This is a genomic window from Stenotrophomonas lacuserhaii, from assembly GCF_039674585.1.
Classification (GTDB): domain Bacteria; phylum Pseudomonadota; class Gammaproteobacteria; order Xanthomonadales; family Xanthomonadaceae; genus Stenotrophomonas; species Stenotrophomonas pennii_A.
On the sequence record NZ_JBDJNU010000004.1, the window covers coordinates 115,085 to 172,755 of the forward strand.

The 57,671-nt window shown below is 68.5% G+C and carries 44 protein-coding genes (2 of these 44 running past the window's edge); 22 read left to right on the forward strand and 22 right to left on the reverse strand.

The window, feature by feature from the left end; translation table 11 throughout:
- Position 1 carries a 1-nt sliver of an ATP-binding protein gene (locus ABE522_RS02885; protein WP_346590391.1) on the forward strand. 2,033 nt of this gene lie to the left of the window's left edge, so just 1 of its 2,034 coding nucleotides falls inside the window; its start codon lies off the left edge, out of view; the stop codon is cut by the window's left edge — 1 of its three bases falls inside, at position 1.
- Positions 2-20: 19 nt separating this feature from the next.
- On the opposite strand, the gene ABE522_RS02890 is transcribed toward ABE522_RS02885, so the two are convergent.
- The 3 genes from ABE522_RS02890 to ABE522_RS02900 form a co-directional block, all read right to left on the reverse strand.
- Positions 21-1,466: an FAD-dependent oxidoreductase gene (locus ABE522_RS02890; RefSeq protein ID WP_346590392.1), complete on the reverse strand. Its 1,446-nt coding sequence runs from the start codon at positions 1,464-1,466 to the stop codon at positions 21-23.
- A 70-nt stretch (positions 1,467-1,536) separates the two neighbouring features.
- Positions 1,537-5,991, reverse strand: a complete 4,455-nt coding sequence (gltB, locus tag ABE522_RS02895; protein WP_346590393.1) for a glutamate synthase large subunit — start codon at positions 5,989-5,991, stop codon at positions 1,537-1,539.
- Positions 5,992-6,337: 346 nt separating this feature from the next.
- The gene (locus tag ABE522_RS02900) at positions 6,338-6,733 is read right to left on the reverse strand and encodes an I78 family peptidase inhibitor (RefSeq protein WP_346590394.1); all 396 of its coding nucleotides are present in this window, start codon (positions 6,731-6,733) and stop codon (positions 6,338-6,340) included.
- 117 nt (positions 6,734-6,850) lie between these two features.
- On the opposite strand from ABE522_RS02900, the gene ABE522_RS02905 reads away from it, so the two are divergent.
- Complete coding sequence (locus ABE522_RS02905) at positions 6,851-7,921, forward strand: DNA topoisomerase IB (RefSeq protein ID WP_346590395.1); 1,071 nt, start codon at positions 6,851-6,853, stop codon at positions 7,919-7,921.
- Here the strand turns inward: ABE522_RS02905 and ABE522_RS02910 are convergent.
- Positions 7,899-8,243 carry a putative periplasmic lipoprotein gene (locus tag ABE522_RS02910; protein ID WP_346590396.1) on the reverse strand — a complete coding sequence of 115 codons (345 nt, stop codon included), beginning with the start codon at positions 8,241-8,243 and terminating at the stop codon, positions 7,899-7,901. The genes ABE522_RS02905 and ABE522_RS02910 overlap by 23 nt on opposite strands.
- A gap of 152 nt (positions 8,244-8,395) precedes the next feature.
- Between ABE522_RS02910 and ABE522_RS02915 the strand changes: the two genes are divergently transcribed.
- The 4 genes from ABE522_RS02915 to ABE522_RS02930 all read left to right on the forward strand — a co-directional run bounded on the left by ABE522_RS02915 (position 8,396) and on the right by ABE522_RS02930 (position 12,006).
- Positions 8,396-8,629: a hypothetical protein gene (locus ABE522_RS02915; RefSeq protein ID WP_182656551.1), complete on the forward strand. Its 234-nt coding sequence runs from the start codon at positions 8,396-8,398 to the stop codon at positions 8,627-8,629.
- 26 nt (positions 8,630-8,655) lie between these two features.
- Positions 8,656-9,624 (forward strand): SDR family oxidoreductase, encoded by a 969-nt coding sequence (locus tag ABE522_RS02920; RefSeq protein WP_346590397.1) that lies wholly within the window; start codon positions 8,656-8,658, stop codon positions 9,622-9,624.
- Between the two features lie 129 nt (positions 9,625-9,753).
- Complete coding sequence (locus ABE522_RS02925; RefSeq protein ID WP_346590398.1) at positions 9,754-10,140, forward strand: BlaI/MecI/CopY family transcriptional regulator; 387 nt, start codon at positions 9,754-9,756, stop codon at positions 10,138-10,140.
- A 3-nt stretch (positions 10,141-10,143) separates the two neighbouring features.
- A complete protein-coding gene (locus ABE522_RS02930) occupies positions 10,144-12,006 on the forward strand; it encodes a M56 family metallopeptidase (protein WP_346590399.1) in 1,863 nt (620 codons plus the stop codon).
- 44 nt (positions 12,007-12,050) lie between these two features.
- On the opposite strand, the gene ABE522_RS02935 is transcribed toward ABE522_RS02930, so the two are convergent.
- From ABE522_RS02935 to ABE522_RS02990, 12 genes are all read right to left on the reverse strand, one after another.
- A complete protein-coding gene (locus ABE522_RS02935; protein WP_057508953.1) occupies positions 12,051-12,374 on the reverse strand; it encodes an I78 family peptidase inhibitor in 324 nt (107 codons plus the stop codon).
- An 81-nt stretch (positions 12,375-12,455) separates the two neighbouring features.
- On the reverse strand, positions 12,456-13,493 hold the full coding sequence (locus ABE522_RS02940) for a ribonuclease H-like domain-containing protein (protein ID WP_346590400.1): 1,038 nt from the start codon (positions 13,491-13,493) through the stop codon (positions 12,456-12,458).
- Positions 13,490-15,979, reverse strand: coding sequence for a DEAD/DEAH box helicase (locus ABE522_RS02945; RefSeq protein ID WP_406846290.1), 2,490 nt, complete (start codon positions 15,977-15,979; stop codon positions 13,490-13,492). The genes ABE522_RS02940 and ABE522_RS02945 overlap by 4 nt, the downstream gene beginning before the upstream one ends.
- A 183-nt stretch (positions 15,980-16,162) precedes the next feature.
- A complete protein-coding gene (locus ABE522_RS02950; RefSeq protein ID WP_346590401.1) occupies positions 16,163-17,995 on the reverse strand; it encodes a hypothetical protein in 1,833 nt (610 codons plus the stop codon).
- Positions 17,992-20,157 (reverse strand): hypothetical protein, encoded by a 2,166-nt coding sequence (locus tag ABE522_RS02955; protein ID WP_346590402.1) that lies wholly within the window; start codon positions 20,155-20,157, stop codon positions 17,992-17,994. The genes ABE522_RS02950 and ABE522_RS02955 overlap by 4 nt, the downstream gene beginning before the upstream one ends.
- A complete protein-coding gene (locus tag ABE522_RS02960; RefSeq protein WP_406846291.1) occupies positions 20,154-21,302 on the reverse strand; it encodes a BatA domain-containing protein in 1,149 nt (382 codons plus the stop codon). Before ABE522_RS02960 ends, ABE522_RS02955 begins: the two co-directional genes overlap by 4 nt.
- The gene (locus ABE522_RS02965; RefSeq protein WP_346590403.1) at positions 21,299-22,195 is read right to left on the reverse strand and encodes a DUF58 domain-containing protein; all 897 of its coding nucleotides are present in this window, start codon (positions 22,193-22,195) and stop codon (positions 21,299-21,301) included. Before ABE522_RS02965 ends, ABE522_RS02960 begins: the two co-directional genes overlap by 4 nt.
- Positions 22,196-22,211: 16 nt before the next feature.
- A complete protein-coding gene (locus ABE522_RS02970) occupies positions 22,212-23,195 on the reverse strand; it encodes an AAA family ATPase (RefSeq protein ID WP_346590404.1) in 984 nt (327 codons plus the stop codon).
- 49 nt (positions 23,196-23,244) lie between these two features.
- Positions 23,245-23,919, reverse strand: coding sequence for a DUF4159 domain-containing protein (locus ABE522_RS02975; protein ID WP_346590438.1), 675 nt, complete (start codon positions 23,917-23,919; stop codon positions 23,245-23,247).
- 76 nt (positions 23,920-23,995) lie between these two features.
- Positions 23,996-25,330 carry a TldD/PmbA family protein gene (locus ABE522_RS02980; RefSeq protein ID WP_346590405.1) on the reverse strand — a complete coding sequence of 445 codons (1,335 nt, stop codon included), beginning with the start codon at positions 25,328-25,330 and terminating at the stop codon, positions 23,996-23,998.
- A 21-nt stretch (positions 25,331-25,351) separates the two neighbouring features.
- On the reverse strand, positions 25,352-26,986 hold the full coding sequence (locus tag ABE522_RS02985; RefSeq protein WP_346590406.1) for a TldD/PmbA family protein: 1,635 nt from the start codon (positions 26,984-26,986) through the stop codon (positions 25,352-25,354).
- Positions 26,987-27,019: 33 nt separating this feature from the next.
- Entirely contained in the window at positions 27,020-28,651 is a 1,632-nt protein-coding gene (locus ABE522_RS02990) for a TldD/PmbA family protein (RefSeq protein WP_346590439.1), read from the reverse strand.
- 124 nt (positions 28,652-28,775) lie between these two features.
- On the opposite strand from ABE522_RS02990, the gene ABE522_RS02995 reads away from it, so the two are divergent.
- Positions 28,776-29,393, forward strand: a complete 618-nt coding sequence (locus ABE522_RS02995) for a DUF938 domain-containing protein (protein ID WP_346590407.1) — start codon at positions 28,776-28,778, stop codon at positions 29,391-29,393.
- Here ABE522_RS02995 and ABE522_RS03000 read toward each other — a convergent pair whose 3' ends face one another.
- The 3 genes from ABE522_RS03000 to ABE522_RS03010 form a co-directional block, all read right to left on the reverse strand.
- Positions 29,394-30,683, reverse strand: coding sequence for a type II toxin-antitoxin system HipA family toxin (locus ABE522_RS03000; RefSeq protein WP_346590408.1), 1,290 nt, complete (start codon positions 30,681-30,683; stop codon positions 29,394-29,396).
- Positions 30,684-30,701: 18 nt separating this feature from the next.
- Positions 30,702-31,196 carry a helix-turn-helix transcriptional regulator gene (locus ABE522_RS03005; protein WP_346590409.1) on the reverse strand — a complete coding sequence of 165 codons (495 nt, stop codon included), beginning with the start codon at positions 31,194-31,196 and terminating at the stop codon, positions 30,702-30,704.
- A gap of 106 nt (positions 31,197-31,302) precedes the next feature.
- On the reverse strand, positions 31,303-34,992 hold the full coding sequence (locus ABE522_RS03010; RefSeq protein ID WP_346590410.1) for an indolepyruvate ferredoxin oxidoreductase family protein: 3,690 nt from the start codon (positions 34,990-34,992) through the stop codon (positions 31,303-31,305).
- 163 nt (positions 34,993-35,155) lie between these two features.
- On the opposite strand from ABE522_RS03010, the gene ABE522_RS03015 reads away from it, so the two are divergent.
- A complete protein-coding gene (locus ABE522_RS03015; RefSeq protein WP_346590411.1) occupies positions 35,156-35,791 on the forward strand; it encodes a tetratricopeptide repeat protein in 636 nt (211 codons plus the stop codon).
- A 48-nt stretch (positions 35,792-35,839) separates the two neighbouring features.
- On the opposite strand, the gene ABE522_RS03020 is transcribed toward ABE522_RS03015, so the two are convergent.
- Positions 35,840-37,324, reverse strand: coding sequence for an AAA family ATPase (locus ABE522_RS03020; RefSeq protein WP_346590412.1), 1,485 nt, complete (start codon positions 37,322-37,324; stop codon positions 35,840-35,842).
- A 126-nt stretch (positions 37,325-37,450) separates the two neighbouring features.
- Between ABE522_RS03020 and ABE522_RS03025 the strand changes: the two genes are divergently transcribed.
- The 9 genes from ABE522_RS03025 (at position 37,451) to ABE522_RS03065 (ending at position 46,467) form a co-directional block, all read left to right on the forward strand.
- Positions 37,451-38,083, forward strand: coding sequence for a ParA family protein (locus ABE522_RS03025; RefSeq protein WP_346590413.1), 633 nt, complete (start codon positions 37,451-37,453; stop codon positions 38,081-38,083).
- Between the two features lie 34 nt (positions 38,084-38,117).
- Positions 38,118-38,594, forward strand: a complete 477-nt coding sequence (locus ABE522_RS03030; RefSeq protein WP_346590414.1) for a SixA phosphatase family protein — start codon at positions 38,118-38,120, stop codon at positions 38,592-38,594.
- A 4-nt stretch (positions 38,595-38,598) separates the two neighbouring features.
- Positions 38,599-39,231 carry a YceI family protein gene (locus ABE522_RS03035; RefSeq protein ID WP_346590415.1) on the forward strand — a complete coding sequence of 211 codons (633 nt, stop codon included), beginning with the start codon at positions 38,599-38,601 and terminating at the stop codon, positions 39,229-39,231.
- Positions 39,232-39,236: 5 nt separating this feature from the next.
- A complete protein-coding gene (locus tag ABE522_RS03040; protein WP_406846293.1) occupies positions 39,237-41,294 on the forward strand; it encodes a phospholipase D family protein in 2,058 nt (685 codons plus the stop codon).
- A gap of 13 nt (positions 41,295-41,307) precedes the next feature.
- Positions 41,308-41,742 carry a hotdog fold thioesterase gene (locus ABE522_RS03045; protein WP_346590417.1) on the forward strand — a complete coding sequence of 145 codons (435 nt, stop codon included), beginning with the start codon at positions 41,308-41,310 and terminating at the stop codon, positions 41,740-41,742.
- Between the two features lie 130 nt (positions 41,743-41,872).
- Complete coding sequence (locus tag ABE522_RS03050; RefSeq protein WP_346590418.1) at positions 41,873-42,664, forward strand: lysophospholipid acyltransferase family protein; 792 nt, start codon at positions 41,873-41,875, stop codon at positions 42,662-42,664.
- A 28-nt stretch (positions 42,665-42,692) separates the two neighbouring features.
- Complete coding sequence (locus ABE522_RS03055; protein ID WP_346590440.1) at positions 42,693-43,715, forward strand: YheT family hydrolase; 1,023 nt, start codon at positions 42,693-42,695, stop codon at positions 43,713-43,715.
- Positions 43,716-43,783: 68 nt separating this feature from the next.
- Positions 43,784-45,853, forward strand: coding sequence for a tetratricopeptide repeat protein (locus tag ABE522_RS03060; protein ID WP_346590419.1), 2,070 nt, complete (start codon positions 43,784-43,786; stop codon positions 45,851-45,853).
- A 5-nt stretch (positions 45,854-45,858) separates the two neighbouring features.
- Positions 45,859-46,467 carry a YbhB/YbcL family Raf kinase inhibitor-like protein gene (locus ABE522_RS03065; protein ID WP_346590420.1) on the forward strand — a complete coding sequence of 203 codons (609 nt, stop codon included), beginning with the start codon at positions 45,859-45,861 and terminating at the stop codon, positions 46,465-46,467.
- Positions 46,468-46,823: 356 nt separating this feature from the next.
- On the opposite strand, the gene ABE522_RS03070 is transcribed toward ABE522_RS03065, so the two are convergent.
- On the reverse strand, positions 46,824-47,399 hold the full coding sequence (locus tag ABE522_RS03070) for a Dps family protein (protein ID WP_346590421.1): 576 nt from the start codon (positions 47,397-47,399) through the stop codon (positions 46,824-46,826).
- An 89-nt stretch (positions 47,400-47,488) separates the two neighbouring features.
- Here ABE522_RS03070 and hrpA point away from each other — a divergent pair, with 89 nt between their 5' ends.
- On the forward strand, positions 47,489-51,571 hold the full coding sequence (gene hrpA, locus ABE522_RS03075; protein WP_346590422.1) for an ATP-dependent RNA helicase HrpA: 4,083 nt from the start codon (positions 47,489-47,491) through the stop codon (positions 51,569-51,571).
- 41 nt (positions 51,572-51,612) lie between these two features.
- Here hrpA and ABE522_RS03080 read toward each other — a convergent pair whose 3' ends face one another.
- Positions 51,613-52,125, reverse strand: a complete 513-nt coding sequence (locus ABE522_RS03080) for a hypothetical protein (RefSeq protein WP_346590423.1) — start codon at positions 52,123-52,125, stop codon at positions 51,613-51,615.
- Positions 52,126-52,265: 140 nt separating this feature from the next.
- Here ABE522_RS03080 and ABE522_RS03085 point away from each other — a divergent pair, with 140 nt between their 5' ends.
- The 4 genes from ABE522_RS03085 to mrcB all read left to right on the forward strand — a co-directional run.
- Entirely contained in the window at positions 52,266-54,422 is a 2,157-nt protein-coding gene (locus ABE522_RS03085) for a RelA/SpoT family protein (RefSeq protein ID WP_346590424.1), read from the forward strand.
- Between the two features lie 30 nt (positions 54,423-54,452).
- Complete coding sequence (locus tag ABE522_RS03090) at positions 54,453-56,015, forward strand: hypothetical protein (RefSeq protein WP_346590425.1); 1,563 nt, start codon at positions 54,453-54,455, stop codon at positions 56,013-56,015.
- Between the two features lie 100 nt (positions 56,016-56,115).
- Entirely contained in the window at positions 56,116-57,057 is a 942-nt protein-coding gene (locus tag ABE522_RS03095) for a glycosyltransferase family 2 protein (RefSeq protein ID WP_346590426.1), read from the forward strand.
- Between the two features lie 112 nt (positions 57,058-57,169).
- Positions 57,170-57,671, forward strand: the beginning of a protein-coding gene (mrcB, locus tag ABE522_RS03100) for a penicillin-binding protein 1B (RefSeq protein WP_346590427.1). The gene runs 1,925 nt beyond the window's last position; only the first 502 of its 2,427 coding nucleotides appear in the window; its start codon is at positions 57,170-57,172; its stop codon lies beyond the right edge, outside the window.

The following is a 57,671-nucleotide window of genomic DNA, read 5'->3' on the forward strand; positions in this document are numbered from 1 at the left end:
ACGCAGGTGCGTTCGCTGGGTCATGCCAGCAGCAGGCGCACGATGCTGGCGGCGGCATCGCGTCCTTCGGCCACCGCGGTCACCACCAGGTCCGCGCCGCGTACCGCATCGCCGCCGGCGAACAGCCGCGGGTGTGCGGTCTGGAACGGCAGGCGGTCCTTGCCGCCGACCTGCAGGCGGCCGTTGCCGGTGGATTCCACGCCGTGCGCGGACAGCCATTCCGGCGCACTGGGCGAGAAGCCGAAGGCGATGATCACCACGTCGGCTTCCAGCAGCGATTCGCTGCCCTCGATCGGCACCGCCACCCGGCGGCCGTTGGCATCGGGCTCGGCCAGCCGGGTTTCCACCACGGTCACGCCGATCGCCTCATCGTCGGCTCCGGCTTCGATGGACAGCGGCTGGCGGTTGAACAGGAAGCGCACGCCTTCTTCGCGGGCATTGGCGACCTCGCGTGCGGAACCGGGCATGTTGGCCTCGTCGCGGCGGTAGGCGCAGGTGACGCGCGCAGCACCCAGGCGGATGGCGCTGCGTACGCAGTCCATGCCGGTATCGCCGCCGCCCAGCACCACCACGCGCTTGCCGGTGAGGTCGGGCAGGCTGATCTGGTCCTCCCAGCCGGCGATCGGCCGGCCGTGCGGATCGTCGCCGCTGACGATGCGGGCGTTCTGCACCAGGAACGGCAACGCGGGCAGCACGCCCTTCAGGTCCTGCCCATCCAGGCCGCCGTCGGTATAGCGGTAGGCACCGGTGCCGAGGAACACCGCATCATGGCGCTGCAGAAGATCGTCCACGCTGACATCGCGGCCGATCTCCACGCCCAGCCGGAACTGCACGCCCATGCCTTCCAGCACCTCGCGGCGCTTGCGGATCACGTCCTTGTCCAGCTTGAAACTGGGGATGCCGAACTGCAGCAGCCCGCCGATCTGTTCGTAGCGGTCATAGACCACCGCGGTGATGCCGGCACGCGCCAGGCGGTCGGCGCAGGCCAGCCCGGCCGGTCCCGCACCCACCACCGCCACCGTGCGCCCGGTGGGCTCCACCGCGCTCAGGTCCGGACGCCAGCCGCGTGCCAGCGCGGTATCGACGATGTATTTCTCCACCGCGCCGATGGTCACCGCGCCGAATTCCTCCAGCGTGCAGCTGCCTTCGCACAGGCGGTCCTGCGGGCACACCCGGCCACACACTTCCGGCAGCGGGTTGGTGCTGTGGCACAGCGTGGCGGCTTCTTCGATGCGGTTTTCCTGCACCAGCTGCAGCCACTGCGGGATGGCGTTGTGCACCGGGCACTTCCAGCTGCAGTACGGGTTGCCGCAGTCCAGGCAGCGGCCGGCCTGGTACTGCGCGTCCTCCTTGCCGAACTTGCCGTACAGCTCGCCCCAGTCGCCGGAGGTGCGGAGTTCCACCGGGATGCGCTGCGGCATCGTCCGGGGCAGGTCGAGGAACTGGAAAGCGTGCTTGCGACTCATGGCGGGCTCTGCCTCTCGGCTTGGTGGTGCTGCCGGCCAGTGGCCGGCACTACCGATGAAAAGGGCGTGGTCATGCGGCGCGGCGCAGGGTTTCAGTCAGCGATTCGATGCTGGCGGCCTTGGGCTTCACCAGCCAGAATTTGCCGATGTAATCGCGGAACTCGTCCATGATCTGCTGGGCCCAGATGCTGCCGGTCAGCTCGCGGTGGCGGCCGATCAGGCGATGCAGGTGCTGGCGATAGTTCTCGAAGCCTTCGGCGGAAACGCGGTGGATATCGATCAGCTCATGGTTGTAGCGGTCGACGAAATCACGGTCCACGTCCAGCACGTAGGCCAGCCCGCCGGTGAAGCCGGCGCCGAAGTTCAGGCCGACCTTGCCCAGCACCAGCACCACGCCGTCGGTCATGTATTCGCAGCAGTGGTCACCGGCGCCTTCGATCACCGCCAGCGCGCCGGAGTTGCGCACCGCGAAGCGCTCGCCGGCCCGCCCGGCAGCGAACAGCTCGCCACCGGTGGCACCGTACAGGCAGGTGTTGCCGATGATCGCGGTGCTGCGGGCTTCGAAGCGTGCGCCGCGTGGCGGACGCACCACCAGCCGGCCGCCGGCCATGCCCTTGCCCACGTAATCGTTGGCTTCGCCTTCCACTTCCAGGTGCAGGCCACCGACGTTGAAGGCACCGAAACTCTGCCCGGCGGTGCCGCGGAAGCGCAGCTCCAGCGGTGATTCGGCCATGCCCTGGTTGCCGTGCGCGCGGGCGATGGTGCCCGACAGGCGGGTGCCGATGCTGCGGTCGGTGTTGTGGATCAGGAAGCGGTGGTCGCCGCCGCGCTTGTGCGCGATGGCATCGGCCAGCAGCCCGTCCATCTGCGTGGCCAGGCTGTCCGGCGATTCGTACAGGCGCTGCGCAGCGCAGTGGCTGCCTTCGTAGCTGGCGTCGGCAAGCAGCCGCGACAGGTCCACGCGCACGCCTTCGCGCGGCGCGGTGTCGATCTGCCGCAATAGTTCGGTGCGGCCGACGATGTCCTGCAGCGAACGCACGCCCAGGTAGGACAGCCAGCCGCGCACTTCTTCGGCCAGCAGCCTGAAGAAGTTCTCCACGCGTTCGGGCTGGCCGGTGAAGTAGTTCTCGCGCAGGCGCTCGTCCTGGGTGGCCACGCCGGTGGCGCAGTTGTTGAGGTGGCAGATGCGCAGGTACTTGCAGCCCAGCACGATCATCGGACCGGTGCCGAAGCCGAAGCTGTCCGCGCCGAGGATGGCCGCCTTGACCACGTCCAGGCCGGTCTTCAGGCCGCCATCGGTCTGCAGGATGGTGCGCGCGCGCAGATCGTTGCCGACCAGCGCCTGGTGCGCCTCGGCCACGCCCAGTTCCCACGGCACGCCGGCGTAGCGGATGGAACTCACCGGCGAGGCGCCGGTGCCGCCGTCGTGGCCGGAGATGGTGATCAGGTCCGCGCCGGCCTTGACCACGCCGGCCGCGATCGTGCCCACGCCGGCATGGCTGACCAGCTTTACCGACACCAGCGCGGTCGGGTTGACCTGCTTGAGGTCGTAGATCAGCTGGGCCAGGTCTTCAATCGAGTAGATGTCGTGGTGCGGCGGCGGCGAGATCAGGCCGATGCCCGGCTTGGCATACCGCAGCCGGGCGATCAGTTCGTTGACCTTGTGGCCGGGCAGCTGGCCGCCCTCGCCGGGCTTGGCGCCCTGGGCGACCTTGATCTGCAGCACTTCGGCGTTGACCAGGTATTCGGCGGTCACGCCGAAGCGACCCGACGCCACCTGCTTGATCTTGGAACGCTTCTCGGTGCCATAGCGGGCGGGGTCTTCGCCGCCTTCGCCGGAGTTGCTGCGGCCACCCAGGCGGTTCATCGCGATGGCCAGCGCTTCATGCGCTTCCGGCGACAACGCGCCCAGGCTGATCGCCGCGGTATCGAAGCGCGGGAACAGCTCGCTGGCCGGTGCCACCTCGTCCAGTGGCGTCGGCGTGGCGGCGGGCACCAGCTGCAGCAGGTCGCGCAGCGCGGACGGCGGACGTGCATGCACGGCATCGCAGTACGCCTGCCAGTGCGCCGGATCGCCCGAGCGCGACGCGCGCTGCAGGGTCATGACCACGTCCGGGTTGTACATGTGGTATTCGCCGCCGTGCACGTACTTCAGCAGTCCGCCGACGTCCGGCTGCACCTGGTCGTCCCAGGCCTGCACGGTCAGTTCGCGGGCTTCGGCATCCAGCCGCGCGAAGCTGACGCCGCCGACGCGCGAGGGCGTTTCCGGGAAGCACAGGTCGACCACGTCCGGCTCCAGCCCGACGATCTCGAACAGCTGCGCGCCGCGGTAGCTGGCCACCGTGCAGATGCCCATCTTGGAGATGATCTTGGACAGCCCCTTGTACACGCCCTTGCGGTAACGACGGCCGATCTGCGACTGCTCGCCGCCCTTGCTGAGCTTGAGGATGCCGCGGCGGCCGAGGTCGAACAGGGTCTGGTAGGCCAGGTACGGATACACCGCGGTGGCACCGAAGCCGAGCAGGCAGGCCATGTGGTGTGGATCGCGCGCGGTGCCGGTTTCCAGGATGAGGTTCACCTCGCAGCGCAGCCCGGTGTTGCACAGGTGGTGGTGCACCGCGCTGGTGGCCAGCAGGGCATGCACCATCGGCCGGTCGGCCACCGGGTAGCGGTCGGACAGCAGCAGCATGACGATGCCATCGCGCGCGGCCTGTTCGGCCTCCGCGCAGATGCGCTCGATGCCTGCGCGCAGGCCTTCTTCTTCGCTGTAGGACAGGTCGATCAGCCGGTTGGCGTCGGCGTACTGCTCCATCTTCAGCAGCTGGCGCAGCTTGCGCTGGCTCAGCACCGGCGAGTTGAGGATGACGTGGTTAACGGTCTCCGCGCCGGCATGGAAGATGTTGGTCTCCTTGCCGAGCTGGGTGGACAGGGACATCGCGCAGTCTTCGCGCAGCGGATCGATCGGCGGGTTGGTGACCTGCGCGAACGCCTGGCGGAAGTAGTCGTACAACGGTCGGCTGCGCTGGCTCAGCACCGCCATCGGCGTGTCATCGCCCATCGAACCGGTGGCTTCCTGTTCGGTTTCCGCCAGCGGGCGCAGTACCTGCTCCACTTCCTCGGTGCTGAGCTGGTACAGCTTGTGGTAACTGCGCAGGGTGCGGGCGTCGAACGGTTCTTCCACCAGCGACGGATCGATCAGTTCGGTCTGCAGGTAGGTCACGCCCTGCTGCAGCCACTGCTTGTACGGCGCGCGTCCGCGGTTGATGCGGTCCACCGCCTCCGAATCGAGCAGGTCGCCGCGCTTGAGGTCGATGGCGATCATCTCGCCCGGCCCCAGCTTGCCCTTGCGCACCACGCGCTCGGTCGGCACTTCCCACACGCCGGCTTCGGAGGCGACCAGGAAGTGGCGGTCGGAAGTGAGCATCCAGCGCGCCGGGCGCAGGCCGTTGCGGTCCAGCGTGCACACCGCGTAGCGGTCGTCGCAGGCGACGATGCCGGCCGGGCCGTCCCACGGCTCGCTGTTGAGCCCGTGGAATTCGTAGAAGGCGGCGAGGTCGGGGTCCTTGAATTCCAGCGACTGGGTCGCCGGCGGCACCAGGATGCGCAGGGCCTGGATCAGCTCCATGCCGGCGCTGACCATCAGTTCCAGCATGTTGTCCAGGCTCTGCGAGTCCGAACCGTGCATGGAGATCACCGGATCGAATTCGCCGATGTCGAAGCGCGGGGTCTTCCACACCTTGCTGCGCGCCTGCGCCCAGCGGCGGTTGCCTTCGATGGTGTTGATCTCGCCGTTGTGGGCGAGCATGCGGAACGGATGCGCCAGCGGCCAGCGCGGCAGCGTGTTGGTGGAGAAACGCTGGTGGAACACGATCGCGCTGGAGGCCAGGTCGCTGCGCTGCAGGTCCAGGAAGAAGCGCGACAGCTTGTCCGGCAGCACCATGCCCTTGTAGCTGATCGCGTTCGGGCTGAGCGTGGTGACGTAGTAATCGGCGTGGTCGCGCAGCGACTGTTCGCTGCGGCGACGGGCCAGGAACAGCGCCAGGGTGAAGGCGGCATTGTCCTGCGCTTGGCCGGCATCGACGAAGACCTGTTCGATGCGCGGCAGCGTATCGCGTGCCAGCTGGCCACAGACGCTGGGATCGGTCGGCACCACGCGCCAGCCGCGCGGCTGCGTACCCGCGTTGGAAAGCTCGGCTTCCAGCGCGGCGCGGCACTGCGCGGCGGCGGTTTCATCATGCGGCAGGAACACCACGCCGGCAGCGAAATGCGCGCCGACGTTGATGCCCGCCTCGGCGGCAATGGCTTTCAGGAATACCTGCGGACGACGCAGCAGCAGGCCGCAGCCATCGCCGGTCACGCCGTCGGCGGCGACGCCACCGCGGTGGGTCATCCGCGAAAGCGCGGCGATGGCGGTATCCACGAGCAGCCGGGACGGCTGGTCATCCAGCTGGGCGACCATGCCGAAACCACAGGCATCGCGCTCGTGTCGTGGGTCGTAAAGCCCTTGGCGGTTGCGGGGGGCCATCTTTGCCTCTTGGTCAGGTGAGCGGGGACTCCTGCGCCTGCCCACAGGACGCGCCGTGACCACCGGAATGAGGGTGCCGTGCCGGGACGGCAGGGACAGCGAAGCAGCGTCCTGGCGTGGGTCGATGTGACCGTTCCCCCGGCAGGGGCGGATGCCCCGTGCGGTGGCGTGCCTCCCCTGGCGCTCGCCAAGCGCTTTCGCGCTCATTCCAGGAGACAGGGCGCGCTAGCTGGAGCGCGCGGGATGCCACCGGATGCTTCGACTAGACCATAGATGGTGCAATGCCGCAACACACGGTTGCACGCGCAACCAAGCCGCTGGCAAGTGCTTGCCAGCGCTGGGGAAATCAGCCGCAGCGAAGGCCGCTGACCACATCCTTCTCGTCCACTTCCACATTCAGGCGCTCACCCACGAACTCCATCGTGGTCATGTCGCCGGGGCGCAGCACGCGCAGCGACTTTGCACTGGCGTCCTGCTGGGCCTGGCTGCCGAGTGCATCGGTGAACGGCTGGCCGACCAGGCTCTGTACCTGGGTGGCATCGCAGTTGCCGATCGGCGGGGCTTCGGTCGCCTTGCCGGCTTCGTCGGCGGGGGCGGTGGCATTTTCAGCGGCCTGCTGGGCCTGCGCGGTGACCGCATCCTGTTCGTCCATCGGCGGTGCCGAGCAGGCGGCCAGCAACAGGGTGGCGGGGAGCAGGAGCAGGAAGGGGCGCGCCAGGCGCGGCAACTGCAGGAACGGCATGCGGACTCCAGGAACGTTCAAGGTGACAAAGGCGTGAGCATAGCGGCTGTTGGCCGCCCACGTGTTTGTGTTGCGTTATTGACGCGGCGTGCTCGGAGCGACCGCCACACTGCACGCATGAGCCCACCCGCCGCAACACCTGAAAAAGCCGCCGCCCGCGCAGCCGGACTGCGTTATGTCGATGACAGCCAGCCGGGCTACCAGCGGCGCCGGGCGGGAAAAGGATTCAGCTACCGCGACCCGGCCGGACACGTCGTGCGCGACGCCGAGGTGCTGGCGCGCATCCGGTCGCTGGCGGTGCCCCCGGCCTATACCGACGTGTGGATCTGCCCCTGGCCCAACGGCCACCTGCAGGCGACCGGACGCGACGCACGGGGTCGCAAGCAGTACCGCTACCACCCCGACTGGGCGCGGGTGCGCGGGGAGGGCAAGTTCGACCGCATCATCGCCTTCGGCGAAGCCCTGCCGAAGCTGCGCCGGCACCTGCGCAACGACCTGAAACGTGCGGGATTCCCGCGTGAAAAGGTCCTTGCGATCGTGGTCGCGCTTCTGGCCGAAACGCTGGTGCGGGTGGGCAATGAGACCTATGCGCGCGAAAACAAATCCTTCGGCCTGACCACGCTGCGCAACCGCCACCTGGCGCTGGTGGCGGGCGGCCGGGTGCAGATGCGCTTCCGCGGCAAGTCCGGCCAGCACCACGAAGTGGAGATCGGCGACCGACAGTTGGCCAGGCAGGTGCGAAGCATCCAGCAGCTGCCCGGGCAGGCGCTGTTCCAGTACCGCGACGACGATGGCACGCTGCAGCCGGTGGATTCCGGTGAGGTCAATGATTACCTGCGCGAGGTGATGGGCGAGGAGTTCACCGCCAAGGACTTCCGCACCTGGGGGGGCACGGTGGAAGCGTTGCGGGCGTTCGCCGCCACCGAGCTGCCCGAGCCCGCCAGCAAGACCGCACTGGCGGCGGCGCAGCGCGAGGTGGTGTGCAAGGTGGCCGACCTGCTCGGCAATACGCCGGCGGTGTGCCGCAAGGCCTACATCGATCCCAGCGTGTTCGACGGCTGGGAGCGGGGTGAGCTGGTCGCACTGGCCGGCCTGCGCGGGCCGCGCCAGTGGGAACAGGCGACCCTGCGCTACCTGCGCAGGGCGCGCCGGGTGGCGGCCAAGGTCAGCCGCAGTAAATCGCGGTGATGTTGTTGGTGCGACCGGTTTCAATCGTCAACCGTTCGCCGCCCTCGTGCGCGGCGCCGGCGGCCGGATCGGCGCTGCCGCTGGCGGTGGGGCCACTGCGCTCGCGGCTGCCGCGCAGCACCTGCACCTTCAGGCTGTCACTGTCCACGCGGGCGCGTTCCACGGTCGCCGCCGAGGCCGCCAGGCCGACCGCGCCCTGCACCTTGTCCAGGTGGCACTGACCGGAAATCACGCCGTCGATCGGCTGCACCTGGGCCACCGGCGTGCTGCTGCAGGCGGCCAGGGACACGGCCATCGCGGCCACGCTGAGATAACGGATCATCGTTGCAGCTCCAATCAGGTTCGAGGCGCCCAGACTGACGCCTGCGGCGTGGTGCCGGGATGAACGCGTGCACGTCACGGGCACGTTCCATTCACTGTTCGCGCCCGGCGTGGGCGGGATAGTGGGGCCTCCACCAGAACAGGAGATCGGCAATGTCGACCTGCGATGTCTGCGGAAACGACTACGACAAGAGCTTCACCCTGACCCAGGGCGGACGCAGCGGGACATTCGACTCGTTTGAATGCGCGATCCACGCGTTTGCCCCGCGTTGCGCCCACTGTGAGTGCGCGATCATCGGGCACGGGGTGGAGGGCGGAGGATCCATTTACTGCTGTGCGCATTGCGCGACCCACGCCGGCGTCGACGGTGTGGCAGACCGTGCCTGACCCGAAACCGCAGGAGAAAAAAGTTCATGGCAACCGCGAAAAAAACGGCGAGCCGCCAGCGCCGCCTCCAGAGTGAAGAAAAGGCCAAGGACACCGCTGCCGGAAAGCAGGCCAGCAAGAAGAAAACCAGCCAGGCCGGCACCCGCAGGCAACCGGAAAAGATGCCCGCGCAGAACATCGCCAAGCCCGGCAACGAACACGAACTGGACCTGTCACCCCGCTTCCTGGCGCCGGACTACGTGGGCAGTGGCAAGCTCAAGGGCCTGCGTGCGATCGTCACCGGCGGCGACTCCGGCATCGGCCGCGCGGTCGCCGTGCTGTATGCGCGCGAAGGCGCGGATGTGGCGGTGCTGCACCTGGACGAACACGAAGATGCCGATGTCACCCGCCAGCACGTGGAGCGCGAAGGCGGACGCTGCATCGTGATCGCCGGGGACGTGCGTGATCCGAAGTTCTGCAACCGCGCGGTGAAGCAGGTGGCCAAGGCCTTCGGTGGCATCGACATCCTGGTCAACAACGCGGCCTTCCAGCTGCACTGCCATCGCCTGGAAGACCTCGATGATGCGCATCTGCAGGAGACCCTGCAGACCAACATCGGCGGTTATATCCAGATGGCCCGCGCCGTGCTGCCGCACCTCGGCGAGGGCGCCAGCATCGTCAATTCGGGCTCGGAAACCGGCCTGTTCGGCAGCAAGTCGCTGATTGACTACTCGGCCACCAAGGGCGCCATCCATGCCTTCACCAAGGCACTGGCAAGCCAGCTGCTGCCACGTGGCATCCGGGTCAACTGCGTGGCGCCGGGCCCGGTGTGGACGCCGCTGAATCCGGCCGACAAGGCCGCGCCGGACGTGGGCGAGTTCGGCCAGGACAGCGACATGGGCCGCGCCGCGCAGCCGGAAGAACTGTCGCCTGCCTACGTGTTCCTGGCCGCGCCCAGCTGTTCCAGCTACATCAGTGGCGCGATCCTGCCGGTGATGGGCGGCCCGCGCGGCTGAGTAACAACACCTGGGGGTGGCAGCTACGGGCCCTGTTGCCGTTCGTCGGCACATGACCTTCGGGGGGTTGACTACATCTGTCGCCATGGGCATTGTGGCGACACGTGTAGTCACCCAAGGAACCGTGCCATGCACCGCAAGACGATCGGGGACCAGGAACTGGCCCTGCTGCAGTACATCGATGAGGCAGGAACGCCCAGCGTGGGCGAAGTGGCGGTCGGATTCGGCGAGCCGCGCGGCCTGGCCCGGTCCACCGTGCTGACCATGATGGAACGCCTGCGCGGCAAGAACTACCTGCGCCGCGCGCAGGCCGACGGCATCTACCGCTACCAGTCCACGGCCGGGCAGGACAGCGTGGTGCAGGGCGCCATCGCGCAGTTCGTCGACCGCACCCTGCAGGGCTCGGTGTCGCCGTTCGTGGCCTATCTGTCGCAGCGCGATACGGTCAGCGACGACGAACTGGCCGAGCTGGAAGCACTGGTCGAACAGCTGCAGTCACGCCGGCAGGAGGGCTGAGCCATGGATGCGAACCTGATCGTGATGCTGGAACGACTGGCCTGGACCAGCCTGCAGACCGCGCTGCTGGTCGCGCTGGTGTGGGGCGTCTGCCGCGCCGTGCCGTCACTGGGCGCCGCCGCGCGCTGCCGGATGTGGTGGCTGGTATCGCTGCAGGCGGTGCTGGGCCTGTTCTGGGCGCAGCCGCTGCAGTTGGCGGTGTTGCCGGCACCGGCGCTGGCGACCGGATCGGTCACGCCCGCCGTCGGCGAAACGCTGTACGTGCAGGCCGCTGCGCTGTCGGCACAGGGGCTGGCGACTGCCGATGAGGGCGTCGCTTCGTCCGCGCTGGCGACCACGCCGTGGTGGGCATTGGCGCTGGCCGCGTTGTGGTTGGCTGGCGTGCTGGCCATGGCCTGGCGTACCCATGGCGAATGGCGGCGGACCCGCGCGCTGCTGGCCGATGCCACCCCGTGCGATGACCAGGCGCTGGTACGCGCCCTGCAGCTGGCGGCAGAAGCGCATGGCCTGCGTCGTGCGCCGCGCCTGTGGATGAGTGCCGACATCGATGCGCCGCAGGTGGTGGGGCCGTTGCGGCCGGTGCTGCTGTTGCCGGTGGGTGGGCATGCACTGCAGGGCGATGCGCTGGACCTGGCATTGACCCATGAACTGCAGCACCTGCAGCGCAACGACCTGCAGTGGGGCCTGCTGCCGGCCCTTGCGCAGCACCTGTTCTTCTTCCATCCGCTGCTGCGGCTGGCGGTCAGCGAATACGCACAGTCCCGCGAAGAAGCGGTGGATGCGGCGGTGGTGGATGGTCGTGGCGAGCGTCGCCAGGACTACGGCCGCCTGCTGTTGCAGCTGGGCGTGATGCCGCGTCCGCACCTGGGGGTCGCCAGTGCCGCGCCCAGCCGCCAAAGTCTCAAGCGCCGCCTGGTTTCGCTGCAGCAGCACCAGGCATGCCCGAAGGCGTTGACGGCGCTGCTGACGGTGGCCGTGCTGGCCGTGGCGGTCCTGCCGATGCGGCTGGTCGCGGCCGCGCCGCCACCGCCCGCGCCACCGTCGCCGCCTGCAGCTCCCGCCGTACCGGCTGCGCCGCCTGCGTTGGCCGCACCGGAAGCACCACCGGCGCCTGCCGCTGCCGCTGCGCCTGTACCACCCGCACCGCCTGCGCCGCCGCCGGCACCGGCGAGCGCACGCAGCGGACACGCCAGCACCACCACCCATACCGTCACCCGCGACGGTGGCCACCGCGTCGCCACGCTGGTCACCCACGGGCGGCTGGACCTGGGTGAGCGGCCGGCGCGTGCCCACGTGCTGGTCACCGGCAATGAGAGCTATGCCGACGGTGCGCTGGATGACGTGACCCAGGCACGAAGTGACCTGGGTGCGGGTGCAGCGGGCTTCTGGTTCCGCCAGGGCGACCAGCGTTACGTGGTGCGCGACACCGCCTTGCTGGAGCAGATGCAGGCCGCGTATGCCGACGCCGCACGACTGGGCCAGCAACAGGCCGCCCTGGGGGTGAAGCAGGGTGCGCTGGGCCGCCAGCAGGGCGAGCTGGGCCGGCGTACCGGTGAACAGGCACGCGCGGTCGCGCAGCACGCACGGGACACCGCGCGCAGTGCGCTGGGGGGATCATCGGATATCAACCGCGATGCCGCCGCGCAGGCGGCGCGTGCGTCGCGCGGTGCGAGCCAGGACAGTGCCCATGATGAACTGGCCCGACTGGCTACCCGGCAGGGCGAACTGGGCAGGCAGCAGGCGGCGCTCGGCGAAGAACAGGCCGAACTGGGCCGACTTCAGGCGGAGGTGCAGGCACGTGCGTCGCGCGAGGCCGAAAAGGTCATCGCCAAGGCGCTGGCGGACGGGCGCGCGGTGCGGCTCTGAGCATCAACGAGGGAGCAGGCCGTGACCCGCTCCCTCGCATCAGGTCAGCCGCAGCTGGCTGAAATGATCTTGTTCTGCTCGTCGACGCGGACGGTAACGCGGTCTTCGCGGTAATCCATGGTGACGGCCATGCCCGGCTTGACCACCCGGATCGTGCGCGCCCCGGCATCGCGCACCGCACGGTCGATGACCTCCTGGCTGGCCATCTGGCCGCTCAGCGCGGTCAGCGTGTCGGCATGGCAATGGCTGCCCACGCCTGCCACTTCCGGCTTCGGGTTGGTCGGCGCCGTATCTGCACTGGACGGCGTACTGCTGCAGGCGGCCAACGGCAGCAGACAGCTGAGCAACAACCAACGATTCGAACGCATGGTGGACCTCCCGGGTCGATGGACAAATGGCATGAGCCGTCATCAGGCGCCATGTGCCGTCAACGTGGGGTAAACGGTCGCTCACCCTGCCTGCAACGGCAGGCAGTTCACCGGCGGTGGCACATCGGCCTGCGCCTGCTGTTCCACCAGGGCCAGGAACAGCTGTGCCAGCGTCACCACGTCCTGGTGGTTGTGTTCGACCACCCGCCGCAGGTTCACCGCATCGCCGCCGCGCAGGTAGCGCAGCCAGGCAGAAGGTGCTTCCGAACCGGGCAGGTCATCCTCGCGTACCACCTTCAGCAGCTGCCGTTCGATGGTGGCCAGCCGGCAGTTTTCCCAGACACCGCGATAGCGGCGACGGGTCGGGTACAGCAGGTCGATGTGGTCCAGCGCGCTGATCGGATCGCCCTGCCGTGCGAGCCGATAACGGGTCTTCAGCAGCGGCGCGTCGTAGCTGCGGCCGTTGTAGCTGGAAAACACCGTGGTCGATCCCAGCCAGCCGGTGAACGTGCGCAGCATGGCGGTCTCGGCGGCCATGGTGGAGATCATCAGCTGGCGGATGCGCAGGCCCGGCCCCCGGGCCGGATCCTGGTACCAGTCGGCCGCGCCGATCATGAAGGCGCGGGTGCCGGTGCCGCCGGCCAGGCCGGTGGTTTCGGTATCGAAGAACAGCAGGTCCTGCGGCGCCACGTGCTGCTGTTCGCGCTTGGCGAAGGCCAGCGACAGCGGTGCCGACGGGACATCCCCCGGCAGGAACGATTCGATCAGGTGCAGGCCCGGCGCGATCTCGGTACCGGGCAGGCTGCGGTCCTGCGCGCGCGCCCGCGGTGCCCGGGGGGTCTCGCTACCGCGTTCGCGCACGCCCAGCAGGCGTCGCAGTCCCCTGGCATCGGCCACCTGGCGTGGCGCTGCGGCCACCCCGGTGGGCTTGTGGCGGATCTCCTTTTCCACCCAGGCAAACACCGACCGCGTGGCGTCGGGCTGTTTCGCATCGTTGGCAGCGGCGGGCAGCCCGGGCGCCGGGTCCGGCAACGGTCCGGCGGGCGCTGGCGGGGCAACCGCCTTGGCGTCACCGGCCTGCCGCCGCAGCAGCCGCAGCTTGTCCAGGCTCAGGCTCACGGTGCCAACAGCTCCAGCGGATCGGCGCTCACCACCGACACGTCCGCTACGTGCTCGCAGGCCTGCGCATCGAACAGGTCGAGCACGCGCAGGGCCAGCGCACGCGGGGTGGTGTCGTCGGCTTCCTGTGCGGCCAGCACCGGGCCGACGCAGGCCGGGCAGCCGGCCTTGCAGTCGCAGCGCTGGACCAGTTCGCGCGCGCGCTGCACCAGTTCCTGCTGGCGCAGCCACAACGGCTCGCTCAGGCCGACCCCACCGGGGAAGTTGTCGTACAGGTATACGGTGGGTACGAACTGCTGCAGCAGTTCCACCGCGCCGGGATCGCCTTCTTCGCCGCGCAGCTGGCCACGGCCGCTCTGGTCGGCGATGGCGAACCACGCGCCGTCGCCGTTGCCGACCGCCTTCTGCAGGTCGCGCGCGTCGGCCATCACCGCCACCGTGGCGACGATGTGCAGGGCGTAGGCCGCACCCAGGAAACCGTCAAGTGCGTCCTGTTTGCTGGCGAACGCGCGCAGCAGCAGCGCCTGCGGCAGCTGCCACCACACCGCCGTGGTGTGCAGTTCCTGGTCGGGCAGGTTGACCGGGCCGTAGCCGATGTTTTCGTGGGTGTAATAGCGGATCTTCTTGTAGCCGGCCACGCGGCGCACCACGTGCACCTCGCCATGGTGTGCATCGCCGCGCCCGGCGACGTTGCCGTCGAAGCGGTCCAGCACCTTGAGCTTGGTGAAGTCGATGCTGTCGGTGTAGTAGTCCACGTGGGTGCGCGTGACGTAGGCCTTGCGGCCTTCCCAATCCAGCGTCTCCACCTGGTAAGGGGTGGACTGCACCATGTGGATGGCGCCTTCATACAGGGTCAGCGCGGCGGCGGAATAATCCACTTCGGCGATGATCTGCTGTTTGCCGCCGCTGCGGTCGACCACCACGAAGTTGCCATCGGCCACCGAACGCAGGCTGACCGCGTTGGCCGGGTAGCTGTCGGCGATCCACTCCCAGCGCTCGCCTTCGCGATGCACCACCTCGGTTTCCGCCAATGCTTCCAGGAACACTTCCGGGTCGATCGGGCCGAAGCCATCGCCGACCAGGAACGGCAGTTCGAAGGCGGCGCAGCGGATGTGGTCGAACAGGATCAGCGGCTGGTCCGGGGCGATGCGCGCATGCTCCGGCGAGGCATCGCCGAAGAAATCCGGGTGCCGCACCACGTACTGGTCCAGCGGCTGCGAGCTGGCGACCATGACCCCCAGCGCGGGCTGCTGGCGGCGACCGGCGCGGCCGAAGCGCTGCCAGGTGGCGGCCACGCTGCCGGGATAGCCGTTGAGGATCACCACGTCCAGGCTGCCGATGTCCACGCCCAGCTCCAGCGCGGAGGTGCTGACGATGCCGTCGATCTGCCCGGCGCGCATCGCGCGTTCGGTCTCGCGGCGCTCGGTCGGCAGGTAGCCGCCGCGGTAGGCACGGATGCGGGCGGGCTTGCGCGGGTCGTGGTCGAAGATATCCTTGAGGTACTTGGTGAGCACTTCCACCATCAGGCGGCTCTGCGCGAACACCAGCGTCTTCAGCCCGGACTTGATCGCGATGCGTGCGATGCGGTTGCTCTGCGAACGCGCCGACGCGCGCAGGCCCAGGTCCGGATTGACCACCGGCGGGTTCCACAGCAGCACCTGCTTGGGCCCGCTGGGGGCGCCGGATTCGGTGATCGCGGTGACCGGCGCTTCGATCAGGGCCTCCGCATGCTGCTGCGGATTGCCGATGGTCGCCGAGCACAGGATGAACTGCGGTTGCACGCCGTAGAACGCGCAGATGCGCTTCAGCCGGCGCAGCACATTGGTGACGTGGCTGCCGAAAACGCCGCGGTAGGTGTGCACTTCGTCGATCACCACGTAGCGCAGGTTCTCGAAGAACTGCGCCCACTTGGTGTGGTGCGGCAGGATGGCCTGGTGCAGCATGTCCGGGTTGGAGACCACGATGTCGCCATGCAGGCGGATCGCCTGCCGCGCATCGCCAGGGGTATCGCCATCGAAGGTGAAGGCCTTGACCCCGAGGTCGCCGGCGCGGTTGAGCTCCAGCAGCTCGGCCACCTGGTCCTGGGCCAGTGCTTTGGTCGGGAACAGGTACAGGGCCTTGGCCTTGTGCTGCATGGCCGCGCTGACCACCGGCAGGGTGTAGCACAGCGATTTGCCGCTGGCGGTGGGCGTGACGATGGCCACGTGTTCGCCGCGCTGCGCCGCGTCCCAGGCCTGCGCCTGGTGGCTGTAGAGCTGGTCGATGCCGCGCGCTTTCAGGGCGGCGGCAAGTGCCGGCGGCACGCTGTCCGGGATCGGCGCGTAACTGCCTTCGCGGCCGGGGATCGCGAAGCTGCCGGTGATGCGATCGTGGTAACGGCGCTGCAGACGGGCGCCGAGCAGGGCGCCATCACGCGCCGGCAGGCCATCGCGGGTGGCGAGCTGGTGTTCGGCATCGGCGGTGCGCTTGGCGAGTTCGTAAGCCATCAGGAAAACATGCCGCAAAGAACGGTATGGGAACACAGCTTCGTCTCAATGCCTGAGACGCGCTTGCCCAGACACGTGAATCATTCACTGCGAGCTGGCCGTCAGCTTCTGCGCTTGGTGGGTGGCGACCGTTGGTCGGCACGCCTTTGCCTTTCCGCTGCGCTCGCCGAGCATCGCTCGGCGCTACCGGTCCGTTGCGGTGGTGCGCCGCTCCAGCCACCACAGCAGGCCGGCGACCAGTACGAAGGCGAGCAGCCATGGCCAGCGCGCGCCGGGCACCTGCTGCGTGGCCGCCGACATCCGTCCGTGCCCGCCGGCGACGCGCAGCGCCGTGCTGTCGCGCAGCTGCTGGCGATGCAGCGCGGGGGCGTTGGCGGGGTCGAACACATACACCGCGTGCCGCATCCCGCCCTGCACCAGTTCATGCCAGCCGGCCTGGCGTGGCCACCAGGCCGCGCAGCGCTGCGCGCCGGTGGCGGGGTCGACGATCAGCGTTTCCAGTGCGGCTTCGGCATTGCGACGTACCTGCGCGCCGGCCGCGACACCGCACACCACCACGCGTTCGCCAGCCCAGGGCGTATCGGACCGCACCAGCACTTCGGGCGCCGCCGCGACCGGGCGCGCGATGAGGCCGATCACACTGCTCCACAGCTCCGCATGGCGATCATCGCGCCCGGCCAGCACCGCGCGGTAACTGTCGGTCACCGGCAGCAGGCCGATCCGTCCGCGACCGCTCGCGCGCCAGCCGCCGATGGCCGCGCCGTCCGCATCCTGCAGCAGCGGCTGGGCGCCAGCGACTCGCAGGGTCAGCTGCTCCAGCACCGGCAGCTCGGCAAGGTGGGAACGCGCATCGGCCTCGGCCATCCACTGCGTTGCCTCCGCCGCCGGAGGCCGCGGTCCGCGCCGCGCGGGTAACAGTTCAGCCTGCGATTCGCCCGCCAGTTCCAACGCCGCGGCCTGGCCATTGCCGGTGACCGGCAGTCCCCAACCACGCAGGGTGCGGCGCGCGTTGTCCGGCAGTGGACCCGCGCTGCGTACCAACACGCCCAATCCATCGCGCAGGGCCTGCTGCACCGCGTTGCACTGCGCGGCGCCCAGTGCGGCGAGGCTGCGTTCGTCCAGCAGCAGCACGTCTGTTTCCGCAAGCCGCGCCGGGGTCAGGGCCACCGGTGCGTCGCCGAGGGACACGCCGGCCCCCACGCTGGCCTGGAACTGCAGCTTGACGCCGGCATCGGCGGCCCAGCGCCGCAGGTATTTGGCTTCCGGGCCCGGCGCACCGGCCAGCATCAGCATTCGCACCGGTGCAGGCGCCGCGACCTGCAGCGGCACTGGGAGGCTGTCCACCCGATGATCGCTGCCGTCCAGCAGCCGCAGCTGGAACAGGGTGCGACCGACGACCCGCGCAACACCTTCCAGGCGGGCATCTCCCTTCGCGTCCAGCGCGGCGCGGGCGACGACCTGGCCTGCGGGATCGAGCAGCTCGACACGGCCGTCGGGCACGCCCTGGGCACGTGCGCGCACGGCGAAGACCGCCCCGGGGGCGGTGACGGCCGGCGCTTGCAGGTCTATCCAGCCGCGCGGTGCGGGCGACAACCTCAACTGCACCTCGGCGGGTAACGCTGTATCACGATCGCGCGCCGCCAACCCGTCACCGACCAGGGTGAGCCGTTCGGTTCCCGGGTGCTGGCGCAGGGCGGTGGCCAGGTCCGGCACGCGCGCGATGCCGGCGCGCGCGTTGGACTCCGGCAGGGCAAGCACCGTCGATGCATCGTCGGCTGCTGCAGGCGCCCGCGCTGCGCCGGCGGTCAGCACGGTGAGCGCATGGCGGGGCGCGGTGTGCTGCGGCGGCACCAGCGCCAGCAGCAGCAGCCCACCCGCCAGCGCCTGCAGCGCCAGCAGCGCGACCAGCCGCAGCGGCGGCAGGCGCGCGCCGCGCCGTTGCTGCAGCAGCACGCGCAGCGTGGCCAGCAGCACGATGGCGATGATCGCCGCGCTGATCCAGCGACTGTCCGTCATGGTCCGGCTCCCAGTGCATCGCGGTAACGCTGCCCCATCGCGTCGGGGGTGCTGCGCCGTGCCGGTGCCGGAACCGGCCGCAGCAGGGCGCGCCACAACTGCGCACGCAGCGCGTCGCGGCAGCGCATGCAGTCCGGGGCCATGCGTAGTTCTTCAATCGACGCGGCAAGGCTGAGCGGGTCGGCGAGGCGGGCTTCATTGGCACGCAGCCAGCCATTCAACGCCTCCAGGTCCGGTGGCTGGCCCGCACCGCCGAGCTGCTGCCAGACCGCGACGATGGCCTGGTCCGGCGCCGTCAGCGCCGCCAGCGGCAGGCGTCGACTGTCGATGCCCTCGCGCTTGCCGCCCAGCCGCCGGCTTTCGTCGATGGGAGGCAACTCCGGACCCACCCGGGCCAGGTAGATCCGCTCGGCCTGCTGCACTTCCTTGATGAAGGCCAGGGCCTTGTAGGCATGCGGCAAGGCCTCTTTCGGCCGGCCCTGGCGCAGCTCGCCTTCGGAAGACCACATCTGGTCCAGCGCGGCCTTCAACGTGGCACGCGTCTGTGGATCGAGCAGGGTGGCGGCCTCGGCGTGGTCATGGGTATGGCCGTATTCGGACAGCACGTCGGTGGCGCTGCCGAACACCTGCGGCGCGTCGCTGCCAGCGTGAGCGTGGCCATGCTCATCATCGTGGTCCGCGGCATGGCCCTCGTGTTCGTGATCATCATCGGCAGCGGGGGCGTCGCTGCTGGGGACATCGCTGGTCGGCAGGTCGCTGGTCGGCGGTGGCTTGGGCGCGCCCTCGCTTTCTTCACCGAGGAACTGGCCGTAACGCAGGCGCAGGATGCGCTGGTCCACGCCGATCGCATCGGAGCGCCGTGTGAACTCGTCGACCGACAGCTTGCTGCGCTGGGCGAGCAGGGCTTCGGCATCGATGATGATCTGACGCTGGCTGCGAAAATACGCCGGCAGGGTGCGCTTGACCATGCCTTCCAGTTCGGCTTCCTGCACGTCGGCTTCGCTGGGCAGGCGAAGGATCAGGCTGCTGCTCTGCGCGGTCTGCGGCGTGGGCGCGTGGTTGTCGCGCACCTGCAGCTGCGCGATCACATCGTTGCCGGCGCTGGCACCCAACGCGGCCAGGTCCAGCGCGTGGGCGAAGCGGCGCTGCATTGCCGGGCCGCTGCCATTGAGGGTGATGACCTGCTCGCGGAAGCTGATGTTCTCGCCGCTGCCCTGGGCCAGGGTCACCTTCAGCTGTGCCGTGGCGGCCACGCCGTGATCATCGCGGGCTTCGAAGCGCAGCTGCCAGCGGCGCTGGCCGGGCCTGCCGAGCACCAGCGTGGCCGCCGGCTCGACCACCCGTACGTTGGGCGGCTGGTCGGGCACCACGTCCAGGCGGTACAGGCGCGTGTCGCGCAGCGCAGGCTCGGTCACCACGCGGTACAGGACCGGCCGTGCAGCCTTCCAGCTGCCGCTCCACTGCCCGTCCTGCTGCGTCAGTTCGACGCGCTGGCCGTCGTGGAACTGCAGCGCGGCACGTGCAGGCGTGCCGGAAAAACGCAGCGACCACTTCAGCTGGCTGTCCTGTTGCACCTTGCCGTCGAGTTCACCCTGCGTACGTACCGGCTGGCCGGTATAGGACGGTGCACTGATGCGCAGGCGCGCGGACTGCAGCGCAGGTGGCACGGCCGCAGCGGTGCCGCCTGCCGCTGTCCGCGACGCGTGCGAAGCGGGCTCGATGCCGGCGCGGGGCCAGCCGAAGGCGAGGGCAACCACCAGCACGCTGGCGCACCCTACCGCTGCCAGCGCGCGCCGCGGCCAACGTGCACGCAGCTCCGGTGGATCCTGGCGCAGGGCCGCATCGATGCGTTCGCGCTGGCGCAGCTGCAATGGATTGAGCGTTGCGGCGTCGGTGAACAGCAGGTCGGCACTGTCGCGCGCCGTGGGCCGCTGGTCCAGCTGGCGAACCAGCCAGCGGCGATCCAGCGCACGCGCGCGCCAGGTCGCCAGTGCGGCAGCAGCGAGCAGGCCGATCGCCAGCACCCCGCTCGCCACGTCGTACGTGGCAAGCCGCCATGCGAGTGCGGCCAGCGCGACCACCAGCGGCACCGCGATGGCCATCACCCGCGCTGCCTGGCGTCGCCGTGCTGCCTGCCAGGCGCGGCTCACGGCCGTGTTCATGGCGTGCTCCTGCGCCGGGCCGACGTCGCCAGCCAACGCTCCAGCGCGAACAGCAGCACGATCGCCAGCAGCATCCACGGGGCAAGGTCACGCGGTCGTGGCAGCGGTGCGGGCGCGCCGGTCAGCGGCACCTGGTCCGCCGCCATGCCGAGGGCGGGGACCGCAGGGGGCATCAGCACATCGCGCAGGTGCCGCGGGAAATCGTCCTCCGCGACGGCGGGGAACGCCGCGGTGGAGAGTGCGGCCGGGAAGCGCAGCAGGCGCCCGCGGCCCACGCGGCGTTGTTCCAGCAGCAGCGCACCCTGCGCATCGCGCAGCACCGGCAACCATGGGGACGTCGCGGTTCCGGTGTCGGCACTACCCGGCTGAGGCGTGGCGACGCGCAGCACGCTGCCGCCTTCGGCGACCCACGCCTGCCAGGCCGGCGGCAATGGCGCGGCGGCCAGCCAGACGCCGATCCGGCCGTCGGCCGGCACGTCATCGGTGGCAACGGCCAGCGGCGAACCGGTCCACGCGCGTTGCAACGCGTCGAGCACCCGCAGCGCAGCAGGATCTCCATTGCCGCCGGCATGCAGGCGCGGCGCTTCCGGCACGGTGCCTGCGGCGGTCAACGGCAGTGGCTGCGGTCGCCATTGCACGCTGCGCGACAGCCGGATGCGCTCGCCGTCCAACCCGGGCAGCGGATCGGGAAGATGGACCACCAGCGGTGTACCGGCCGGCAGGGTCTGGTCGAGCTCGCGCAGCAGGCTGGCGAAGGCCGCCGTCGACGCTGCCGGGGACTGCTGCAACGGCGGGAAACCGGGGGCCAGCCAGCGCCAGTCCCCTTGGTTGTCCGCACCGCGCAGTGCGGCGCCGTCCAGCCCCGGGGCCACCACGGTTACCGGCCGCACATCGGCGGTTCCGCCCTGCAGCACCGGCTGCGCCAGCAGCAGCGCCAGCGCGGCCAGCAGCAACAGGCGCAGCACGAGCAGCAGCCATTCGTCGATCCGCACGCGGCTGCGCGGGCGGACACGTGCCTGCAGCCAGCGCAACGCGGCGAAGTCCAGCGGCACCTCGTGCTGCCGCCGGGCGAGATGCATCAGCAACGGAACCAGCAGCGAAACCAACGCCAGCAGCCCCAGCGGGAACAACAAGGACAGGCTCATGCGCCGCTCCGCGTGCCGAACAGGCGCTGCAGCGGCGCATCCAGCGGCTCGTCGAGCCAGCCGGTGGCGTGGGCGATGCCGGCCGACTGCAGGCGCGCCTGCAACGCGTGCCGGGCCTGCGCGAACCGTTCCAGGTAGCCCGCGCGCAGCGTGCGGCCATCCCCCAGCAGCTCGGTGCCGGTTTCCGGATCGCGGAACCGGTGGCCTTCGGTAAACGGAAAATCGCGTTCTTCGGCGGTCAGCAGCTGCACGTTGAAGACATCCCGGCGCGCGGCGGCCAGGCGTTCCAGCAGCTGGATGCCAGCCTCGTCGAAGCCATCGCCAAGCGCGACCAGCATGTCGCCCGCATGCACGCGCTCCCACACCGGGCGCAGCGTGTCGGCCGGCGGCCACGTGCCCGTGGCGTTGAGCTGGCGCAGCTGCAGGTGCACCCGATCGCGATGGCGCGGACCGATCCCGGCTGGCACCAGCTGCACGCCGCTGCCGCCGATGGCCAGCAGCCCGAACCGATCGCCCTGCTGCAACGCCAGTTCCACCAGGCAGGCGGCCACCGCACAGGCGTGGTCCAGTCGGGACCAGTCCGGCCGCACGCGATCACGCTGGTTGGCGGAGGCACTGGTGTCGACCAGGATCCAGGCCGTTACCGGACTCTCGCGTTCGGATTCACGGACGAAAAACCGGTCCGAGCGTGCGTAGAGTTTCCAGTCCACCTGGCGCAGTTCGTCGCCAGGTTCGTAGGCGCGGTACTGCGCGAATTCCAGCCCGGCCCCCCGGCTGCGGCTGGCGTGCTGGCCGATGCCGTGCGCACCGTGCGCACGGCGTGGCTGCAGGCGCAGCGCCTTCAGGCGGCCGCGGACGTCGGCGGGCAGGGCAATGGGGGCGTTGTGGTCCACGCGTGCGTCGTCGCGGTCAGCCGGGGAACGGCACGGCCTGCAACAACGCAGCGACCACATCGTCGGCGCCCTTGCCTTCGGCCTCGGCGGCGAAGGACAACAGCAGGCGGTGGCGCATCACCGGCGCGGCCAGCGCCTGCACGTCATCGCGGGTCGCGGCAAAGCGGCCCTGCAGCAGCGCACGGGCCTTGGCAGCCAGCACCAGCGACTGGCCGGCACGCGGCCCGGCACCCCATTTGATCCACTGGTTCACCGCCGCCGGTGCTGCCGCGCCCGGGCGGCTGGCGCGGACCAGCCGGGTGATCCAGGCCAGCACGTCGTCGCTGACGTGCACTTGGCGCACCGCGTCCTGCAGCGCGATCACCGCCTCGGCATCCATCACCTTCGGCACACTGCCGCTGCTGCTGCCGGTGGTCTGGCGCAGGATGTCCTGTTCTTCCTGTTCGCTGGGGTAATCCACCCGCACATGCAGCAGGAAGCGATCCAGCTGGGCCTCCGGCAGCGGGTAGGTACCGGCCTGTTCGATCGGGTTCTGGGTGGCCAGCACGAAGAACGGCTGCGGCAGCGTGTAGGTCGTTCCGGCGTAGCTGACGGTGCGCTCCTGCATGGCCTCCAGCAACGCGGCCTGGGTCTTCGGCGGCGTCCGGTTCAGTTCGTCGGCCAGCAGCAGGTTGGTGAAGATGGGGCCTTTCTGGAAGCGGAAATGGCGGTGGCCGGTGCCATGGTCTTCTTCCAGCAGCTCGGTGCCCAGGATGTCGCTGGGCATCAGGTCCGGGGTGAACTGCACGCGGCGGAACTGCAGCTCCAGTGCTTGCCCCAGCGAACGTACCAGCAGGGTCTTGCCCAGCCCGGGCGCGCCTTCCAGCAGGCAGTGGCCACCGGCCAGCAGGCCGATCAGCAGCTGCTCCACCACCTCGTGCTGGCCGACCACGGCCTGGGCGAGCGCATCGCGCAGCTGTTGCAGGCGCGGCAGCAGGGAATCAAGGTCAGGGGCGGTCATGGTCAAGCCTGTCAGGTGGGGGGATACGCCGGGCAGCGCCCGGCCATGCTCAGTTGTTCAACGCATACATCACGATGTTGACGCCGAAGCGGGTGTTGTCTTCGGCCAGGAAACGTTTGTTGCGCCAGTCGTAGTCCCACTCGCAACCGTAATCCTTGTTGCTGTAGAGCACGCCGAGGCGACCGTCCACTTCGATGCCCTTGAGGTAGTCGTGCACCAGGTCGTCGCCCCAGCCATTCAACTCGAAACCGGTGGCCGGCGGGCCCTCCGGGAAGCTGAAGAAACTGCGGTACAGCGCGTGGTTGTTGGGCAGCTTCTTCAACGCCGAAGCGCCAAACAGCCTGGCCATCTGCGCTTCGAAGGACTTGGCGAACAGACCGTCGATGTCGTGGTTGCAGTCATCCACGAACACGAAGCCCCCGTTGCGTACGTAGCGTACGAAGTTCTCGCGCTCGGCGGCATTGAACTCCACCAGCTTGTGGCCGGCGAGGTAGCAGAACGGTGCCTGCAGCATGCGTGGGTCGGACAGGTCCAGCACGTGTTCCTTCGGGTCCACGCGCAGGCTGGTGTAATCGATCAGCGAGGTGATCAGGTTGGACGGCATCCGCGCATCCACGTCCCAGTCGCCGGAATCGTATTTCAGCCGGGTGAACCAGAAATCGTAGCGCCCCGCCTGGGCACGGGCGACGCCCGGCAGCGCCGCCAACGCGGCGCCACCGAGCATCGCACGCAGGAACTGCGCGCGGTTCACGCCGTCCCTGCAGACGGCCAGCGGCCGTCGCTACCGATCCAGTGCGGCATCAGACCGCGTCGGACAACGAAGTGAAGGTGAAATCGCGCAGGCGCATCGGCGGGATCATCATCACGAAGCTGGACTCATCCCCGGCCACGCGCACCGGCTTGCCCAGTTCATCGATGTTGTTGAGCATGATCACCGGCGATTCGTTGAAGCGGAAATTCTTCACCGGATGCTTGATCTGCCCGTTCTCGATGTAGAACGTGCCGTCGCGGGTCAGGCCGGTCAGCAGCACGGTCTGCGGATCGACCATGCGGATGTACCAGGTGCGGGTGACCAGGATGCCCCTCTGGGTCCCGCGCACCAGGTCGGCCGTGCTCTTGTCGCCGCCGCTCATCAGCAGGTTGCCCGGCCGCGCGTTGGCGGTCTTGCCCTGCTTCTGTGCCCAGAAACGCGAGTAGTCGAGGTTGGCGATCTTGCCGTTCTCGATGATGGCGACCTTGTCGCGCGGCATGCCGTTGTCATCCCACGGCAGCACCGGGGCTTCGGGGTGCCACGGATCGGCGTGCAGGTTGACCCGCGGGTCGTACACCTGCTCGCCCAGCTTGTTGCCACCGCCCTTCTTGGACAGGAAGCTGCGGCCTTCATCGGCAGAGCGCGCGTCGAAGAAGCGCATCATGAAGCTGATCAGTCCGGCGGCGGCGGCCGGTTCCAGGATGACCGTGTACTTGCCCGGCTCCAGCGCCTTGGCTTCGGCCGATTCGGTGGCCTTGCGCATGGCGATGCGCACGTCCTGGTCGGCCTTGAAGTCCGCTGCATCCTTCAGGTTGCGACCGACCCAGCCGGAACCGCGGCCGTCTTCGGTGCGCACCGTGCAGGTGTAGTCGAAGCTGCTGGTGCGCTGGTAGCCGAAGTTGCCGTTGCTGTTGGCGGTGGCGACGAAGCCGTGGCCGTCTTCCAGGAAGCCGGCCGCGATCACGCCGGCCTGGCGGCACGGCAGGATCGAATCAGCGGCGACCTTGGCGCGGAATGCCGGATCGATGGCGCCGGTGGATTCGCTGAAGGTCGGGGTCGGGCGATAGGCCTGCTTGCCGATGGCCGGGATGAACTCCGGGTTCTCCGGCGCAAGCCGCGCCAGGTCTTCGGCACGGCGCACCACGCGTTCCAGCGCGGCATCGTCGAACTCGTTGATCGAAGCGGTGCCGACGCGCTTGCCGAAGGCCACTTCCACGGCCAGCGAGGCATCACTGACGATGCCACTGGTGGAGATGTTGTTCAGCGCGAAACGGATGTTACCGTTGATGGACCCGGCCAGGGTCGCGGTGCACTCGTCGGCCTTGGACAGGGCGATGACCTTGTCGAGGATGGCCTTGGCCTGCTGTTCGGTGAAGATGCTCATGGGTTTCGGGCTCCAGACCGGTCAGCCGAGGCTGCGTGCGGTGTTGATGACGTTGATGCCATTGAAACGGGCGGTGGACGAACCGTGCGAGACCGCCGAGACCTGGCCCGGCTGGCCCTTGCCATCGAAGAACGAGCCACCCAGGCGGTAGTCGCGCTCGTCGGCGACGGCGCTGCAGGCATTCCAGAACTCCGGCGTGCGGATCTGGTAGGCCACGTCCTCCAGCATGCCGGTGATCTTGCCGTTCTTGATCTCGTAGAACAGCTGGCCACCGAACTGCGCGTTGTAGCGTTGCTGGTCGATCGAGAACGAGCCGTCACCGATGATGTAGATGCCGTTCTCCACGTCCTTGATCAGCTCATCCACGCTGAGCTTCTGCTTGCCCGGCGCCATGGACACGTTGGCCATGCGCTGGAACTGCACGCTGGACCACGAATCGGCGTAGCAGCAGCCATCGGATTCGGTCTTGCCGAGGATGTGGGCCTGGTCGCGGATGGTCTGGTAGTCCACCAGCTTGCCGTCGCTGATCAGGTCCCAGCGCTTGCACTTCACGCCTTCGTCGTCGTACGCCACCGCACCCAGGCTGCCTTCCTGGGTCTTGTCGGCGAAGATGTTGACCAGCTCGCTGCCGTACTGGAAGCGCTGTTCGCGCTTGTCCAGCGTGGCGAAGCTGGTGCCGGCGTAGTTGGCTTCGTAGCCGAGCACGCGATCCAGTTCCAGCGGATGGCCGACCGACTCGTGGATGGTCAGCCAGGTGTGCGAAGGATCCAGCACCAGGTCGTACTTGCCGGGCTTCACCGAGGGCGCCTTGAGCTTCTCGCGCGCCTGCTTGGCCGAGGCGATGGCGTCTTCCTTCATGTCGTAGGACGTGGAGTAGTTGACCACGCCGTTGGGGGTGACCACCTTGCCGGCGGCCGACCCGTCCAGGTATTCGTAGCCCATGCCCATCGGCGCGGACAGGCCTTCGCGGGTACGGAACTTGCCGCTTTCCTTGTCGATGGCGGTGATCGTCATCGGCACCCAGATGCGGTGCACGTCCTGGTCGATGTAGGACCCATCGGTGGAGGCGAAGTACTTCTGTTCGTTGACCAGGAACATCATCGAATTGACGAAGCTGGCGCCGGCGTTGATCGCCGCCGCATTGACGTCCAGCAGCAGGTCGACCTTGTCCTTGATCGGCACTTCCATGGAGTTGCGGCGTACCGGCGTGCGCCAGCTCACCTCGCCCACGCCGGGGGCGGCAGCCAGCTGCACCGGCGCGGTCTGGATGCCGGCGTTGGCGCGTGCGATGCCCGCCGCCTGCTGCGCCGCCTTGGCGATGTCCGCACTGGCCAGCTGGTTGGTGGCCGCAAAGCCCCAGGCCCCGTTGACCAGCACGCGGATGCCCACGCCGGTGGACTCGGTGTTGACCACGTTCTGCACTTTGTCTTCGCGGGTGATCACGAACTGCCGCAGGTAGCGGCCGATGCGCACGTCGCAGTAGGTGGCGCCGGCACTGCGCGCGGCCTGCAGGGCGACATCGGCCAGGCGCTTCTTCAAGGCCGGGTCGAGCACGGTCTGCAGTTGTTCGGCGGCGATGGCCTTGCCGAAGAAGGAGGGCACCAGCAGCCCGCCCGCGGTAAGCCCGGTGAGGGCGAGGAAGTCACGTCGTTGCAAGGCTGCTCTCCACGTGTGGATGTTGGACAGGACTCATGCGCCCAGACTGCGCGCGGTGTTGATGATGTTGATGCCGTTGAAACGGGTGGTGGACGAACCGTGGGATACCGCGGAAACCTGCGAGGGCTGGCCCTTGCCGTCGAAGAACGAGCCGCCGAGGCGGAAATCGCGCTCGTCGCAGATCGCCGAACAGGCATTCCAGAACTCCGGCGTGCGGATCTGGTAGGCCGCGTCCTCGACCATGCCGGTGATGCGTCCGTCCTTGATCTGGTAGCAGAGCTGGGCGCCGAACTGCGCGTTGTAGCGCTGCTGGTCGATGGAATACGAGCCGCGGCCGTGGAAATACAGGCCGTTCTCCACGTCCTTGACCATCTCCGCCACGCTCAGCGGCGCCTTGCCCGGCGCCAGCGAGACGTTGGCCATGCGCTGGAACTGCACGCTGGACCAGGAATCAGCGTAGCTGCAGCCATGCGATGCGTCGCGGCCGAGGATGTGCGCTTCATCGCGGGTGGCCTGGTAGTCGACCAGGATGCCGTCGCGGACCAGGTCCCAGCGCTGGGTCTTGACCCCTTCGTCGTCGTAGCCGACCGCGCCGAGGCTGCCCGGCTGGGTCTTGTCGGCGGTGAAGTTGACGATGTCGCTGCCCCAGCGGAAGCCGGCATCGCGCTTGTCCAGCGTGGCGAAGCTGGTGCCGGCGTAGTTCGCCTCGTAACCCAGCACGCGGTCCAGTTCCAGCGGGTGGCCGACATTCTCGTGGATGGTCAGGAACAGGTTCGACGGGTCCAGCACCACGTCGTACTTGCCGGCCTTGACCGAAGGCGCGGTGAGCTTTTCACGGGCCTGGCGCGCGGCGGCCAGCGCGTCTTCGCGTGGGTCGTAGGACTGGCCGTAGCCGACCACCCCACCCGGCAGTTCGAAGCGCCCGCTGCGGTCACCGTCGAGGAACTCGTAGCCCATGCCCATCGGCGCGGACAGGCCATTGCGGGTGCGGAACCGGCCGCTGGCCTTGTCCACCGCGGTGGCAGTGAAGGGCAGCCAGATGCGGTGCACGTCCTGGTCGATCCAGGAACCATCGCTGGAAGCGAAGTACTTCTGTTCGTTGACCAGGAACAGGGTGGAATTGAAGTAGTCCGCGCCGGCGCCGAGCGCGGCGGCGTTGATGTCCAGCAGCAGGCCGACCTTGTCCTGCACCGGCACCGCCATCGCGTTCTTCTTCAGCGGCGTGCGCCAGCTGACTTCGCCCACGCCGGGCGTGGCGGCCAGCTGAACGCGGCGGGTCTGCACCTTCGCGTTGGCACGGGCGATGGCCAGCGCCTGCGCCACCGCCTGCACGACCTGTTCCGGCGTGCGCTGGTGGGTGGCGGCGAAACCCCAGGCGCCGTCGACGATCACCCGCACGCCGACGCCGGCCGATTCACTGTTGGTGACGTTCTCCACATTGAGTTCGCGGGTGATGATGCCTTGGCTCAAGTAACGGCCGATGCGCACGTCGCAGTAGCTGGCACCGGCGCCGCGTGCGGCCTGCAGCGCGGCATCGGCCAAGCGCTTGCCGAGCGCCGGGTCACCGGGTTCGAGCAGCTGCTCGGCGGCGATCAATCGCCCATGCGGCAGCATCAGGCCGGCCAGGCCTGCGCCGGTGAAGGCCAGGAAATCACGACGTCGCACTGCCACCACCCCACGTGCACTCAGTTGACACCCGACTTTCGCCAGCGCCATGCAATGGCACAAGTGACTGCAGTCATGGTCGTGTCACAGGCACAATGGCGTTCTGCCACTTTCGTCACGAACCATGACCGAAAAGCCGTATTCCCTTGCCTGCGAGCGCAACCGCGATCCGATCGCCGCCGCGCTGGACCCGTTCATGGCCGATCGCCGCTGCGTGCTGGAGATCGGCAGTGGCACCGGCCAGCATGCCGCGTACTTCGCCCAGCGCTGGCCCTGGCTGCAGTGGCAGCCCAGCGACCACCCGGACCACCTGGCGGGGATCCGCGCGTGGCGGGACGATGCCGGGCTGGCCAACCTGCAGCCACCGTTCGCCCTGCAGGCCGAGCTGCCGCCGGCGCCGCCGCTGGCCGTGCCGGCCGGGACCGCGCGCTTCGATGCGGCGTTCAGTGCCAATACCCTTCACATCATGGGGTGGGACCACGTACAGGCGCTGTTTGCCGGCCTGCCATCCCTGCTGGAAGGCGACGCGCTGCTGGCGGTGTATGGCCCCTTCAACCACGGCGGTCGCTTCACCAGTGACAGCAACGCCCAGTTCGATGGCTGGCTGAAGGCGCGTGATCCGCGCAGCGGCATCCGCGATGGTGAGGCGGTGCAGGCGCTGGCGGTGGCACAGGGGTTCGTCGCGCTGGCCGATCTGCCGATGCCGGCCAACAACCGGTTGCTGCTATGGCGGATGGGGTGATCAGGCGTCGGGGCTGACCTTGAACTTCGCCAGCAGGCGTGCGCTCGCGAGGTGGAGTTCCTGGACAAGCCGATCCACAACAGCATGCCCCGGGCCCTCGGCTCTCAGTTGCAGGTTGACCTCGTGGGCTTCCCCGGGGAGCCTGGCGGCCATGGTTGCGAGCATGTGCAGCGTTGCCGCAGGATCCAGATTCATCGACACCGCCGTACTTTGCCAATCCTGCAGGCGGATATCCCACCACCGGTAATGGCTTCCGATCTTCATGGCCATCTTGATCTTTCGTTGCTGGAGCCCGGGATAGGGGAGCGCGCTGGAGATATCGTAGAGAGGCGCCAACCGGACGTTGCCATCGGCGCCGAACAGCACGGAATAGTTCTTGGCGTGCGCGTCCGTGCCGCCGATGAGATAGTTGAAGACGAGCGCCCGCATCAGCGCATCAACGTCAGCCTGCGGTTGCGAAGAGTGCTTCCACAATACACCTGCAATCTCGGCCGGCCCCGGCCCGCCATGGCTCTGGTATTTCAGGTGCGGGGTGATCGCCAGTGATTGGCAGAAATCTTCCTGATGGACACGTAGCCACCTGTCCTGCCCAAGGACGCGGTCGTAGCGTTCCACCGAGATGGCTGATTCGGTGCCCGCCGTGACCTTCTCGACATGTGCGGCAGCGAGGCCGAAATGACGGGCCAGGCGCAAGCAGAAGATCTCATTCTCCACAAAGCCGTCGTAGTCGCCACTCGGCGGCTTGAGGATGTGGGTTGTCGGCACGCGACCGCTGGGAATGGCCCAGCCACCGTCCGCGCGCTGCATCAGCGCGATCTTGGATTGGGCACCAGCGAGGCTGAACTGCCCTACCTCGTCTGAGATCATGCCGACGCCGCGCGTCTTCCTGAGGGCGGACAGACGCGCCGAGAGTTCGGCATCGGAAAGGTCGACGACCGCATCATCAGTTCCACTCTGGATGGCAACCAGGCGATCGTCGCGTACGAACTGTACCGCTCCCGCACAGTCCTCCCCGACATGGGCGAGAAGCGCGGCTGGATTTCTCGGCGACACCTGGAAGTAGGATCCCCAGCGTTGAAGCAGATCTTCGTTGTCAGGCAACAGGCCCCACAGGAACGCAGAAACATCTTCATGCGCGAATCGGGTGCCGAGCAGCGGCAGACTCAGGGAGAGCGGGTACGCCCCCGGAGTATCGAGCCATCCCCTGTCGTACTGGAAGGTCGGATGCCCATGCGCATCGGTACTCAATGTTCCGGCGACGACGCCGGAAAGAAGGACATTCAGTGCCACGCTATTCTCCGCGGTGTCTTACTTTGGCGAAGGCTTCGCCGGCGTGGTTTTCGCCAGCCATCCGTTGACCAGATCGGTCACGCTTCTCTCTGCGGGGGCATCGGTGCCGTCGACACGGTAGGTGGCAGAGGGTGCACGCACGCTCGCACCCCGTGTCGTTCCTTGTTCCGGTCCTGATCCACGAGCAGTGGTGCCCATTACCCTCGCCGCAGGCTGGACCCTGCGCCGGGAAATGATCTGATCGATGTCCGGCAACTGCAGGACGGCACCCGACGAGCGCTGGACGGATCCGGATTCCGCGTCAGACGATGCCGCATCGAGCTGCAGGCCAAGGACGTTGAGTGTCCTGAGCACCAGATTGAGTGCTGCGGCCGGTTTGCCTTTTTCGATCTCGATGATCCAGCGCCTGCTGACCCCCACCCGATGAGCCAGCGTCGCCTGATCCCATGACAACGCCTTGCGACGTTGCCGGATCAGGTGCCCGAGATCATCAGGGGTGCGGACAATCGCCATGACGCAAAGGTAAGCGAAAGCTCACATTTTGTAAAAGTGATTGTTCGTTCACTTTCTACGAATGTAATTGATCGTACACATTGAGGCAGGTGTCCCCAAGTCTGCTTCAAGCCACCTGAACGATATGCAGCGCCCGCGGGTTGTTCCACTGTGCCAGCAAGGTCGCCTCGCGTGCCTTGGCCCTCTCCAGGTGCGCTTCCTTGACGTGGCCGTAGCCGCGGATGTGCTCGGGAATGCTGGCGATCTCCACCGCCAGCGCAAGCCGGTGGTCATCCAGGCCGTCCAGCAGCAGTTGCACGGTGGCCTCGTAATCGGCGATCAACCGGCGTTCGCCGACGCGCTCGGCGGTGCGGCCGAACGGGTCCAGGCGGCCGCCGCGCAGGAACTTCAGCTTGGCCAGCACGCCGAACGCCTTCAGCATCCACGGGCCGTATTCCTTCTTGATCAGGCGACCCTGCGCATCCTTTTTCGCGAACAGCGGCGGGGCCAGATGGAAGCGCAGCTGGTAATCGCCTTCGAACTGCTGCTGCAGGCGGCGCTGGAAATCGCCGCTGGTATACAGCCGCGCCACTTCGTACTCGTCCTTGTAGGCCATCAGCTTGAACAGGTAGCGGGCCACGGTTTCGGTCAGCGCGGTGGAGCCGCCCAGCGTGTCCTGTTCGCTTTTGCGCACGCGATCGACCAGGCTGCGGTAGCGGTCTGCATAGGCCTGGTCCTGGTAGGCGACCAGGAACGCGGCGCGGCGCGTGATCATCTCGTCCAGCGAACGCGACAAGCGGGCATCGTCGAGCGGCAGGAACGCCACGTCATCGCCGGCGTGCCCGGGCAGGCCACGCAGCTCGCGTTCGTCACTGCTGTTGCGCGGTGCGGTGGTGGCGCCCCATTCGGTGCTTTCCCATTCGCCCGGCGGCAACGCGTGCAACGGACCCGGCGTGGTTTCGGCCGAGGTGTGGCCGTTGCGGACCAGGCCTGCGGCCTGCTGCACAGCGTGCGGGTCGACCGCGGCCAGGCGGCCCCAGGCAAAGGCTTGCTGGTTCATCGCCACGGCCGCGCCGTTGAGCTCAATGGCGCGCATCAGCGCATCGAAGGACAGCGGCACCAGGCCCTGCTGCCACGCGTAGCCCAGGATGAACAGGTTGGCGGCGATCGCATCGCCCAGCAGCGCGGTGGCCAGCTGGGTGGCGTCCAGCAGCAGCGGCGATTCGCCGCCCAGCGCCACGCGGATGCCGGCCACGATGTCGGCGGCGGGGAACTGCATGTCCGGCCGGGTGGTGAAGCTGCCCGGCATCGCTTCATAGGTGTTGAGCACCACCTGGGTGCGACCGGCGCGCACTTTGGACAGCGCCCAGTAATCGTTGACCACCACCATGTCGCAGCCCAGCACCAGGTCGGCTTCGCCGGCGGCGATGCGCACGGCATGGATGTCGGCCGGGGTGCGTGCAATGCGGATGTGGGTGGTGACCGCACCGCCCTTCTGCGCCAGGCCGGTCTGGTCCAGCACCGAAGAGCCCTTGCCCTCCAGGTGCCCGGCCATGCCCAGCAGCGCGCCGATGGTCACCACGCCGGTACCCCCGACGCCGGTGATCAGGATGTTCCAGGGCTGTTCCAGCGCGGTCCGCAGCGGAGGTGCCGGCAGGTTGTCCAGCAGGGGGGACGCATCGCGCTTGCTGCCCTTGCGCGGCTTGCCGCCGTGCACGGTGACGAAGCTCGGGCAGAAGCCGGTGGTGCAGGAATAATCCTTGTTGCAGTTGGACTGGTCGATATCGCGCTTGCGCCCGAACTCGGTCTCCTTCGGCAGCACCGATACGCAGAAACTCTTCTTGCCACAGTCGCCGCAGCCTTCGCACACCAGCGAGTTGATCACCACCCGCTTGGCCGGGTCTTCCAGCTTGCCGCGCTTGCGCCGGCGGCGCTTTTCGGTCGCGCAGGTCTGCTCGTAGACCAGGATCGAAACGCCCTTCACCTCGCGCAGCTGCTTCTGCACCGCATCCAGCGCGCTGCGGTCATGGAAGGCCACGCCGTCCGGGAACTGGTCGCGCTGCCGGGTCCATTTGTCGATGGTGTCCGACAGCACCACGATGGTCTGGATGCCTTCGGCGCGCATCTGCCGGGCGATGTCCGGCACGCTGAGCGGGCCGTCCACCGGCTGCCCGCCGGTCATCGCCACCGCGTCGTTGTAGAGGATCTTGTAGGTGATGTTGACCCCGGCGGCGACTGATTGGCGGATCGCCAGCGAGCCACTGTGGAAGTACGTGCCATCGCCCAGGTTCTGGAACACGTGCGGGGTGTCGGTGAAGGCGGCCTGGCCGGCCCAGGTCACCCCTTCGCCCCCCATGTGGGTGAAGGTGTCGGTGCTGCGGTCCATCCAGGTCACCATGTAATGGCAACCGATGCCGCCCAGCGCGCGCGAGCCTTCCGGCACGGTGGTGGAGGTGTTGTGCGGGCAGCCGGAGCAGTAATGCGGCACGCGCGGGAAGTTTGCGCGCGGCAGCGCAAGCTCCGCTTCCTTTTCCTGCATCCACTGCAGGCGCTGCTCGATGGACTCGTTGTTGAAGAATTTCTGGATGCGCCGGCCGATCACCCCGGCGATGGTGGCCGGGGTCAGCTCGCCGGTGGACGGCAGGATCCACTCGCCTTCCTCGTCGTACTTGCCGACGATGGATGGCCGCGGGCCCCAGCTGGCCGGCCAGTTGAAGAACTGCTCCTTCATCTGGCGCTCGATGAAGGCACGCTTCTCTTCCACCACGATGATGTCTTCCAGCCCCTGCGCGAAGCGGGCGATGCCCTGCGGTTCCAGCGGCCAGGTCATGCCGACCTTGTACACGCGGATGCCGATATCGGCGCAGGCCGCCTCGTCCAGGCCCAGGTATTCCAGCGCCTGCAACACGTCCAGGTAGCTCTTGCCGGTGGTGACGATGCCCAGCCGCGCGCGCGGTGAATCCAGCACGGTGCGGTCGATGCCGTTGGCACGCGCGAATGCCTGCGCGGCCTTGACCGCATAGCGGTGCAGGCGCATTTCCTGGTCCAGCGGCGGGTCCGGCCAGCGGATGTTGAGGCCACCGGCCGGCATCTCGAAGTCTTCGGGCAGCACGATGCGCCGTGCCAGCGGGTCCACGTCCACCGATGCCGACGATTCCACCGTCTCGGCGATGGTCTTGAAGCCGATCCAGCGCCCGGTGTAGCGGCTCATCGCCCACCCCAGCACGCCCATGTCCAGGATGTCCTGCACACCGGCCGGGTTCAGCACCGGCATCATCGCGCTGACGAACTCGTCCTCGCTTCCATGCGGCAGGGTGGAACTGCGGCAGGCATGGTCATCGGCGGCCAGCGCCAGCACGCCGCCCAGGCGCGAGGTGCCGGCTGCGTTCGCATGCTTGAAGACGTCGCCACAGCGGTCCACGCCCGGCCCCTTGCCGTACCACATGCCGAACACGCCCTGCATCTTGGCACCCGGGAACAGGTTGGTCTGCTGCGTGCCCCACACCATGGTCGCGCCGAGATCCTCGTTCAGGCCGGGGGTGAACTTCACCCTGGCCGCCTCCAGATGTTGGCGCGCGCGCCACAGTTCCAGGTCGAAGCCGCCCAGCGGGCTGCCACGGTAGCCGCTGATGAAGCCCGCACTGTCGATGCCGGCGGCGGCATCGCGCAGCCGCTGCATCAGCGGCAGCCGGACCAGCGCCTGCACGCCGCTCAGGTAGATCCGCCCGGTTTCGCGCGCGTACTTGTGGTCGAGCGTGTAGTCGCGGTCGAGCTGGTCGGCGGAATCGGGAGAGGTGAGCTGGGCGGTACTGGTCATGGCTGGCCTGGTTCGGATCGGCTGGCGCCGGCCGCGCTGGCGCAGGACCGGAGGGCGCGGATTGTAACAGTGGCCCCGTCGTCGGCCGGTACTCGCTTCTGGTACCGCACTGCGGTTAGGATCAGGAAGTGGGAGGTTGTTGTTTCAACCTGGGGAAAAATCGATGTCACTTGTTAGACAGTTCCTTGCCAGCCTGGTGCTGGTGTCGGGGACAGCCGCTGCATGGGCTGCCCCCCTCCTGCCTGCGCCGCAGGAGTTCTATTTCGATCCTGATCCCGCTGCCGTTCCGGTGGTGGTGGTCCAGGCCGAGGGCGATGAGCTGGTCAGCCAGCTGCTGCGCCAGCGCGAACGCGGGCGCAAGTCGCTCGAGGCGACCGTGCAGCTGGCCGGTGTGGCCATCGCGCAGGGGCGCACCGAACTTGGCCAGCAGCTCTACACCGAAGCGCTGCAGGCCACTGCGGCCAATTCGCCGTCGGGCCGGATGGTGCGCTGGAGCCATGGCTGGGACCTGTTCCGCCAGGGCCAGGCTGAGGCGGCGCTGGAGCAGTGGCATGCCGCCGCCAGCGCATTGCGCGGCAACCCATCGTGGATCCCGCCGACCTACGCACTGGCCCTGTGGGAGCTCGGGCAGAAGGAGGAAGCGGTCAAGTGGTATGCCGCCGCCGTCCGCACCGAACCCGGCCAGTGGAGCACGTCGACGAACTACCCGAACCTGTTGCCGACCTGGCGCGACAGCGAGCGCGCCACGCTGGCGCAGGTACAGCAGGCCTGGGCCGCGCAGCCACCGAAGTGGCCGTGAGCGGGCATGCCGCGCCGGGCCGCCTGATGGCAAGCCCGGCCCCCGGCTTCAATCGTCGGCATTGACCGTGCGCGCTGCGGCCCACTCGCGCAGCGCCTGGACCTGTTCGGCCATCAGCACCGACAGCGGGCGGCTGCCGCGGATTTCCGCCATCAGCACGTCGGTGTCCAGCGCCCGCTGGTCGGCATGCGCGGCGTACAGGCCGGCGACGATGGCCTGTTCGATTTCCGCGCCGGAAAAACCATCCGCCGCGGCCGCCAACGCCGGCAGCGCGAAATCATCGGCATTCAACTGACGACGTGCCAGGTGCAGGCGCAGCAGTTCCACGCGTACGTCCGGGCCGGGCAGGTCGACGAAGAAGATCTCGTCGAAGCGGCCCTTGCGCAGCAGTTCGGCGGGCAGTTCGTGCACCTGGTTGGCGGTGGCCACGATGAAGACCGCTGCCTTGCGCTCGGCCATCCAGGTCAGCAGCGTGCCCAGCACCCGGCGTGATACGCCGCCGTCTTCGCCGCCGGTCGCCAGGCCCTTTTCTATCTCGTCGATCCACAATACGCACGGCGCCAGCTGCTCGGCCGATGCCAGCGCCTGGCGCAGGTTGGACTCGGTTTCGCCGTGGTACTTGTTGTACAGCGCGCCCACGTCCATGCGCAGCAACGGGACACCGAAACCGGCGGCGGTCGCCTTGGCCAGCATCGATTTGCCGCAGCCCTGCACGCCCAGCAGCAGCATGCCGCGCGGCGGATCCAGGCCGGCCGGTGCCGCGCCGGCCAGGAAGACGATCCGGCGCTGGTTGACCCAGCGCTTGAGACGGTTGGCACCGGCCACGTCGGCAAAGCGCGCGGTGTCGTACTCGTATACCAGGTGGCCGCTGCGGTTGAGCAGCTCGAACTTCAGCCGCGCCAGCTGCGGCAGGTCATCGTCGCCCAGCGCGCCGTCGGCATAGATCAGCTGGCGGGCGATCCGTCGCGCATCGACCAGGCTCAGGCCCTGCAGGTTGCGCAGGATCTTCTTCACCGCCTCGCTGTCCACCTCGACGCGGCGGCCGCCGTGCTCGCGCGCGTAACCGGCCGCTTCCTCGCGCAGCATCTTCAGCAACGCATTGGCGTCGGGCAGGCGCGGGTTGAATCGCGTTGCCAGTGCTTCCAGCTCGGGCGGCAGGGCGACTTTCGCGCCGATCAGCACCAGCACGTGCGGCTCGCTGTGGCGGCGCTGGATGATATCGCGCAGCGCCCGCTGGTGGCTGGCGTAGCCCAGGTAGGGGTGGAAATCGAGCAACAGGTAGATGCCGCGCTGGTCGGCCTGCTGGATCATCTGCAGCGCCGCGCTGGCATCGGGTGGGCCGACCGCATCGTCCTCGCGTTCCAGGTCGATGCGGCGCAGGCCTTCGGTGATCGACCAGCGATGCAGTGCCCGCCATACCTGCAGCAGGGTCTGCCGGAACAGTTCGATGATCCGGCCCTCGTCCTGGGTCTCGATCACGATCAGGGGCGTATTGGCGCGTATCAGCGCGCTGAGGTCCTGCAGTTCGCTCATGCCGGTTCGATCCTTCGGGGGCGCCACGATAACAAAGGCGAGGCTCCGGTGGTTCAGCCGCGCGACTATCCCCCTCACCTGCACCGGTGTACGCTCGGCCAACGTTCTCCCGGAAGCGAGGCCTGCATGAAGACCATCCTGGTGGCCGGTTCCAAGGGTGGGGTGGGCAAGACCACCGTTGCCACCCACCTGGCCGCGCATGCGGCACTGCAGGGGCGGCGCACGGTGATTGCCGACGCCGACCCGCAGGGCTCCAGCACCCGCTGGGCACAGCGCCGTTCCGAGCTGGAAAGCGCGGTGCTGCCGATCGACGTGCACAAGAAGAAGCAGTGGGCGCAGAAGCTCCCCGATGGCACCGAAACGGTGGTCATCGATGCGCCGGCCGGTGCGTTGGCCGACGATATCCTGCATTTCCTCGACGCCGCCGATGCCGTGGTGGTGCCGGTGCTGCCCTCCGCGCTGGACATCGAAGCCATCGTCGGCTTCCTCAACAGCCTGTCCAAGGTGGCCCGGGTGCACAACCGCAGGCTGCCGGTCGGGCTGGTGCTCAACCGCACCAAACCCTGGACCCAGACCTCGCAGCAGGCCATCCAGATGCTGTCCGGCTGGCCTTACCCGGTGGTGGCGCAGCTGCGTGACAGCCAGAGCTACGTGGTGATGACCGGGCTGGGACGCAGCCTGTTCGACTACCGTTCCGCCCAGGTCCGCGAACACCAGGCTGACTGGGAACCCCTGCTGAAATGGCTGGACAAGGCATGAGCCGCTTGTACCCCTCATCCAATGGAAGACTCCGATGCGTGAACTGATCCTGCTTCGCCACGCCCACGCCGAACCGGCCGGCACCGGCCAGGCCGACCTCGACCGGCCCCTTTCGGCGGTTGGACTTGCCGAAGCCGAAGCGGCCGGCAAGTGGCTCAAGGACAACAACCTGCAGCCTGATTGCGTGCTCTGTTCACCGGCCCGGCGTACCCGCGAAACCCTGGAGGCGGTGGTCGGCATCACCGGCTTCTTCGAACACAAGCTGGAAGACCAGGTGTACGACGCCACGCCCGGCACCCTGATCGGCCTGGTCGACGACCGCAACGACGTCGAACGGCTGATGATCGTCGGCCATAATCCCGGCCTAGAGCGTCTGGTCGCCCTGTTGAACACGGGCGAGACCAGTGACTACCGCGGCATGCCACCGGCCGGTATCGCGGTGCTGCAGTTCCCCAAGGAAGCCAAGATCGAACCCGGCGTCGCCAGCCTCAACGCATTCTGGTGGCCGTGATCCGATGAACGCGTGGCAGAGGGGGCTGCTGCTCGCATTGGCGATTGGTCCGGGAACGCTGGCAGCACGGCCGGCGCTGGCGCCGCTGCTGGCGCCGCCTGCCGCGTTGCCGGCGGTGCAGGTCGTGCATCGCGCGCCGCTGGTGCTGGATACGCAGCGCTCGCGGCTGGGTTTCGAAGTACGCAGCCGGCTGGGACAGCGCATCGAAGGCAGCTTTCCGCATTTCGAAGGCCGCATCGAGGTGCTGTCCGATGGGCGCCACCAGGTCCACCTGAAGATGTACACCCGCTCGGTGGAAATCCCCGGCAAGCCACGCTATACCGGCTGGATGCGCGGGGAAGAGTTCTTCGATGCGGCCCGCCATCCGGTCGTGGAGTTCGACTCCTTGCCCTACGACCCCGCCCGGGTGGACCAGGGCGGAGACATCGAAGGCCGCCTGATGCTGCGGGGAGTCAGCCATCCGGAAACGCTGCGGGTGGAAAAGGCGGAATGCGCCAGACCCGGCTATGATTGCGATGTCGTCAGCCGTGGGACCGTCCTGCGGGGCCGCTACGGCATGGACAACTGGCAGCTTGCCCTGAGTGATCGAGTGACCTTCGTATTGCGAGCGCGCCTGAGCGAGGCGCCGAAACCGTGAATCCAATGTTCCGCTGGCTGATGCTGGCAAGCCTGCTGCTGCTTGGCGGTTGTGCGTCGCTGTCCAACGCCGAACGCGAGCGTGCCGCGGGCATCGCCGTGCAGGCCCGCTCCACCGTGGTGGACTGCGACCGCGCCGACCGCTGCGCGCAGGATTCACCGCTGCGCGCGCTGGCCGGCCGGGCCTTCACCGAATCGACCGCCGACCAGCCCCGCCACTACGCGACCATCCTGGATGAAGGCGAAGAGGCGCTGGTGGCACGGCTGAACCTGCTGCGCAGCGCCACCCGCAGCATCGACCTGCAGACCTATATCTTCGACAAGGACGACAGCGCCCGGCTGGTGATCGACGAACTGCTGGCGGCCAGCCGGCGTGGCGTCAAGGTGCGCCTGCTGATCGACCAGCTGTCGGCGATCTCGGACCTGCAGATCCTCGGCGCGTTGTCTTCGGCGCACCGGAATTTCGAGCTGCGCGTGTACAACCCGACCTTCGGCAAGGCGCAGCTGAACTACTTCGACTACGCCGGCAGCGTGCTGTGCTGCTTCCGCCGCTTCAACCAGCGCATGCACAACAAGCTGCTGGTGGTCGATGATGCGATCGGCGTGGTGGGCGGCCGCAACTACCAGGACGACTACTACGACTGGGATTCGGAATACAACTTCCGCGACCGCGACGTGCTGGTGGCCGGTCCCGAAGCGCGGGTGATGGCGGCCAACTTCGAGGCGTTCTGGAAGGCGCCGCGCAGCGTGCCGGCCGAACGGCTGAACGATGTCGGCCGGATCCTGCTCGACAGCGGTCCACCCACGCTGCCACCGGCCGTGTACCGGCGGCCGGAACGGGTGGAACGGGTGCTGGCCGAAGCCATTGACGATGCCTGGATTACCCGCAGCTTCGTCGACACCGCGCTGCCGGTGGCCTCGGTGCGTTACGTGGCCGACCTGCCGCGCAAGCATCGCCGCGAGAGCGTCGAGCAGCCACGCAACGGGCAGCATGTCACCGAACCGCAGCTGGACCGGCTGATCGCAGAAGCGCAGTCCGAAGTGCTGCTGCAGACCCCGTACCTGGTGCTGTCCAAGCCGGCGCGCACGCTGTTCGCCGACCTGCGCAGGCAGGCCGACCCGCCGCGCGTGCTGGTGTCCACCAACAGCCTGGCGGCCACCGACAACCCGATCGTCTACGCGCTGTCCTACAAGTACAAGCGGCGCAACATGCGCGAGCTGGGCTTCAACATCTTCGAGTTCAAGCCGTTCCCGCTGGATGCGCCGGTGGACTACCGCAACCTGCTGCCGGATCCGATCGCCGGCGATTACCCGGAAGGGCGTCGCGGCGGGTTGCTGGGTGGCAGCGCGGCGGGCAGCAATGCGCGGCCGGCCGGCAGCGGCAGCCGTAGCAGCAGCCGCAGCCAAGGCGAAACGCGGGCGGATGTCGAGCAGCGGGCCAATCCGCGCACCGGCAGTGCCTACCAGAATGCGCGCGAACGGCGGCGCGCCGCCGGCAGCGAAGTGGAACGCGACCTGCTGCGCACCGAGACCCGGCCATCGTTCCTGGGCAGCAGGGCGGTCAACCGCCCACTGCCGGTCACCCGCCAGGGCGCGCGCATGGGCCTGCATGCCAAGTCGCTGGTGGTGGATCGGCGCATCGGGGTGATCGGCACGCACAACTTCGACCCGCGCAGTGAAAACTACAATACCGAAGGCGCGGTGATCATCGACGACCCGGCGTTCGCCCAGCGCCTGGCCGACAGCATCCTGCGCGACATCCACCCGCAGAACTCCTGGACGGTAGCACCGCGCAGCAAGCCGCTGGTGCTGTCCGGCCTGAACTACAGCATGGGCAAGGCGTCCGAGGCGCTGCCGATCCTGGACTTCTGGCCGTGGCGCTACGCGACCGACTACGAGTTCCAGCCCGGCCCGGCATGCCCCGAGCCGCTGCCGCGGCAACACCCCGATTTCCATGCCTGTTACACCGCCGTGGGGGACTTCCCCGAAGTCAACGTCGGCCCGAAACTGTTGCTGGTGCGCATGCTGACCGCCTTCGGCGCCGGCCTGGTACCGATCCTCTGACTGGAGCCGTGCCGTGCCTTCCGTATTCCGCCAGGCGATTGCCCTTGATGCCCTCAACGCGCTCAGCGCCAACACGGTGATCGTCCGCTTGGGGATCGTGTTCACCGCAGCAGGCGATGACTGGCTGCAGGCGACCATGCCGGTGGATGCGCGCACCCACCAGCCTTACGGCATCCTGCACGGGGGCGCATCGGTGGTGCTGGCCGAGACCCTGGGCAGCAGTGCCGGCAACCTCTGCGTGGACAACAGCCAGCAGGTCTGCGTCGGGCTGGAGATCAATGCCAACCACGTGCGTGCCAAGCGCGAGGGCGTGGTCACCGGCACCGCGCGCGCGGTGCATGTGGGCCGCAGCACGCAGATCTGGGATATCCGCATCGAAGACGAGCAGGCCCGGCTGGTCTGCACTTCGCGCCTGACCCTGGCCGTGGTGGCCGCCGGCCACGGCTGAGCAGCGCACTGCAACCGCGGCGCCGCCAGGATGCTGCAGAACACAGCGTTGCCGGCCGCTGGCCCATCCGCGCAGCGGCTTTGGCCACCCCGCGCTGGCAGGCGCTGCGGTGCTCGGGTATCGTTCCCGCATGAATTCCCCCACTCCGGCCACTCGTGGCGGCGTGGCGCGTGTGTGCCGTTACCTGTACCGCGTACCGCTGCTGCTCATCCACCTGCTTGTCTTCCTGCCGCTGATCCTCATCGGCATGCTGCCGCCGTGGGGCGAACTGCGAGTGGGCGATGAACCGCTTGGCTACAAGGTGGTCAACTGGTGGTCGGCGGGGCTGATGTGGATCTTTGGCTTCCGCCTGGTGCGCATCGGCAAGCCGCTGCACGGCGCGGTGCTGTTCGTGGCCAACCACGTCAGCTGGGTCGACATCTGCGTGCTGCACAGCCAGCGCATGATGGGGTTCGTCGCCAAGCGCGAAATCGCTGGCTGGCCGGTGGTCGGCTGGTTGGCCGGGCGCGGCCAGACCATCTTCCACCAGCGGGGCAGCACCGAATCGCTGGACGGAGTGATGCAGCAGATGGTCGTGCGGCTGCGCGAAGGCAAGGGCGTGGGCGTGTTCCCGGAAGGCCGCACCCGGGGCGGCCACGACGTCGGGCCGTTCCATGCCCGCATCTTCCAGGCGGCGGTGGAAACCGGCGTGCCGGTGCAGCCGGTGGCGCTGCGCTACGGTGCAGGCGGCGACGCACAGACCATCGTAGCCTTCGGGCCGCGCGAGAGCTTCTTCGCCAATTTCCTGCGCCTGCTCGGCGAGCCGGCCCGCCGTGCCGAAGTGCACTTCCTGGAGCCGATCGGCGGCCAGGACCTGGAGGGGCGTCGGCGCATCGCCGAAACCTCGCGCACCCGCATCGTCGCGGCGATGGCCGGGAGCTGAGCCGACGGTGTCCGTCCCCGCGCCCGCGATGTCCTTCGATGCCGGTCCGCCCGGACTGCTGACAGCGGCCGATTACCAGCCGCCGCGCTGGCTGCGCAACGCGCACCTGCAGTCGATGCTGAGTTCCAGCCGGCTGCGCCTGCGTCGCGGGCAGGAGCTGCTGGCGGCCACCGGTGCGAGCCACCGCGAGCTGATCGTCGACGGCGGGCAGGGGGTGCGCCTGCAGGCCTGGCACAGCGCCGTGGAAGGACGTGCGCCGCGCGGTATCGCCCTGCTGCTGCATGGCTGGGAGGGCAGCGCCGAATCCAGCTACATGCGCATGACCGCGGCCCGCCTGCTGGTCGAAGGCTTCGACGTGGTGCGGCTGAATTTCCGCGACCACGGCAACACCCATCACCTCAATCCGGGCATCTTCCACTCCAACCGCATCGACGAAGTGGTGCATGCGGCAGCAGACATCGCAGGCCGCTGGCCGCAGCTGCCGCTGGTGGCGGCCGGTTACTCGCTGGGTGGCAACTTCGTGCTGCGGCTGGCGCTGCGTGCGCCCGCGGCGGGCGTGCCGCTGCAACGGGTGGCGTCGGTGTGCCCGGTGCTGGACCCGGGCCTGACCATGGACAGCATCGAAAACGGCCCGGCGATGTATGACTGGTATTTCCGCCGCAAGTGGGCCGGCTCCCTGCGGCGCAAGCAGGCGGTCTATCCGGACCTGAGCGACTGGGATGAACGCGTGCTGCGGCTGGATATCCGTGCCCTGACCGCTTGGCTGGTCGAGCACCACACCGACTACGGCTCGCTGCAGGCCTATTTCGATGGCTATTCCATCGCCGGCGAGCGGCTGGCGGATCTGCAGGTTCCCGCGGACATCCTGATGGCCAAGGATGACCCGGTGATCCCGTACACCAGCTTCAACGACTGGCAGCTGCCGCTGTCGGCGCGCCTGCAGACCGCCGAGTGGGGAGGGCATTGCGGCTTCCTGGAGAACTGGCGCGGCGATGGATTCTCCGAACGCTGGGTGGCCCAGCACCTGGGACAGGCCGCGCGGGACGCTTGAGCGCGGCGGCGCCGGCACGTTCGGTCAGGGTCGTTACAATGCGGGTTTGCACTCCAGCCGGACCCGTCATGCAAGATCAGATACTCCAAGCCCTGCGTCGCCATGACGCCGACCAGGCCGTGCAGCTGGCCACCCGCTGGATCGCCGCCGAACCGCAGCAGCCGCAGGCCCATCGCTGGCACGCGCTGGCATTGCAGCAGCAGGGCCAGCTGCCGGCTGCGGTCGAAAGCCTGCAGCGTGCGCTGGAGCTCGTCCCCGACGATGCCGACCTGCACCTGCAGCACGCCGGCCTGCTGCTGGCGCTGCACCAGTTCGAAGACGCCGAAGCCGCACTTGGACGCACCACCGGCTTCAACCCGAACGAGCTGCCGGCCTACCTGATGCAGGCGCACCTGGCGCTGGCCCGCAACGACGTGGACGAGGCGGAGAAGCAGCTCAAGCTGGCCTCGCGTGTGGATGCGGAGAACCCTGAAGTGGTGGCGCTGTCGGGCATGGTGGCGCTGCGCCGTGGCGCGCTGGATGAAGCGCTGGCGCAGTTGTCCAGTGCCGTGCGCGCGCTGCCGGACGACCCGCGCATCGTCTACGCCCTGGGCACGGCCTACCTGCGCAAGGACATGCTGGCCTTCGCCGAACAGGCGTTCCGACGCGTGCTGGTGCTCAATCCCAGGATGACCGCACTGCACGGGTTGCTGGTACAGCTGGCGCTGCGCCAGGACAACCCCGCGGCGGCCGCCGAGATCATCGAGCAGGCCCTGCAGCAACCCGGCCAGGACAGCGTGGCGATGCGCCGTTTCGCCGCGCAGATGGCGTTGCAGTCCGGCCAGCCGCTGCAGGCGCGCGACCACCTGCGCCCGCTGCTGGCCGCCAACGCGGGTGACCCGCAGTTGCTGCAGCTGCTGCTGATGGCGTGGCAGCGGCTGGGCCGCGACGAAGAAGCACGTACCGAACTGGATGCGGTGCTGGCCGACCACGACCAGCTGCACAACCTGTGGCTGGCGCGCCTTTCGGTGGAAGGCGTGGGTAGCGAAGGCGCCGTGGCGGTGGGCGAGCGCTGGCTGGCGGCGATGCCGGCGCACCTGCCGGCGTTGGAAACCCGCATGCGCCTGCACGACATGACCGGCGAGCACGACGCGGCCGAAGCGATGGCCGAACGCATCCTGGCGCTGGAGCCGGGCCGTGTCAGCGGCGCCACGCGACTGGTGGACGGACTGGTGCGGCGCGATCCGGCCGCCGCTGCAGCCCGCGTGCAGCAGATGGTGGACGCGGCCGAAGGGCGCGCCAGGGAAGACCTGCGCACCTGGCTGGGCGAAGTGCATGACCGTGGCGGCCAACCACGCGAGGCCCTGCGTACCTGGCTGGACCTGCATGCCGACAACGTGGCCAACCGCCTGCCGTTGCCGCCGCAGGCCAAGGCTCCGGCCAGCTGGCCGGCGCTCGGCGAGGTCGATCCGGAGCTGGCATCGCGCCCGATGTTCCTGTGGGGCGCACCCGGTTCGAACGTGGAAAAAGTGATGAGCGCGCTGAGCGCGGCCAGTCCGCTGGTGCGCGTTGACCGCTTCGGTGCCACGCCGCCGGACGACGCCTTCCAGAACTACAACACGCTGCAGGACCTGGCGTCTGGCAAGCTGACGCCGCAGGGGTTGGTCGATGGCTGGCGCGCGCGCCTGCCGTCGCGCGGCCTGGCCAACGACACCGTGATCGACTGGCTGCTGTTCTGGGACAACGCCCTGCTGTGGGCGCTGCGCCCGGCGCTGCCGCAGGGTCGCCTGCTGGTGGTGCTGCGCGATCCGCGCGACATGCTGCTGGACTGGATCGCCTACGGTTCCGGTGCACAGCTGGCGATCACCAGCCTGCAGGAAGCCGCCGAATGGCTGGCCCGCGCGCTGGTCCAGGTCGCGGTGCTGAACGAGCAGGATCTGTATCCGCACGTCCTGGTGCGCGTGGACGCGGCGGGCAACGACCCGCAGGCGATGGCGCTGCTGCTCAGCGAAGTGATGGGCGTGCAGCTGCCGCCGGCACCGAACATCGGACCGCCGCGCCTGCCGAGCGGCCATTGGCGCAACTACCGTGAGGTGATGGGCGCGGCGATCGAGCTGCTGACCCCGGTCGCGGTGCGGCTTGGTTATCCGGAGGAATGAGCCACATGCAACTGACCAGCACCAGCCTGATCAACGGCGCCCCGATCGAGCGCGAGTTCGCCGCCGGCGATGCCGCTGGCTTCGCCCCGGACCGCAATCCGCAGCTGGCATGGAGCGGGGTGCCGGAGGGCACCCGTTCCTTCGCGCTGGTCTGCGTGGATCCGGACGTACCGACGGTGGCCGATACCGTCGGCCGCGACGACATGACCATCCCGCGCGACCAGCCGCGCTGCGATTTCGTGCATTGGGTGATGGCCGACATCCCCGCCGACGTGCGTGAGCTCGCTGCCGGCAGCTGCAGCGATGGCTTCGTGGCCAAGGGCAAGACCGCGCCGGCCGGCCCGGCGGGCAGCCGCCAGGGACTGAATGATTTCACCGGCTGGTTCGCCGGCAATCCGGAGATGGCCGGTGACTATCTTGGCTATGACGGCCCGTATCCGCCGTTCAATGACGAGCGCATGCACCGTTACTTCTTCCGCGTGTTCGCGCTGGACGTGGCGACGCTGGAACTGCCGACGCCGTTCACCGCCGGCGACGTGCATCGTGCGATGCAGGGCCACGTGCTGGCCGAAGCTTCACTGCACGGCACTTACACGTTGAATCCTTCGCTGTAACAAGCAACGTCAACGTCAACAGCTGCGGGGCTGCTTGTTGGCGGGGCGGGGTGGCTTGGCGGGGGACGGCAACAACCGCATCCTGCGGGCCTCGTTTCGCGCCATCCATGGCGCTCAACGCCCCCGCCAACCCACCCCGCCCCACCTCCGACAGGTTCCCGGTGGCCACGGGCATGCGGTGAGGCAGGCCCTGGTAGCGCCGAGCCACGCTCGGCGGAAACCACCAGACACCAGGAAGGCCGCCCCCCACGTGACCCCACCGCGTGCAAGCCCCCCTTTGTTAAGGGGGGCGCGCCGAAGGCGGGGGATAGGAGGGATGCGGGGGCAGTAAGGCAGCGGGGCTTCGCCCCGCGGCCTTACTGCAGCAGCGAGCGCAGCATCCAGGCGTACTTTTCGTGGGTCTGCAGGCGCTGGGTCATCAGGTCTTCGGTGGGGGCGTCGTCGGCGTCGTCGGCCACGTCCAGCACCTGGCGGGCGGTGCGGCAGACGGCTTCGTTGGCGACCACCAACTGGCGTACCATCTCACGCCAGTCGGCGCTGTTGGTCAGGCCCGCTTCTTCCGGGATCGACGTCAGCGCGGCGAACTCGCGGTAGGAGCCCGGGGCGTTGAAGCCCAGCGCGCGGATGCGCTCGGCCACTTCATCCAGCGCGGCCCACTGTTCGGTGTACTGGGTTTCGAACATGGCGTGCAGCGAGTTGAACATCGACCCGGTCACGTTCCAATGGAAATTATGGGTCTTCAGGTACAAGGTGAACGCATCAGCCTGGTACCGCGACAGCCCGTCGGCAATCTTCTTGCGCTCGCCTTCCTTGATCCCGATATCAATGCCAGGTGCGGAAGGAGCCGCTGCGGCGAGCTTCTGCTTGCCACTCTGGGGTGCCTTCACTTTTTCAAGTGCCGGGGCCTTGGTGATGCTCTTGGTCTTTGCCATGGGGACGTTTCTCCTTGTGGGTGAGATGATCTTCACGATAGACCAGAACTAATGTCCGGTCGCTATCAAGTTTTTAAACGAATCGATTGATGAACTCTATTGAAAAAAACCAGGCCTCCCGCCTGTCGCAGCAGCGGACTGCCCTCGACGGCGCGATGACCCGCGACCGGGGGCGCCTGCTCGGCATGCTCGCGCGCTGGCAGTCCAAGCCGCAGGATGCTGGCTTGGCGCAAGCGTTCGAGCAGGCACTGCAGGCGTCGGTACAGCGCCGCCAGGCAAGGGCCAGCCAGAAACCGGCCATTACTCTGGACCCCCAGCTGCCGATCGCGCGTGAAGCCGAGTCGATCATCGCGCTGATCCGTGACCATCAGGTGGTGGTGATCGCCGGTGAAACCGGTTCGGGCAAGACCACCCAGCTGCCCAAGCTGTGCCTGGCTGCCGGTCGGGGTGAAGCGGGGATGATCGGCTGCACCCAGCCGCGGCGGATCGCCGCGCGCGCGGTGGCCAGCCGCGTGGCGCAGGAGTTGAACAGCGAACTGGGCCAGCTGGTCGGGTTCCAGGTGCGCTTCAACGACAAGGTCAGCGAAGACAGCCGCATCAAATTCATGACCGACGGCATCCTGCTGGCGGAGATCGCCAGCGACCGCTGGCTGTCGCGCTACGACACGATCATCGTCGACGAGGCGCACGAGCGCAGCCTCAACATCGATTTCCTGCTCGGCTACCTGAAGCAGCTGCTGAAGAAGCGGCCGGACCTGAAGTTGATCGTCACCTCGGCGACCATCGATACCGGACGTTTCGCCGAACATTTCGACGACGCGCCGGTGATCAGCGTGGAAGGGCGGACCTACCCGGTGGAGGTGCGCTACCGCGCGCTGGAGGGCGAGGGCGAAGCGCAGGGCGAGCGCACGGTCAACGATGCCATGGTCAGTGCGATCGATGAGATCACCCGGCTGGATGCGCGCGGGGATGTGTTGATCTTCCTGCCCGGCGAGCGCGAAATCCGCGATGCCCACCAGTCGCTGGAACGGCGCAAGTACCGCCAGACCGAGGTGCTGCCGCTGTATGCGCGGCTGTCCAACCAGGACCAGGACCGGGTGTTCAACCCGGGCCCGAACCGGCGCATCGTGCTGGCCACCAACGTGGCCGAGACCTCGCTGACCGTGCCGCGCATCCGTTACGTGGTCGATCCTGGCTTCGCCCGCGTCAAGCGCTACAGCCCACGGCAGAAGCTGGATCGCCTGCATATCGAGCCGATCTCCCAGGCCAGCGCCAACCAGCGCAAGGGGCGCTGCGGACGCGTGGCGGAGGGCATCTGCTACCGGCTGTACGCCGAAGCGGATTTCCAGGCCCGGCCGGACTTCACCGATCCGGAAATCCGGCGCTCCAGCCTGTCCGGGGTGATCCTGCGCATGCTGCAGCTGGGCCTGGGCCGGATCGAGGATTTCCCGTTCCTGGAAGCGCCGGACGAGCGCGCGGTTGCCGACGGCTGGCAGCAGCTGGCCGAACTGGGTGCCGTGGATGGCGAGCGTCGCCTGACGGCCGTGGGCAAGCAGATGGCGCGACTGCCGGTGGACGTCAAACTGGCGCGCATGCTGGTGGCCGCGCAGGCGGCCGGCTGCCTGAAGCCGATGCTGGTGATCGCCTCGTTCCTGGGCATCCAGGATCCGCGTGAGCGTCCACCCGAAGCTCGTGGCGCGGCCGATGCCGCGCATGCCCAGTTCGCCGATGGACGCTCCGAATTCGTCGGCGTGCTGCGGCTGTGGGATGCCTACCGCCAGGCGCATGAGGACCTGACCCAGTCCAAGCTGCGTGACTGGTGCGGGCGCAATTTCCTCGGCTTCCTGCGCATGCGCGAATGGCGCGAGCTGCATCGACAGCTGCGCCTGCTGTGCGAGGAACTGGGCTGGGCCGAAGAGGCTGCCGAGGCTTCGCTGGCGCCGCTGCTGGCGGGCAGCAAGGCGCCGGCCGCGGCCAGCGATGACGCCACCGCGATCAAGGCCACGCGTGGCCAGCTGCACCGCGCTGCGCGACTGGCGCGCGAAGGCAAGCCGGCCGAGCAGGCGCCGGTGGCGGTGCGTGCGCAGAAGGAGCAGGCGCCGGAAGGCGGTGGCTTCAGCGAGCGCGCACGTGCCGCGGCTTACCAGACGCTGCATCGCGCGCTGATTGCCGGGTTGCCCACGCAGATCGGCCACCGTACCGAAAAGGGCGATTTCCAGGCGCCCCGCCAGCGCCGTTTCCAGCCGTTCCCGGGCTCTACGCTGGCCAAGCGGCCACCGCCGTGGCTGCTCGCCGCCACCCTGCTGGATACGCAGAAGATCTGGGGCCTGACCAATGCGGCGATCGAGCCGGACTGGGTGATCGCCGAGCTGCCGCACCTGCTGCTGCGCAAGCACTTCGACCCGCACTGGTCGCGTGCGCAGGGCCAGGTGCTGGCCTCGGAACAGATCAGCCTGTTCGGGTTGGTGCTGGCGCCGAAAAAGCCGGTGCATTACGGCCGCATCGAGCCCGCCGAAGCACACGACATCTTCGTCCGCCAGGCGCTGGTGACCGGTGAGATCACCACCCGCGCCAGCTTCGTCGCCGACAACCAGAAAGTACTGGAACAGGCGCGCGAAGAGGAAGCCAAGCTGCGGCGTGCGGGTATCGTCGCCGACGAAGGTTGGCAGGCGCGCTGGTACCTGGACCGGATTCCGTCGGAGATCCATTCCGCGGCCGGACTGGATGCCTGGTGGAAGAGCCTGCCGCCCGCGCAGCGGCATGGCCTGTGCTGGTCACTCGTCGATCTGCTGCCGGGCGAAGGCAGCGAAGAAGACCGCTTCCCGAAGTATTTCGCGCTGGGCGATGCCCGGCTGCCGCTGCACTACCGCTTCGAACCCGGCGCGGACGACGATGGCGTAACGCTGGACGTGCCGCTGCACCTGCTCAACGCACTGGACCCGGTACAACTGGGCTGGCTGGCGCCGGGCTTCGTGGCGGACAAGGCCACGGCGCTGATCCGCAGCCTGCCCAAGGCCATGCGGCGCAACTACGTGCCCGCACCGGACTTCGCACGGGCCTTCGCCGAAGCGTTCCCGCAGCCTAGTGCCGATGACATCCGCGGCGAGCTGGCGCGCTTCCTGTCGCGCGCGACGGGCGCGACGGTTGCCGCGCTCGACTTCGACCTGGAATCGGTCGATACCCACCTGCACATGAACCTGCGCCTGCGCGATGAGCAGGGCAAGGTGCTGGCGACCTCGCGCGACCTGGAAGGGCTGCGCGCACGTTTTGGTGACAAGGCCGGGCATGCCTTCGCGGCACGCGCAGGGCGTGACATGGCGGCCGAAGGCCTGCGCGATTTCCCGCCTGCACCGATCCCGTTGCAGGTGCCCGGCGAAGCCGGTGTACCCGCCTACCCGGCCCTGGTGGACGAAGGGGATTCGGCTGCGCTGCGCATCTTTGCCGATCCGCAGCAGGCCGCTGACGCACATCCCCGCGGCGTACGCCGACTGCTGGAGATCGGCCTGGCCGAGAAGGCCAAGCAGGCGCGCAAGCAGTTGCCGGTGTCACCGAAAACCGGTCTGTTGTACGCGGCCATCGAGTCGCAGGAGCGGCTGCGCGGTGACATTGTCGATGCGGCGATGAACGCCGTGCTGGCCGAGGGCCTGGATTCTATCCGGGACCCGCAAGCGTTCGCGCAGCGCCGCGACAGTGCGGCAAAGTCCCTGTTCCCCGAAGCCATGGAGCGCCTGAAGCTGGCCGAATCGATCCTCGGGCTGGTAGCCGAGGTCAAGCCTGCACTCGAGGCGCCGCTGATGGGCTGGGCGCGCGGCAACCTGGACGACATGGAACGGCAGCTGGCCGGGCTGGTGCATGCCGGCTTCCTGCGCGACACGCCTGCCGACGCGCTGTCCCAGTACCCGCGCTACCTCAAGGCGATGCTGCTGCGGACCGAGCGGGCCAAGCGTGATCCGCCACGCGACCAGGCGCGGATGCTTGAACTGCACCCGTTCCTGGAAGCGCTGCAGAAGGGCCGCGAGCAGGGGATGCAGGATCGGCCACAGTGGCAGGCGCTGCGTTGGGACGTGGAGGAACTGCGTGTCTCACTGTTCGCGCAGGAATTGATCGGGCGCGGCGGTATTTCGCCGAAGAAGGTCGCCCAGCGCGTCGCCGACCTGCAGAAAGCACGGTAGCGCCGCCCCCGTTGCCGGGCCTTCGCGGCCCGGCGCGCAGCTCATTTGACCCGCTTCACCTTGGCGCGGGTATTGACGCCGGGGATCTGCAGGTACCAGGCGCCGCTGACCGACGGGGCGATGCTGACCTGTGGATCCTGCCGGCGCACGCCGCCGACGTTGGCGCTGTCGGTCTGCTCCCAATGCTGGCCGTTGGCCAGGACGTACACGCGGCCCTGGGCGAAGCCGCGGAACTCCCCGGGAAGCACGCTGGTGATCGGCTCGCGGCTGCCGAAATCGAAGAAGCCGCGGTTCTCTTCGACGACGGCCCTGCGGCCTTCTTCGCGCGCCACCTCTACCGCCGCGGCCGACGCGGCTTCCACCTTGCCCTGCAGCCAGCGATTCAGGCTGGCCAGCTCGGCCGGCTGCAGTTTGTCCAGTCCGGCGGCCTTGAACTCGGCCGGGCTCATCTGCTGCTGCAGGTCGCCTTCCACGACCCGTTGGGCCCAGGCCGTCGATGAAACCGCCAGCAGGGCGAACGAGCAGGCAAGCAGGCGGGGCGAGGGCAGGGTCATGGGGCGCTTCCAGAGGGTTTGGGCCGAGTGTAGGCCAGCTGCGCCGGGCATGAACATAGGCGGGTGGATGTCCCCGGGGACGATTGTCCCTGAACGGGTGCGGCGCTAGTGTGGTCGTACCTGTCTTATCCGTGATCGTTGTGAACCGCGCTTCCGTACCCGGCCTGGATGCCTTGTTGAACCGCCCCTCCGCCTCGGCGGTCCACGAACCGCTGCGCGCCGCACTGCTCGGCCGGTGGAACGCGGACGGCCACGCCGCCGGTGCTGATGCGAACTGGTCGGTGCTGGGCGATACCTTCGACGCGTTGGCGCTGCTGTCCGCCGACGAAAGCTCGCTGGTGGCCGCCCTGCTGTTCGACCTGCCGGCATTGCGTGATCGCATGGCCGGCCTGCCGCTGACCAATTCCTCCGCGGTAAACGGGCTGCTGGATGGCCTGGATGCCGCAGACCAGGTGTGGGCGCTGCATGCCGGGCGCGAAGCGGGGCGCAACAGCGAAGGCCTGCGGCGGCTGCTGCTGGCGATCATCCAGGACCTGCGCGTGGTGCCGTTGCTGCTGGCCCGGCAGCTGGCGCGCATGCGTGCGGCCGACAAGCTGGACGACGAGGAACAGCGGCGTGCGCTGGCCCAGCTGACCCGCGACATCCATGCCCCGCTGGCCAACCGGCTCGGTATCTGGCAGCTGAAATGGGAGCTGGAAGACCTGGCGTTCCGGCATCTCGAGCCGGACACCTACCGGCGCATCGCGCGTGAAGTGGACGAGACCCGCGTCGCCCGCGAACGTTACGTGGAGAACGTCAAGAAACTGCTGTCGCGCGCCCTGGCCGGCAACGGCATCAACGCCGAGGTCAGTGGCCGGCCGAAGCACATCTACAGCATCTGGCGGAAGATGCAGAAGAAGCGGCTGTCCTTCGACCAGCTGTACGACATCCGCGCGGTGCGCGTGATGGTGGATGACGTCGGCGCCTGCTACGCCGCGCTGGGCGTGGTGCATGCACTGTGGGCCCCGGTGCCCAGCGAATTCGACGATTACATCGCCCGTCCCAAAGCCAACGATTACCGTTCACTGCACACCGCCGTGGTCGGGCCGGAGGGACGCACGATCGAGGTGCAGATCCGCACCCACGACATGCACGCGCAGGCCGAGCTGGGCGTGGCCGCCCATTGGAAATACAAAGAAGGCGGCAAGGGCGGCGAGAAGGCATTCGACCGCAAGATCACCTGGATGCGGCAGCTGCTGGAGCAGGCGCAGGAGGCGTCGGCCAGTGGCCTGGCCGGTGCGCTGGATGCCGAGCTAACCGAAGACCGGGTGTACGCACTGAGTCCCAAGGGCGAAGTGATGGACCTGCCGCAAGGCGCCACGCCGCTGGATTTCGCGTACCACGTGCACACCATGGTCGGGCACCGGTGCCGCGGCGCGAAGATCAACGGGCGCATCGTGCCACTCACCTACCGGCTGCGCAGCGGCGACCGGGTGGAGATCCTGACCGCCAAGGAAGCCGATCCACGGCGCGACTGGCTGCTGCCCGCCAACGGCTACCTGGCCAGCAATCGATCACGTGAGAAGGTGCGCAACTGGTTCCACAAGCTGGACCGTGCGCGCAACGTGCAGGCCGGCCGCGAACTGCTGGAACGCGAGCTGAAGCGGCTTGGGCTGGCGCAGGCGGATCTGTCCATCGTGTTGAAGAAGTTCCATGCCGACAGCGCCGATGACCTGTACATCCAGGTGGCCCTTGGAGATACCGGTCCCAACCAGGTCAGCCGCGCGCTGCTGGAAGCCGAACGTGCCGCCAGCCAGCCACCTGCCGCGCCGGCGCTGCCACGGCCGACCGCGCGTCGCGAGGGCCTGGGCAAGAGCAAGTTCACCGTGCAGGGCGTCGGCAACCTGCTGGTGCAGCTGGCGCGCTGCTGCCAGCCGGTGGCCGGTGAACCCATCGTGGGTTACCTCACGCGCACCCGTGGGGTGACCGTGCACCGCGCCGACTGCCCGTCGCTGGCGCGCCTGTCGGCCGTCAGCCCGCAGCGCATCCTGCCGGTGGAATGGGGCCAGGCCGGCAGTGGCTATGAAGTGGATGTCGTGGTCGATGCGGTGGACCGGCGCTGGCTGCTGAAGGACATCACCAACCTGATCGCGCAGGAAGATGCCTATGTGCTGGACATCCACAGTGACAACGTCCGCAACAGTGGGCAGGCGCACCTTCGGCTGCGCTTGAAGGTCAGCGGTTTCGACCAGCTGTCCGCGCTGTTGGGCAAGATGGACGCGCTGCCCGGCGTCAGCCAGGTCCGTCGGCTGGGCTGAACTTCACGCCATCCGGGCTAGTCTCTGCACATGGACAGGAATTCGCGTGGCGCAGGCGGGCACGGACACGATGCGCTGCACCGCGTGCGCCAGGAGGGACGCTGGTGGTGGCTGCAGGCACGGCATACGCGCCGGATATGGCGGTGGGCGCTGCTGGCGGCCGGCGTGCTGTTCCTCGCGTTGATCCTGCTGCGCAAGCCGCTGGCGGATTGGTTCTGGGATGAACCGCGCATCCAGCAGCTGCTGGAGCAGGGCGACCATGCCCTGGCGTCGGGCCGGCTCAGTGCCGCCGACGGCACGGGCGCGCGCGAGTATTTCCAGGCCGCGTTGGCGCTGGATAACGATCGCAGCCAGGCGCGCGAGGGCTTGGCGCGCACCGGCATGGCCGCGCTGCAGTCTGGCGAGCTGGCCCTGGCTGGAGATGATCTGGATTCAGCCGCCGAAGCACTGGCGTTGGCCCGGCAGCTGCAGGTGCCGCAGCGGGCCAGCGACGCGCTTGCGCGGCAGCTCAGAGCGCGCCGCGCCGCCGGTGCCGGGCTGGACGTACTGCTGGGCCAGGCCCGCCAGGCACTGGCCGCAGGCCGCCTCGACGACACGCCCGATGATGCCCTGCCGCTGCTCCAGCGTGTGCTGGAACTGCGGCCGCTGGACGTGGCGGCACTTGAAATGCGCGAGGATGCGCTCAGCGATCTCCTGCTGCGCGCACGCGCGGCCAGCGAGGACGGCGAAGTGCTGCAGGCGGCCCGGCTGGTGCAGCGCGCACGCGCCTACGATCCCGGCCATGCGGACCTTCCTGCCAGCCAGGAAGCCCTTTCGCGCGCGTTGGAATCACGCGCGCGACGTGCGGCCAACCACCTGCGGCGTGGCCGGCTGGACGCTGCCATGGAGCAGCTGCAGCCTGCGCAGGACGCTGCCGGCGACGAGCCGTCGGTCGCCACGCAGCGCGAGCGCTTGGCGGCCGCACTGCTGAAGGACGCCCTGCGGCTGGCGGCGGACTATCGCTTCGACGAGGCCGTGTCGCGGTTGGATGATGCCCAGCGCTGGCAGGTGGCCCCGCGCGACCTCGCGGCGGCCCGCCAGCAGGTCGAGCGCGTGCGCGCGGGGCGGCAGCCGCAACGCGGCAGCGGTGCCCGCTCTGGTGCCGGCAGACAACAGCTCGAGCGGCTGCTTGAGCGCCTGGGCGAGGCCGAAGCGCGTGGCCAGCTTATCGCCCCGCCCGGCGCCAGTGCCTACGACGCGTTGCGCGAAGCCCAGTCACTTGCGCCGGACGACCGCCGCGTGGCCGCAGCGGCCAAGCGCCTGTTGCCAGCCAGTCGCCACTGCTTCGAGGACGCCCTGCGGGAGAACCGGGTGCAAGCAGCCGGAGCCTGCCTGGATGCCTGGCAGACGCTTGCACCGACCGACAGCGGGATCGGCAGGGCGCGCAACCGCCTTGCGCTGCGCTGGGTCGCCGTTGGCAGTGAACGACTGGGCAGCGGGGATGTGGCGTTCGCCGCGCGGGCGGCGGCCCAGGCCCGCCTGTGGCAGCCCGCGCTCGCCGAACTGCCCGCGTTCGAAGCACGGGTGCGCCAGGCCGGCGGGCTTCCCCCCTGAGCCCGCGCGCTGTCGACATGGCGCCCGGTCCGCTATAGTCCTGCCGCTGCACTCCCCGCCACGGTCTGTCATGCCTGCTGCTGCCCCATCCGTAGATCCCATGGCCCGCAACGCGCCGGACCACGGGCAGCTGACGGCTTTCCAGCCGCAGACGACCTGTGCGGTGATCGTGACCTACGGGCCGGACCCCGCGCTGTTGCAGCAGGTGGTTGCCGGCGTCGTGTCGCAGGTGGGCCACGTGGTGGTGTTCGACAACGGCAGCCGCGCGGTGGACGTGGCCGGGCTGCTGGCCGGACATGCGCAGGTCAGCGTCATCGCATCACCGCGCAATGTCGGGCTGGGCGCGGCATTGAACCGCGCGTGCGAGCGCGCCACCGCGATGGGCTTCCTGCATGTGCTGCTGATGGACCAGGACAGCGTGCTTGCCGAGGGCATGGTGCGCACCCTGGGGACGGCACTGGTTGAACTGCAGCAGCACGGCGAGGTGGCTGCGGTGGGTCCGCAGTTCCGCGATGCGCGCAGTGGACAGCTGGCACCGTTCGTGCGCTTCGGATTCCCGTTCAACCGGAAACTACGCGGCGGCGCAGGGCAGCGGGTGTCCTGCGATTTCCTGATCACCTCCGGTTCGTTGATTCCGTTGACGGCGCTGCAGCGGATCGGTCCGATGGACGAGGCGTTGTTCATCGACAACATCGACATGGATTGGTGCTTCCGCGCCAAGCGCGCCGGGCTGTCGCTGCATGGAATCTGCGATGCGCAGATGGCGCACAGCATCGGCGAAGAGCTGCTCGCTTCACGGGTGAAACAGGATGGGGTGATCGTGCACAAGCCGTTCCGCCTGTACTTCATCATGCGCAACCGCGTGCTGCTTTACCGCCGCCACTACACGCCGCGGGTGTGGATCGCCCAGGACCTGCCGCGGCTGGTGTTGAAGTTCGTCGGCAATGCGCTGTTCCTGCCGGCGCGGCGCCAGCGGCTGGTGTTCATGTGCAAGGGCCTGCGCGACGGCGTGCTGGGCCGTAGCGGTGGACTGCCGGGCTGAGCGTGCCCGGCGCCGCGGCCAGCTTGAACTGAAACCAACTGCGGGGACGGGATAAGGCGGCCTTCGCGGGTGCTGGGGTAGACTCGGCGGATTCAAATATCGTGTCCCGCCTGTGCCCCGACGCTACGATTCCGACGACATCGACGATCTCGACGACGACAACGAGACCGGCCCTTCGCCCTGGCGCCGCCGGTTGGTCACCTGGAGCATGGCCGCCGTTGCGCTGGGCCTGGGTTTCCTGATCCCGTATACGGTGTACCTGAACCAACAGGTGACCCAGCGCTTCGGTGAACTGCGTTGGCAGATCCCCACGCGCGTGTATGCGCGTCCGCTGGTGCTGGTGCCCGGCAAGGCAATGGATGCGGCCACGCTGAAGACCGAACTGGCCGCGTCGGCCTACCGCGATGACGGCGTCGGTGAGGCGCCGGCGACCTACGCCGTGCAGGGCGCGCGTTTCACCATTTCCAGCCGCGGTTACAACGATGTCGATGGGCGCGTGGCGCCGCGGCGGGTGGAGCTGACCCTGGCGGGAGGCAGCATCGCCTCGCTGCGCGATGCCCAGGCGCGCAAGGCGTTGAAAGCCGCGCGCCTGGACCCGGCCCGGATCGCCACGC

Coding starts and splice junctions, on each gene's coding strand:
- ABE522_RS02930 (WP_346590399.1), top strand. CDS start 10,144: ATGGATGCGAACCTGATCGTGATGCTGGAACGACTGGCCTGGACCAGC.
- ABE522_RS03055 (WP_346590440.1), top strand. CDS start 42,693: ATGTCCTTCGATGCCGGTCCGCCCGGACTGCTGACAGCGGCCGATTAC.
- ABE522_RS02955 (WP_346590402.1), bottom strand. CDS start 20,157: ATGAACACGGCCGTGAGCCGCGCCTGGCAGGCAGCACGGCGACGCCAG.
- ABE522_RS03090 (WP_346590425.1), top strand. CDS start 54,453: ATGGACAGGAATTCGCGTGGCGCAGGCGGGCACGGACACGATGCGCTG.
- ABE522_RS03030 (WP_346590414.1), top strand. CDS start 38,118: ATGCGTGAACTGATCCTGCTTCGCCACGCCCACGCCGAACCGGCCGGC.
- ABE522_RS03065 (WP_346590420.1), top strand. CDS start 45,859: ATGCAACTGACCAGCACCAGCCTGATCAACGGCGCCCCGATCGAGCGC.
- ABE522_RS02935 (WP_057508953.1), bottom strand. CDS start 12,374: ATGCGTTCGAATCGTTGGTTGTTGCTCAGCTGTCTGCTGCCGTTGGCC.
- ABE522_RS02975 (WP_346590438.1), bottom strand. CDS start 23,919: ATGCTCGGTGGCGCCGCGTTGGCGGCGCTGCCGGGCGTCGCCCGTGCC.
- gltB (WP_346590393.1), bottom strand. CDS start 5,991: ATGGCCCCCCGCAACCGCCAAGGGCTTTACGACCCACGACACGAGCGC.
- ABE522_RS03010 (WP_346590410.1), bottom strand. CDS start 34,992: ATGACCAGTACCGCCCAGCTCACCTCTCCCGATTCCGCCGACCAGCTC.
- hrpA (WP_346590422.1), top strand. CDS start 47,489: ATGAACTCTATTGAAAAAAACCAGGCCTCCCGCCTGTCGCAGCAGCGG.
- ABE522_RS03095 (WP_346590426.1), top strand. CDS start 56,116: ATGGCCCGCAACGCGCCGGACCACGGGCAGCTGACGGCTTTCCAGCCG.
- ABE522_RS02925 (WP_346590398.1), top strand. CDS start 9,754: ATGCACCGCAAGACGATCGGGGACCAGGAACTGGCCCTGCTGCAGTAC.
- ABE522_RS02945 (WP_406846290.1), bottom strand. CDS start 15,979: ATGGCTTACGAACTCGCCAAGCGCACCGCCGATGCCGAACACCAGCTC.
- ABE522_RS03020 (WP_346590412.1), bottom strand. CDS start 37,324: ATGAGCGAACTGCAGGACCTCAGCGCGCTGATACGCGCCAATACGCCC.
- ABE522_RS03035 (WP_346590415.1), top strand. CDS start 38,599: ATGAACGCGTGGCAGAGGGGGCTGCTGCTCGCATTGGCGATTGGTCCG.
- ABE522_RS03015 (WP_346590411.1), top strand. CDS start 35,156: ATGTCACTTGTTAGACAGTTCCTTGCCAGCCTGGTGCTGGTGTCGGGG.
- ABE522_RS02920 (WP_346590397.1), top strand. CDS start 8,656: ATGGCAACCGCGAAAAAAACGGCGAGCCGCCAGCGCCGCCTCCAGAGT.
- ABE522_RS02900 (WP_346590394.1), bottom strand. CDS start 6,733: ATGCCGTTCCTGCAGTTGCCGCGCCTGGCGCGCCCCTTCCTGCTCCTG.
- ABE522_RS02960 (WP_406846291.1), bottom strand. CDS start 21,302: ATGAGCCTGTCCTTGTTGTTCCCGCTGGGGCTGCTGGCGTTGGTTTCG.
- ABE522_RS03040 (WP_406846293.1), top strand. CDS start 39,237: ATGTTCCGCTGGCTGATGCTGGCAAGCCTGCTGCTGCTTGGCGGTTGT.
- ABE522_RS02890 (WP_346590392.1), bottom strand. CDS start 1,466: ATGAGTCGCAAGCACGCTTTCCAGTTCCTCGACCTGCCCCGGACGATG.
- ABE522_RS03025 (WP_346590413.1), top strand. CDS start 37,451: ATGAAGACCATCCTGGTGGCCGGTTCCAAGGGTGGGGTGGGCAAGACC.
- ABE522_RS03005 (WP_346590409.1), bottom strand. CDS start 31,196: ATGGCGATTGTCCGCACCCCTGATGATCTCGGGCACCTGATCCGGCAA.
- ABE522_RS02905 (WP_346590395.1), top strand. CDS start 6,851: ATGAGCCCACCCGCCGCAACACCTGAAAAAGCCGCCGCCCGCGCAGCC.
- ABE522_RS02995 (WP_346590407.1), top strand. CDS start 28,776: ATGACCGAAAAGCCGTATTCCCTTGCCTGCGAGCGCAACCGCGATCCG.
- ABE522_RS02910 (WP_346590396.1), bottom strand. CDS start 8,243: ATGATCCGTTATCTCAGCGTGGCCGCGATGGCCGTGTCCCTGGCCGCC.
- ABE522_RS03060 (WP_346590419.1), top strand. CDS start 43,784: ATGCAAGATCAGATACTCCAAGCCCTGCGTCGCCATGACGCCGACCAG.
- ABE522_RS02950 (WP_346590401.1), bottom strand. CDS start 17,995: ATGACGGACAGTCGCTGGATCAGCGCGGCGATCATCGCCATCGTGCTG.
- ABE522_RS03050 (WP_346590418.1), top strand. CDS start 41,873: ATGAATTCCCCCACTCCGGCCACTCGTGGCGGCGTGGCGCGTGTGTGC.
- ABE522_RS02915 (WP_182656551.1), top strand. CDS start 8,396: ATGTCGACCTGCGATGTCTGCGGAAACGACTACGACAAGAGCTTCACC.
- ABE522_RS02970 (WP_346590404.1), bottom strand. CDS start 23,195: ATGACCGCCCCTGACCTTGATTCCCTGCTGCCGCGCCTGCAACAGCTG.
- ABE522_RS03070 (WP_346590421.1), bottom strand. CDS start 47,399: ATGGCAAAGACCAAGAGCATCACCAAGGCCCCGGCACTTGAAAAAGTG.
- ABE522_RS03080 (WP_346590423.1), bottom strand. CDS start 52,125: ATGACCCTGCCCTCGCCCCGCCTGCTTGCCTGCTCGTTCGCCCTGCTG.
- ABE522_RS02980 (WP_346590405.1), bottom strand. CDS start 25,330: ATGAGCATCTTCACCGAACAGCAGGCCAAGGCCATCCTCGACAAGGTC.